Below are 56,391 nucleotides of genomic sequence, written 5' to 3'. Positions count from 1 at the left end.
GTGCGGAGGTGCGACATGGGGCCTCCCTCAGGACAGGCGGCCTATCCGCCATGTACATGAGGTGACAGTAGCCAGCACGCGTGGCCTGCGTATGGCCGACAGCCGAACCATGACTGACCGTCAGGCGAGGCCCCGGGCGCCTACGCCGGGTGGTCGACGGGTTCGGGGGCGAGTCCGTCGGCCACCAGGCCGGCGAGTACCGCCTGCCCCAGGGCGTGCACGGCCGACTGGGGGCGGACCATCACGGTGAACTCCTTGATCCGGCCAGTGTCGTCGAACTGGAGCATGTCGATGCCGTGGATCTGCTTGCCGTCCACGGTGGCCCGGAAGAGCAGGATCGCCGACGGAGCCTCGTCCCCGTCGGTGCTGGTCTCGGCCGTGCCCTCGAACCGGCCGACGTACCGGAGGTCCTCGAAGGTGCGCAGCAGGACCCCGAAGAGCCCCAGCACCATCGGCCTGCCCTCGAACGGGGTGAACTTCACCGGGCTGTAGAAGCGGATGTCCTCGGTGAACAGGCCCTCCAGCGCGGCGAGATCGCGCCGCTCCACCGCGGCGCGGAAGCGTTGGGCAGTCTCCATGGCCCCTCCTGGTACTCAAGGTTGTGACTGGTCACTTACTTGCTTGCCCGAGGATGCCACTGACGGGCGGGGACGCGTACCCCGGGGTGGCCCGGAGTTGCTGCGGGCGGGTGAAACCGGGCCGTGGCCGGGCCCGCTGCCGCGATCGGCCGGGGGTACCGAACTAGCGTGCGTGATCACGACCCGCGCCGGGTCGTCGGGGTTCGCCCGGGGAGACAGCGACGAGGTGGCGGCATGTGGGGTCGTGTGTGCCTGTCCGGTGCGGTGGCGCTGAGCGTCGCGCTCACCGTCACCCTGAGCGGGGCCTGGAGCAGCGCCGGACCGCGGGAGACCGCGCACCGCGCCGCCCTGAGCGCCGACGCGATCACCGCCGAGGACCCGACGGCGCTGGTCGACCCGATGGTCGGTACCGGCAACGGCGGCCGGTGGGTGGGGCAGGTCGACACCTTTCCCGGCGTGACCGCTCCGTTCGGCATGGTGCAGTGGAGCCCGGACACCGTCTCGCGCCCCGACGGCGGCGGTTACAACTACGCCGACTCGGCGCTCACCGGCTTCAGTCTCACCCATCTGTCGGGGCCGGGCTGCCCGATCGCCGGGGACTTCCCGTTCCTGCCGGTGGCCGGCACCGTCCCGGCCGTCCCCGAGCACGCCACCGCCTCGTTCGGACACGACACCGAGCTCGCCCGTCCCGGCTACTACGCGGTGACGGCCGGCCGGGTCCGCACCGAGCTCAGCGCCACCGCGCGCACCGGCGTGGCCCGGTTCAGCTACCCGCCGGGCGCCGCCGCGCAGCTGCTGATCAACGCGGCCGGCAGCGCGACCCGCAGCTCGGGGGCACGGCTGCGGATCTCCGGCGACCGCGAGGTCACCGGACAGGTGACCAGCGGTCACTTCTGCGGGGCGCCCAGCAGTTACACCGTCTACTTCGCCGCCCGCTTCGACCGGCCGCTGCGCGAGGCCCGTCTCTGGCCCGGCGCCCACGGCGCGACGCTGACCTTCGACACCCGCCACGACCCGTCGGTTCGGGTCCAGGTCGGCCTGTCCTATGTCAGCACCCAGGGGGCAGAGTCCAACCTGGCGGCAGAGGCCCACAGTTGGGACGTCGGACAGGTGGCGGCACAGGAACGGGCTGGCTGGCGGCGGCAGTTGAACGCGATCCAGGTGACCGGCGGCAGCCGGACCCAGCGCGCGACCTTCTACACCGCGCTCTACCACTCCCTGCTGCATCCCAGCGTCTTCAGCGACGCCGACGGCCGGTACCCGGGCTTCGACGGCCGGATCCACCGCACCGACCCCGCCCACCCGCAGTACGCCGACTTCTCCGGTTGGGACATCTACCGCTGCCAGATCCCGCTGCTGGCCACCATCGCCCCGGGCGCGGCCGACGACATGGCCACCTCGCTGCTCAACGACGCCGACCAGGGCGGCGGTTGGCTGCCCCGGTGGCCGGTGGCCAACGCGCACACCTCGGTGATGAACGGCGACCCCGCCGACGGCATCCTGGCCGGGATCTACGCCTTCGGCGACCACCGCTTCGACGCCCGGCGCGCGCTGCGGCTGATGGTCCACGGCGCCGAGGACACCCGAGGCCGTCCCGGCCAGGGCTTCTACGTCGAACGCCCGTGGGCCGGCGAGTACCTCGCCCGCGGCTACGTCCCCAACATCCACCAGGACTCCACCGCCCACGTCCGCAACGGAGCCTCCACCACGCTGGAGTACGCCGACGCCGACTACGCCGTCGCCGGCCTCGCCGACGCGCTCGGCGACACCGCCACCGCGCACCGCTTCCGGGCCCGCTCGCACAACTGGGCCCACCTCTTCGACCGTCGCACCGGCTGGATCCGCCCCCGCGACGGCCATGGCGCGTTCCCGGCCGGCCCGGCCGTGGACACCCACGACGGCCAGGACCAGGACGGCTTCCAGGAGGGCAACACCGCCCAGTACACCTGGATGGTCCCGCAGGACCTGCCCGCGCTGATCGACGCCGTCGGCGGCCGGGACGCCGCCAACGCCCGCCTGGACACGTACTTCACCCGTCTGAACGCCGGCAACGGCGAGCCCTACCACTGGCAGGGCAACGAGGTCGCCTTCGGCACCCCGTGGATCTACGACAGCACCGGGCGCCCGGCCCGCACCCAGGCCGTCGTCGGCGCGATCATGGACCAGCTCTACGGTCTGCGTCCCGGCGGCGAGCCCGGCAACGACGACCTCGGCGCAATGAGCTCCTGGTACGTCTGGGCCGCCCTCGGGCTGTACCCGCAGACCCCCGGCGCGCCCCGGCTGGTGCTGTCCACCCCGCTCTTCCCGCACGCCGTCGTGCACCGGCCGGGCCGCGCCGACCTCACCGTCAGCACCAGCGGTACCGGGGGCTACATCTCCGCCCTCACCCGCGACGGCCGGCCCAGCACCGCCACCTGGACCGCCGCCACGGCCGACCGCCTCGACCTCACCCTCACCGGCTCCCCCGACACCCCCTGGGGCACCGGCCCCGCCGACGCCCCGCCCGCACTGCCGTAGCCGACCGCCCGCCCGGACCGGCCGAGCCTGACCAGCTCTCAGGCCTCGCCAACCGGTTTCGTCGTGCCGCCCCGGTTCCGGCCGTCCGCAGTCGGCACCGGGGCGGGGCGGCGGCCGAACCAGGTGGCCACAGCGGCGGCGACCAGGTCCGCCGCCACGGTGAGCAGCCGGGAGACCAGCGCCACCGCCGTGGCCTCGCCGACGCCCAGCACCGGGGACAGCGCGGCCACCAGGATCACTTCACGCACGCCGGCCCCGGCCGGGGCGAGGATCACCAGGAAGCCGACGCTCCAGGCGAAGGCGAAACCGCCGAGGGACAGTGGCAGGGCGCGCGCCAGGGGCGCCCCGAGCCGCACGGTCAGCAGCCAGACATGCAGGCCGATGACCATCCAGGAGAGCAGGGCCCAGACTGCGGCCCGGGTGATGGCCCGCCCCGGGATCCGCTGCTCCAGCGCGGGCTGCCGGGCCAGTTTCAGCAACCGGTCGAGCAGCGGGTTGAGCAGGCGCGGGTGCAGGCACGCGAGTACCACCGGCACAGCCAGGAACGCCCAGCTGTAGCCGCCGGTCGTGCCGTCCGAGAAGAACGGCAGCGTGACCGCGGTGGTGAGCAGCGCGGCGAGCAGCGAGACCACCATGGTGAGCGCGGCGGCGGTGGCCGACCGCCGTCGGGGGACCTGGTGGGCCCGGCCCAGCTCCATCTGGGCCACCACCGACCACACCGAGCCGGGCAGGTACTTGCCCAACTGGCCGATGAAGAAGACCCGGGCGGCCGGCCGTAGCGGCAACGGCGAACCGAGAGCGGCCAGCAGCACCCGCCACACCTGCATCATGGCGAACCAGGCCACCAGAACGGTCAGCAGTGCCAGCCCGGAGGTGGCCCAGCCGATCCCGGCGAATCCGTTCCTGACCTGCGTCCACTGCTCGGCCACGGTGTAGCCGCAGAGCCCGAGCGCGGTCAGGACGAACCCGGCGCGGGCGAATCGGCCGCGCAGGACCGAGAGCAGCCGCCCGAGCGTCCCAGGCTTCCCCGGCATCGAGGGGGGCGGTTCGGATGGTGCGCCGACGGGGTCCGTTCCCGGGTCGGCCGCGGCGGTCCGCTCAGGCATGCGCTGAGCATATGCGGTGAATCCGAGCGAACAGCGCGCTCGTGTCCGGACTCTCAGCTCGCACCTCTACCGTGTCCTTCCATGCGGATTCTGATGTTCGGGACCTATGACACCTCGGCCCACCCCCGGGTGGGGATTCTGGCCGCCGGGCTGCGCGCGCACGGCTGGGAGGTGGAGGAGTGCAACGTGCCGCTGGGCCTGGACACGGCGGCCCGTGTCGCCATGCTGGCCCAGCCCTGGCGGGTGCCGCTGCTGGTGCTCCGCCTGGCGCGCTGCTGGTGGCAGCTGGCGAGGACGGCCCGTAGGCTGCCCCGGCCCGATGTCGTCGTCGTCGGCTACCTCGGCCACTTCGACGTCCGGCTCGCGCGGCTGCTGTTCCGTCGGACGCCGATCGTGCTCGATCATCTGATCGGGGCGAGCGACACCGCCCGGGACCGTCAACTGTCGGGACGCTTCCGCCAGGCCATGCTCAGGGCCATCGACTCGGGCGCGCTGCGCGCTGCCACCGTCATCGTCGTCGACACCGAGGAGCACCGCGACGTGCTGGCGCAACGTGACCGGGAGCGCGCAGTGGTGGTGCCCGTCGGTGCGCCGGACGCCTGGTTCGCGGCCGGCCCGGCGGAAACGGTGCCGTCGGCGGACGGCCCGGCAGTGGAGGACCCGCTGCGGGTCGTGTTCTTCGGCCTCTACACCCCGCTGCAGGGTACCCCGGTGATCGGTGCTGCTCTGGCGGCGCTGGCCGGCGCCCGGGTGGAGGTCACCATGATCGGCCAGGGGCAGGACGAAGCCGAGACCCGGCGCGTCGCCGCCGCCAATCCCGCTGTCCGCTGGATCGACTGGGTGCCCGGCACCGAACTCCCCGCGGTGGTCGCCGGCCATGACGTCTGCCTCGGGATCTTCGGTGCCGGGCCCAAGGCCCTGCGGGTGGTGCCCAACAAGGTGTTCCAGGGGGCGGCCGCGGGCTGCGCCGTGGTGACCTCCGACACGGCGCCGCAGCGCCGGGAGTTCGGCGACGCGGCGCTGCTGGTGCCGCCCGGCGACGCCGAGGCCCTCGCCAGGGCGCTGCTGCTGCTGGATCAGGACCGCTCCGAACTGTCCCGCTACAAGGACGCCGCCCGCCGTGCGGCACAGGACCGGTTCTCCCCCGCCCAGGTGGTCCGACCGCTGGTCGAGCACCTGGGCCGGTCGAGTATCCGGGCCGCGGAGGGGATCAGTCGTGACGGGACCTGACGATGAGGTCCGCCAGCAGGGCGAGAGAACCGATGATCAGTCCGGTGAGGACGATCAGCACGGTGTTGATCGCGAAACGGAGTGGGTGCTCCACCAGGTCGTAGACGGCCTTGGCCGTGCCGATGCCGATCAGCCAGAGGGCCGGCGGCATGAGCACCTTGAGCGGGTTGAAGTACATCACCATGCGAAGAACCTGGAGGATGTACCGGTATGCGTCCTTGACGAACTTGAACTTCGACTTACCGGCGCGCTTCGCATACGAGATCGGCATGTAGCTGATGTCGTGCTGATTCGACAGGAATGCCAGAGTAATCGTGGTGACACAGGAGAAACCAGGAGGAAGAAGGCGGAGGTACGGGAGTGCGACCTGCCGCCGCATCGCCCGCAGACCGGAATTGAGGTCCGGAATGCGCTCTCCGACCAGCTTCTCGGCGATCTTTCGAATCAGCCACTTCGCCGGGACCCGCAGGAGCTTGTGCGAACCCTCCTCGCTGGAGCGGGCGCCGACGACCTGGTCGATGCTGCGGTCCTCGTCGAGCTGGCGGACCAGCTCGGGGATCAGTTCGTTGGGATACGTCATGTCCGCGTCGGTCCAGACGACGATCTCGCCGGCCGCCATCTGGGAGCCGATGCGACGCACCGTCCCGGCGCCGCCGTTGCGGCGGAACGCGATGACCCGCAGGTGCGGAAATTCCAGCTCCGCGTCCTGGAGAACCTTGAGCGTGCCGTCGGTGGAGGCGTCGTCAAAGGCGAGCAGCTCGTAGCTGTAGCCGGACTCGTCCATCGCTCGTGTGATGCGCTGCAGTTCGAGGAGCAGGTGCGCCTCCTCGTTGAAACAGGGCAGCACGATCGAGACATGAGGCTCGCCGTCCGCCCGTGGGGCGGACGCCTCGGCCATGGGGCGAGTGGCTACGGGAAGTCCGGGGTCCGTGGAAATCACGCCTGCAGATTCCTCTCGAAGATCCCTCGGCGAAATAGACGCAGAGAGTGCGGTGACGCGCATGCTGCCATACCCCCGTCGCGGCGACATCACGTTAGCCTGCGACTTCATCTGCTGGCTATCTCCAGTTCTGCCTGTTTCCCCGCCTCCCAGGGAGTTCCCAGGTTCTTCCCAGGCGGGCGGCCCGGGCGACAAACCCCGATGCTCTTCAGCCGGTTCTCATTACCGGCCCTTATGCTCGCCCTTACCGCGAACCGACCTGCGGCCCGGCCCCTGCGGGGCCCCGAGCTCCCACGCTACGGACGACGATGACCTTCCGCCCCGAACCGCTCGCGACACCACAGCTGCCGGCGCATCGCTCGCTCACCGTGGTCGCCGTGCTGGGTGTGCTGCTCTTCGCCCTGTGGGGCATCGGTACGCCGCTGCTCGGCACCGGCAGCCTGACCGCCACCAACCAGCTGACCACGTCCAGCCCCTATCAGGAGACGGGCCTGAACACCGGCTCCACCAACTACCAGTTGGCGGACACGATCACCTCCGAACTCCCGGAGACGATCCTGTTCAGGCAGTCGCTGCTGGACGGTCACGGCACCGGCTGGGATCCCTACGGCGCGGGCGGCAGCGCGCTCGGCGCCGTGCCCAACAACGCGCTGTACTCACCGCTGACCGCCACCTACTACCTGCTGCCGACCTGGCTCGCCCCGGCCTACGAACGGCTGCTGGAGATCATCGTCTCGGCCGGCGCCTGCTACCTGTTCCTGCGCCGCCTCACACTCTCGCGGCCCTCCGCCGTCACCGGCGGCCTGGTCTTCGCGAGCAGCGCCTTCATGATCGTCTGGCTGGGCTTCCCGCAGACCAGGACCGCCGCGTTCATCCCGGCCCTCTTCTGGGCACTGGAGCGGTTCCTCCAGGAACGGCGGCTGCGCGACGCCGCGCTCATCTCCGTGCCGGTCGCCTGCATGCTGCTCGGCGGCTTCCCCTCCGTCACCGGATTCGCGCTGCTCACCGCGGGAGCGTACGTCGCGGTCAGGCTGCTCGCGGAACGCCCCCGGGAACTGCGCAGACTCCTGCTGAGCGGAGTGGGAGCGGCCGTCGGGGTCGGTGCGGGCTTCGCGCTGGCCATGTTCCAGCTCGTCGGCTTCCTTGACTTCTTCTCGACCTGGCTGGTCGAGGGCCGGGCTCAGGACTCCGGCTCGCACCTGGCCGCGACCGACCTGCTCACGAGCTTCTCCCCATGGCTGTTCGGCACCGTCAACACCCTGAAGCCACCCGCGTTCATCCTGCCGCCCAACCTCATCGAGGCGATGTCCTACCTCGGCGCCGGCGCCGTCGTCCTCGTCCTCGTCGCCGTCGCCCTGCCCCGGCGCGCACGGGCCGTGCTGCCGCGCGCCACCGGGATCTTCTTCGCGCTCGCCACCGGCGTCTGGCTCGAACTGATCTACCTGGGCGGCCCGCCGCTGGCACTGGCACAGAAACTGCCCGGGCTGAGCGCCCTGTTCGCACAGAACTACATCGGGCGGGGCCGCAGTGTCCTCGGCCTTCTGCTCGCGGTCCTCGCCGCCGTCGGATTCGACCTGCTGCTGCGCCGCCGCGCCGCACTCCCCGCGCTCTCGGGCCCGCACTGGTGGCGCCGGCTGCACCGAGCCCATGCCTGGCCGATCGCCCTGGGCGTGGCGATCCTGGTGGCCGGCGTACTCCTGCTGCTGCGGGCCGGCGACTACGTCCAGCAGGCCCAGGAGGCGGGGGCGGGCTCCAACTTCGTTCACCAACTGCTGGTCGGGGCAGCCCTGCTGGCCGCGGCCGGCTTCTGCGCGGCGGTTCTCCTGCTCCTCGCCGACCCGCGCGTCCTCGCCGCCAGGCCGCGCCCCCGCCGGGCACTGCGCCTCCTCGCGGCGGCCTGCCTCCCCGTGCTGATCGCCGTCCAGAGCGCGTCATTCGCTGCGGCCTACTGGCCGCACTCCAGCCGCACGCAGTTCTATCCCATGACCGAGACCCACACGTACCTCGCGGACAACCTGGGCGAGCAGCGCTACGCCTCCACCATGTCCGCCATGGTGTTCGGTACGAGCAGCGCCTACGACCTGCGGTCCGTCAACGGCCACGCCTTCATCAACAACCAGTTCGCGACGCTGATCCAGGCCATCCCCCAGAACCCGAACTACTTCGAGACCTACATCGACTTCCTGGACGAGAACGACAACGCCCAGGCGGAGAGCCCGATCCTGGACCTGCTCGGAACCAGGTACTTCGTCACCTCCCTCACCCAGCCGCCCCTCGGCAACCAGGTGGAGGCCCCCAGGGACGCCACCACGCAGACCATCCGGCCCGGCATCCCGGTCACGGTTCCGCTGCAGGGCTCCGGAAGCCTGCGCGGTATCGGCCTGACCCCGTCCGGCCACGTCGCCGCAGGCCTGACGGACCCGTCGAACAAGATCAGCTTCGTCGTCAAGGACGCCACGGGCGCAGTCGTGGCCCAGACCACGGAGTCCACCGCCACGCTCTGGAGCGGCCACCAGTTCCCGGTCCCCCTCGCCGCCGACGACCAGGCGCCCGGTACGAAGCTGACAACGACCATCACCCTCGACGCGACCGAGCCGCTGACCGTCGCCGCCGACCACGGCCAGGCCGCCCTGGACACCGTCACCGACGCCGACGACGGGCTGCGTCTCGCCCACGTCGGCACCTCCGCCATCTACCAGCGGCTCAACGCGCAACCCCGGATCCGCTGGGCCTCCACGTCCACGGTGGTCACCGACCAGACCGCGCGCGTCAACCTGCTCGCGAGCGGCAGCGTCACCTCGGACCAGGTCGTGCTCTCCGCCCCCGGCCCGGCCGCCTCCGGACGGCCGGGAACCGTCACCGTGGACGACGACGGAACCGACTCCGTCAGCACCACCGTCAACGCGCAGGGCGCCGGATACCTGGTCGTGGCCGACGCCGACCAGGCCGGCTGGGCGGCCAGCGTGGACGGGAAGCCGACCGCCCTGGTCGCCGCCGACCAGGGCCTGGTGGCAGTCGACGTACCGGCGGGCCACCACACCGTCAGCCTCCGGCTCGCCGTACCTCACGCCACGTCAGCCCTCGTGCTCAGCGCTTCCACGGCCGGGCTGATGCTGGTCGCCGTCGTCGGCGAGTTCTGCTGGCTCCGACGCCGCAGGGCCGGCACCGCCCCGCCCGGAGCCGGCACGGCGCAGGGACAGGGCCCGCCCACCGAGCGGGCGCAGGTCTCGCGCTGAGACCGGACCGGGACAGCCGGTGCCGACCCGGTCGGTCAGGACTGCTCCTGCTCGCGGGCGGCGATCACCCCGGCCAGAACCTCGGTGATGTCGGCCTCGGCTTTCGCCTTGTCGATGCCGAGGCCGGTCAGCACCCCCGTGCCGTCCTCGACCTCCAGCAGCGCGAGCAGGATGTGCTCGGTGCCGACGTAGTTGTGCCCCATCCGCAGGGCCTCCCGGAAGGTGAGCTCCAGCACCTTCTTCGCCCCCGCGTCGAAGGGAATGAGCGCGGGCAGCGTGTCGGCCGCCGGCGGAAGTACGGCGGTGACGGCCTCGCGGAGGGACTCCGGGGACACGCCCTGCGCGACGAGGGCCCGTGCCGCGATCGCCTCCGGTTCGGCCAGCAGGCCCAGCGCCAGGTGTTCGGGGCGGATCTCGTCGTTGGACGCCGCACGCGCCTCCTCCTGCGCGGCCACCACGACCTTCCTCGCCCGGGGCGTGAACCGGCCGAATCCCTGGCTGGGGTCGAGATCCGAGGCCTCACCGGGGTGCTTCGCGACGAAGCGCTTCTGGGCCGCCTGCCGGGTGACCCCCATGCTCCTGCCGATCTCCGTCCAGGAGGCTCCCGAGCGTCGGGCCTGGTCCACGAAGTGACCGATCAGATGATCGGCCACATCGCCCAGGTGATCTGCGGCGATGACCGCGTCGGACAACTGCTCAAGAGCGTCGGAGTGAACCTTCTTGATGGCCTCGATCAGATCGTCGAGCCGGACCGGATGCGTCGTGCTGGCTGAATTCTCCATGCGTCAACCATAGGTTGACACCCCTGCACTGTCAACCCGCCGTTGACAGTGCAGGGGTCCGAGCCCAGCGGCCCCGGGGCCGGGCCTAGAAGAAGTCGCCGTCGTCCGAGCCGAAGTCGTTCCCACGGTCGCCGAAGTCCCCGCGGTCGTCGAAGTCGCGGCGCTCCTCGTACTGCGGGCGGTCGTCGTCGCTCAGCATCTCGCCGATCAGCGCTCCGCCGACCAGCCCGGCGACACCGGCTCCGACCACGGCGGCCGTGCTGTGGCCGGGGCGGCCCTGCTGCGGGTATCCGGCCTGCGGGTAACCCTGCTGCGCATAGCCCTGCTGCGGGTAACCGGCCTGCGGGTAGCCCGCCTGGGGGGCGGCCTGCGGCATGTAGAACGGCGGCGGGGTGGTCTGGATCCGCTGGGCGCATCCCTGGCAGCTCTGCACCGGACGCGGCACGCCCCACTGCGGCTGCCACATCACGTTGACCGCGCCGTAACCGTGCGAGGGGTCGAAGAAGCAGGTCACTGAAATTACTCCCAAAACTGTACGGTCCCACTCGAACCAGCCCGTTGCTGTCCGCGCGGACATGCTCTCACCGGCAGAATGTCACCGGCAGAGGGGGATACGTCCTGGGGGCCGCACTTGGTTCCCCGCCGTCAGTCACCGCTCCCCGCACCCGCGTCGGGCACGGTCAGCGATCCGCACGCACACCCCAGCAGACCGTGGTGGCGGAGAGCAGGAAGGCGTCGGTACGCCGCAGGATGCCCTCCGGGCCGTCGGGATCGAGCAGCGCGTCGAGTGCCCTGACGTCCTCGGCGTCCAGGGACTCGCTCATCGACTCCCGCAGCCGGGTCAGATGGGCGCGCAGGAAGGCGCGGGCCGGTTCGTCCAGCGGTGCGGGCAGGTCGAGGAGTGAGGTGAAGCTGCCGACCCGGCTCAGCCCGGCGCGGCTGAGCATTCCTGGCCAGTCCTCGACCACGGCGGTACTGCCCGGCAGTTCGGCTCGCATGGTCGCGAACCAGTCCTCCTGGACCACGTCGAGCCGGGCCTGCAGGCCCGGCCTGCCGATGCCGATGTCGCGCGGGAGGAAGCGCGTCGGCAGGCCGCCCTCCGCCACGGCCAGCAACCCGCCGGGCCGCAGCGCACCGGCCAGCGCGTCCAACGCGCCCTGCTGGTCACCGAGGTGATGCACCGCCTTGCTGCTCCAGATCAGGTCCGCCGTACCGAGGCCGCCGTCCCCGCGCTCGTCTCCGCCGTGCAGGCCCTCGGGCAGTTCCGCGTGCCGGACCAGCACCCTGTCCCCGAGGCCGAGCCGCTCGGCGCGGACCAGGGCGCGGTCCAGCAGCCCGGGCGTGCCGTCCACGGCGACCACCTCGGCGTCCGCGAAGGCCTCGGCCAGGACGCAGGTCATCACCCCCGGGCCGCTGCCGATGTCGAGGATGCGCCGGACCTTCCGCCCGGGGCCGAGCAGCTCCGCCATGCGGGCCGCCGTCCGCCGGAGGACCGGGAGCTGCAGCTCGCCGTTCTGCTCCAGCTGGGCGGCCATGACCTCCCAGTCGATGTCAGTGGCGTGGTGCCCGTGGCCGTGCCCGTGGCCGTGGCCGGAACTGCTGTGTGTGCTCATGTCCTGGAGCGTGCACCCGGCGGGACGGTCCCGGCAACTCCTGTTGCCAATTCCGGGACCGTGGGGTGAAATGCCTGCATGGAGAACCCGGCGCCCTACCAGGCGGTCCTCGACGAGGTCGCCCCCAGGCTCAGACGGCTGCGCGCCAAGAGCGGCCTCACCCTGGCCGCGCTGTCCGAGGCGACGGGGATCTCGAAGAGCACGCTGTCCCGGCTGGAGTCCGGGCAGCGCCGCCCGAGCCTGGAACTGCTGCTGCCCCTCGCCGGCGCCTACCGCGTGCCGCTGGACGAACTGGTCGGCGCGCCCGAAGTCGGCGATCCGCGGGTGCGACTGACACCCCGTACCATGACCAGCGGCGGCACGTTCGTACCCCTGACCCGGAGCCCGGGCCCCCTCCAGGCATACAAGCTGATCATCCCTGACCGGGGTACCGAGCCGGATCTCCGTACCCATGAGGGCTACGAGTGGCTGTACGTGCTGGACGGCCGGCTGCGGCTGGTCCTGGCCGAGCACGATCTGGTCCTCGGCCCCGGCGAGGCCGCCGAGTTCGACACCCGGCTCCCGCACTGGTTCAGCAGCGCGGACGGGCGGCCCGTCGAGGTCCTCAGCCTCTTCGGCAGGCAGGGAGAGCGGATGCACGTCCGCGCCAGGCCCCACGCCTGACGGCATGCCGGCTCGTAGGCGTCCGGCGGGCCACGCCGCCTCAGCCGGTGGCGGGCGGCGCGGCCTGCTCTTGCGGATGTCGGGTTACGCGCATCGGGTTACGCGCATCGGGCTACGGGCGTCGGGTTACGACAGGCAGCCGACGTGTGCGAGGGCCTGCCGCAGCAGGACCCCCTGCCCGCCGGGCATCTCCTGCTGCACCAGGGAGGACAGGGCCTCCTGCGGGGTGAACCAGACCAGGTCGAGAGCGTCCTGGCGCGGCCGGCAGTCGCCGGTCACCGGCACCACGTAGGCGAGGGCGACCGCGTGCTGGCGCGGGTCGTGGAACGGGGTGACCCCCTGGGTCGGGAAGTACTCGGCGACGGTGAAGGGCTGCAGCGAGGCCGGGACCTGAGGCAGCGCCACCGGGCCGAGGTCGTTCTCCAGATGCCGCAGGAGCGCGTCACGGATCCGCTCGTGGTGCAGCACCCGCCCGGCGACGAGGGTACGGGTGACCGTACCGTCCGGCCCGATGCGGAGCAGGAGTCCGACGTGGGTGACCTCCCCGCTGCCGTCGACCCGCACGGGTACGGCTTCGACGTACAGAATCGGCATCCGTGCGCGCGTCAGCTCCAGCTCGTCGGAGGTGAGCCAGCCGGGCGTGGTCTCGGTCGTGTCAGACATTGGCTGATCGTACTTTCCCCGCGCCGCGATTCGCGCGCCACTCGGCCGGGTTCACGACACGTCCACCCTCACGACACGTCCGGCCTCATGGGACGGTAATGACGACCTTGCCCCGCAGGTGCTTGGTCGCGAAGTCGGAGACCGCTGTGACGCCGTCGGCGAGTCGGTAACTCGCTCCGATCTCGACCTGGAGCTCACCGGAGGCCGCGCGGTCGGCCAGGCTCTGCAGGTCGCCCGGTTCCGCGGTGAAGCTGCCGATGTAGACGCCCGAGACCCCGCGGCCCAGGTCGGCCGGCCCGAACAGCGGGGAGACCACCCGGCCTCCCGGACGAACGGCGCGGGCGCTGCCGGCGAGGGCGTCACCACGGTTGATCAGGTCGACCACCACGTCCACCCCGCCGGGCTGCAGCCGCAGCGTCTCCTCGACGACGTCGCCCGCCCGGTAGTCCACCGTCTCCGCCGCGCCCAGTCCCCTGACGTACGCGTCGTCCTCGGCCGGGGCGGTGGCGATCACGCGGGCGCCGAGCAGCTTCGCGAGCTGCACCGCGTACAGGCCGATGCCGCCGGTGGCACCGATGACCAGCACGTTCTCGCCCTGCGCGAGTCCGACCGTACGCAGCAGGCAGGTCGCGGTCATGCCGGACTCCGGGACGGCGGCCGCGGTCTCGGGGGCGAGGCCCTGGGGACGCCGGGCGAGGTGCGGCCCTACCGCCACCCGGGTGTACTCGGCCACCGAGCCGGCCGTCCCGACGAAGGCCACGACCCGGTCCCCCGGGGCGTAGTCGGTCACGCCCGCACCCACCTCGGTGACGGTTCCGGCCGCGTCCATTCCCACGGTCAGGGGGTACTCGACCGGGTAGACGTCCTTCATCGCGCCGGTCACCAGGCCCAGGTCCAGCGGGTTGAGCGCGGCCGCCTCCACCTGGATCAGCACCTCCCCCGGCCCCGGTTCGGGCTTCGGCGCGGTGGTGACGGCGAGCCCGTCGAGCGGGCCGTACTCGGCAGCGACGAGCGCCTTCATCTGCGACGGCTGGGACATCCGTGCACTCCTTACGGGAACGTGTGGTGCGAGATCCGGTACGACTCCCTTTCTACGGCCGGACGGCCGTCACCGCGCGGCAGGGCCCGGCGCGAACGGCACCGCGTGCACGGGGGTGCCACTGACAGAAGATGTCAGTGAAGGCCTCCTAACGTGCGGTCATGAGCTTCGCAGAGAAACGACTGAGCGTCCTGGACCCGATCCGGATCGGCGAGCGCTTCGTCAAGCGCTACCACGTCACACCGTTCCCCGGCCCGATCGAGGCGGAGATCGAGGAGGCCGCCCAGGCCTTCCTGCCCGGCCTGCTGCCGCAGGCCGACGGCACACCGCCCGCCTCCTTCGCCGTCCTCCACCGGGGAGGGGACGGCGCGGCGTACCTCAACGTCTACAGCTGGTACTGGGACAACGCGCTGTACTACGGCTGCGCGGCCGCCGCGCAGCCGGCCCTGGGCTGCCCGGACGACGATCCGACGCACTTCGTGAAGCTGGAGGCGCCGCTGGTCGGCTGCGTCTGGGAGCTGCCGCCGATCCTTCACGAACGCGACGCCTGGGTACGCCACATGCTCGTACCCGAGCGTCCGGACCTCGACGCCTACCTCGCCGACTCCCTCCCCGAGGGCACCACCGGCGACCGCCCGCAGACGATCACCGCCGGGTGAGACGGGGCCGGACGGGCCGCTGCGGCGGCAGGCGCGTTTGACGGTCTGCCTGCGGCGTTCGACGATCGTTGCAGGGCAGGACGCGAGTCCGCCCCGGTCCGGAGGAATGCGATGCGTGGGCAGGACGCCCACGCCGTGGTTCCGGGACGGAGGAGTTGTGCCATGCCACTGCCAGTGATCGTCGGAGCCGCGGACGCGCCGAGCGCCGTGGCCGCAGTCGACTGGGCCGCCGACGAGGCCGCGCTCAGGGGCACCCGCCTGCACCTGGTGCACGCCTGGCAGTGGGAGCCGGGCGAGACGCCCACGCCCACGACCGCCACGCCCACGACCGCGGCATCCACGCCCGTCGCGGCCGAGGTCGAGCAGGGCGGCGAGCGACTGCTGGACGAACTGGTCCGGCGGGCCCGGAGCAGGCAGGCCGAGCTGGAGATCAGCAGCGAGACGGCGGACAGCTCCGCCCGCGACGCGCTGAACGGCCTCAGCGGCCAGGCGCAGGTCCTGGTGGTCGGGGCGCGCGGCCGGGGAGGCTTTCCCGCCCTGCTGATCGGCTCGACCAGCCTGTACCTCGCGGCGCGGGCGGCCTGCCCGGTGGTGGTGGTCCCCGACGGCGGTGGTGAGCCGGTGGGCGGGGTGACGGTCGGGCTGCACGGCCAGGAGCCGAACGACGAGGTCCTCTCCTTCGCCTTCGAGACCTGCCTGCGGCGCAGGCTGCCGCTCCGGGCGGTGCACACCTGGAGCTACCCGCTGATCCGGCTCTCCGGGCGGCTGGCCCCGCCCGTCTACGAGCGCGGCCACGTCGAGGCGGAGCAGGCGCGGCTGGTCGCCGAGCTGCTGGCCGGGTGGCGGGAGAAGTACCCGCAGGTTCCGGTGGAGGAGGACATCGTCCGCGCCGGGCCCGCCAAGCACCTGGTGACGCTCTCCGAGCACCAGCAGCTCCTGGTGGTGGGACGCCACGGCACCCCGGAGGGCCCGGTGGGCCGGCTGGGCTCGGTCAGCCAGGCCGTGGTGCAGCATGCGCGGTGCCCCGTCGCGGTCATCCCGGTCGGCTGAAACACCGCCGGCCGGCGTCAGCTGTGCGGCAGGGACTCCTCCGCCGAGGAGTCCACGGTCCCGGCGCGCAGCAGTTGGTGGCCCAGGTCGACCAGCGCCCGGCCGGCCGCGAACTCGTCGCCGATCTCGGCGACGGGCCGGTCCGTCGGGCTGCGCTGCGCGGAGGCGCGGCTCTCCAGGGCGCGGTCCCCGGTGTCGAGGACGGCGTGCACGCTGGTCAGGTCGCCTTCCTCGAACAGGTCGAGCCGAAGGGTCCAGTGCTTGGTCCGGGTCTGCTCGGTGCCTGTGTCCGACGTCATGGCGAAGCACCTCCGTAGGAGTGGCGCGCGCGGGTTCTCCCCATCGTCGCACCGCACCGATGCCCCGGCCACGCCTGACCTACCCGGGGAGCTCCGTCCGCTCCCACCACTCGTAGACCGGCAACCTGCCCTGCGGGGTGTCCTGCTCCCGCGCCGTGGCCTTGAAGTGCTCGTACCCGTTGCGGAAGGGGACCTTGACCTCACCCCCTGGGGTGTCGACCGGCACCGTTCGCTCCGGCAGGTCGTCCGGCCCGCCCTCAAGGACCACTCTGTCTGTGCTGCTCATGCACAATTCGTCTCATATCTCCCGCCGCTCCGGCCCCCGACACGCCGACCCCAGCGGGGACGGGGTCGGCTCGGCCGGGACACGGATGTGCCGTCAGCGACGCGTCGCCGACGGCACATCCGGGCCTGCGGGGTCAGCCCGCCAGCGCCGGCGCCTGCGCCCGCTCCCCCGACGCCGCCTCCCCCGACGCCGGCTGCGCGGCCGGCTCGGCAGCCGCTTCCGGGGCGTGCGCACCGCGCTTGGGCAGCGCCGCCATCAGCACCACGACCACCGCCAGACCGCCGACCATCCAGAGCATCGCGTGGCCGAAGGCGTGGACCACGGTGCTGCCGGTGAAGGCCACCGACACCAGCGCCAGGCCGAAGGCGTTGCCCAGCTGGTTGGTCGTGTTGATCAGCCCGGACGCCGAACCCGCGTGCTCACGCGGCACCTCGGACAGCACCGCGTCGGTCAGCGGGGCGAAGATCAGGCCCATGCCCAGGCCCATCACCACCAGCGGCAGCGCCATCTGCCAGGAGTGGATGCCCTGGCCGTAGCGGGCCGACTCGGCGATGTAGAGCAGCGCGCCGGTCGCGGTGATCAGCGCCCCGCCCTGGAGCACCTTGCGGCCGAACCGGGGCACCAGCAGCTGCACGGACAGCCCGGCGGCGGCCGAGCAGGCGATGGTGAACGGCAGCCCGGTCAGGCCGGCGTGCAGCGGGCTCCAGCCGAGACCGATCTGCATGTAGAGGGTCCAGACCAGGAAGAAGATGCCGCAGGAGGCGCCGAAGAGCAGCTGGACGGCGATTCCGGCGGCGAAGCTCCTGGCCCGGAACAGGCTCAGCTCGACCAGCGGCGACCCGCCCCTTGCGCCCCGGCGCCGCTCGTAGCGGACGAACCCGCCCAGCACCGCCAGGCCGCCGGCCATCAGCAGGTAGCCCCACACCGGCCAGCCCAGCTCCCGGCCCTGGACCAGCGGGTACAGCACCATCAGCAGCCCGGCGGTGGCCAGCGCGACGCCGGCCAGGTCCAGCCGCAGCGCGTTCGGGGCCTTGGACTCGTCGATGAAGCGGCGGCCGAGCAGCAGGCCGGCGATCCCGGCGGGCAGGTTGATCAGGAAGATCGGCCGCCACTCCAGGCCGAAGAGGTTCCACTGCGTCAGCAGCGCCCCCAGCAGCGGCCCGGTGACCGCGGCCAGGCCGATGACCGCGCCGAACATCCCGAAGACCTTGCCGCGTTCCTCACCCGAGAAGGTCGCGTGGATGATCGACAGCACCTGGGGCACCATCATCGCGGCCGCGGCGCCCTGCAGCATCCGCGTCGCCACCAGCATCTCCGGGTTGACGGCCAGTCCGCAGAGCGCGGAGGCCAGAGTGAAGCCCGCCGTGCCGATCAGGAAGATGCGCTTGCGCCCGAAGATGTCGCCCAGCCGCCCGCCGGTGATCAGGCCCACCGCGAACGCCAGCGCATAGCCGGCGGTGATCCACTGGATGGCGTTGAAACCTGCTCCGGTATCCCGCTGGATGCTCGGGACGGCGATGTTGACGATCGTCGCGTCCACCAGGTCCATGAAACTGGCGGTCATCACCACCGCGAGCGCGATCCAGCGCCTGCGGTCGTCGGTGCTGCCTGCGGTTGCCGCGCTTGCGGCCGGGCTGCTGGCGACTGGGGTGCTCATCGGGACCCTCTCCCTGGTTCTCTCTCGCTGACAGCACCTACGCTAGGAGGGATATAGGACAGTTTCTGTCCTAGTGGCCGGGCAGTCTGGCACCCCACGCCAAGGACGGCGTGGACAAGCACGGCGTGGAATAGGACGGCGTGATGGACACCTCGGCACGACTGCTGAACCTGCTCTCCCTGCTGCAGACACCCCGTGAGTGGTCGGGCACGGAGCTGGCCGACCGGCTGGAGGTGAGCACCCGCACCGTGCGCCGGGACGTCGACCGGCTGCGCGAGCTCGGCTACCCGGTCGAGGCGACCATGGGCTCGGTCGGCGGCTACCGGCTGGTGGCCGGCAAGGCGCTGCCCCCGCTGCTGCTGGACGACGAGGAGGCGGTCGCCATCGCCGTCGGCCTGCGCGCGGCCGCGGGGAACGCGGTCGACGGCATCGAGGACGCGTCGCTGCGGGCGCTCACCAAACTGGAGCAGGTGCTCCCTTCGCGCCTGCGCTACCGGGTCGGCGCGCTGGGTTCGGCGGTGGTGACGCTGACCGGCGGGGGCCCGCGGGTCGACCCCACGGTGCTGACCGTCATCGCGGGCGCGATCGCCAACCACGAACGCGTGCGCTTCCGCTACCGGGCGGCCGACGGGGCGCAGTCGCAGCGACACGCGGAGCCGCAGCGGCTGGTGGCGGCGGGCCGGCGCTGGTACCTGGTCGCCTGGGACCTGGAACGCGACGACTGGCGCATGTTCCGGGTGGACCGCCTGACCGACCCGGCGCCGACCGGCGGGCGGGCCACCGCGCGGGAGCTTCCGGCAGCCGACGCCGCGGCGTTCGTCAGCGGGAAGCTGCGGGCGCTGCACGAGACCGTCCCGGCGGTGGTGACCGTGGACGCCGACGCGGAGGTGCTGCGGTCCCGGCTGGGCCAGGCCCCTGGCCAGGTGGAGGCCCTGCCCGACGGGCGCGCCCGGTGGCGGGTGGAGGGCGACCGGCTGGACTGGCTCGCGGTCCGGCTGCTGATGCTCGGCCTCCCCTTCACGGTCGAGGAGCCACCCGCCCTGATCGAGCGGCTCCGCGAACTCGCGCGCCGCGCGAACCAGGCGACCGGATAGCCCGCGCCACGCGGGTGGTGCTCCGTCGATAGGAACAAGGCTCCGTCGACCACGTCACACCACAGCGCCAATCCGACCCCCTACCCGGGTAGGGGGCGTCACAGCATCACGTGCTTGGGCTGGGTGTACTCCAGCAGACCGGACATCGACAGGTCGCTGCCGTAGCCGGAGTGGCCGGTGCCGCCGTGGGGCATCTCGGAGACGGTGGTGCCATGGGTGTTCACCCAGGCGATGCCGGTGCGCAGGGAGCGGGAGGCACGCATCGCACGGTCGTGGTCGCGGGTCCAGACGCTCGCCGCCAGGCCGAAGCGGACGCCGTTGGCCAGGCGCAGGGACTCCTCCTCGTCGGCGAAGGACTGGACGGTGACCACCGGGCCGAAGATCTCCTGCTGGACGATCTCGTCGTTCTGGCGGACCCCCGCCACCACCGTGGGCTGATGGAAGTAGCCGTCACGCTCCGGCACGGATCCTCCGGTGACGATGTCCGCGTGGTCCGGCAGCCGTGCCAGGATCCCGCGTACGGCGGCGAGTTGGCCGGCGCTGTTGAGCGGGCCGAAGTCGGCGCCCGGCTCCAGCGGCCCGCCGGTGGTCAGCCTGCCGACCTGGTCCGCGAATGCGGACAGAAAAGCGTCGTGCACGTTCCGGTGGACCAGCAGCCGGGTGGCCGCGGTGCAGTCCTGGCCGGCGTTGTAGAAGGCGACGGCCGCCAGGGCCTTCGCGGTGGCCTCCACGTCCACGTCGTCGTGGACCAGCACCGGTGCGTTGCCGCCGAGTTCGAGATGGACCCGCTTGAGGTCGGCCGCGCAGGCGGCGGCGATCTCGCGCCCGGCCCGGACGCTGCCGGTGACCGCGACCAGCCGCGGCACCGGGTGCGCCACCAGCGCCCGCCCCGTCTCGCGGTCGCCGCAGACCACGTTGAGCACGCCGGACGGCAGGTGCTCGGCGGCCAGCCGGGCCAGCAGCGCGGTGGAGGAAGGAGTGGTGTCGGCCGGCTTGAGCACCACCGTGTTCCCCGCCGCCAGCGCCGGGGCGAGCTTCCATACCGCCATCATCAGCGGGTAGTTCCACGGGGTGATCTGCGCGCACACCCCGACCGGCTCGCGGCGCAGCAGCGAGGTGCGGCCCTCGGTGTACTCGGCCGCCACGCTCCCGGGCATGGTGCGGGCCGCTCCGGCGAAGAACCGCAGGGTGTCGCAGACCGGGGGCAACTCGTCGGCCAGGAAGGCCGACTGCGGCTTGCCGGTGTCGGCGATCTCCGCCGCCGTCAGTTCCGCGGCGTGCTGCTCCACGGTGTCGGCCAGCCGCAGCAGGACCCGCTGGCGCTCGGCCGGGCTGGTTGCGGACCAGCGGGGAAGGGCGGCGTCGGCCGCGGCGCAGGCGGCGTGGACGTCGGCGGCGCCCGATCGTGGTGCGCTGCCACTGCGGCGGCCGGTGGCCGGGTCGGTCAGCGGCATCCGCTCACCGGACCGGGCCGGCTGGTCGACGCCGCCGATATGGTTGAGCACCAGTCGCCCTGACGGACTGTCATCCCGGTGGCCGGTCGGAGCGCCGGTCCGGGTGCGGGGGTCAGCCACGGCGCAGCGCCTCCCCGGCGGCGGCGCGACCGGTGCGGACGGCGCCCTCCATGTAGCCGGCCACCCACTGGTCCGAGCCGCAGACGTAGAACGGCGGCTCGTGGGTTCCGTGCAGCGGCCCGACGGCCAGCACATCGCCGGGGGCCCACTGGGTGACGTAGCCCTGCGTCCACCGGTCGGTGCCCCACAGCCGCAGGTAGGCGGCGTCGGGCCAGTGTGCCTCCAGGCCGAACATCGCGCCGATCTCGGCCAGCAGTTCACCCTGCCGCAGGTGCTCGGGTACGCCCATCAGCACGCCGTAGCGCTCGGGCGGCACCAGGGCGGACAGGACGTCCTGGCTCTGCGGCCAGGTGCTGCCGAGGACGCCCTCGCACTCGGATAGCCCGCTGAATCCGGTGTCCTGCCAGAAGGGCCGGTCGTAGCCGACGACGAACTTGGCGGCGAGGGCCTGCCGTTGGGCGTGCAGCGAGGCGAGCCGTTCGTCGGAGACGCCGCTCACGGCGACCCGCCGCAGCGGGCCCACCGGCAGGGCGCTGACCACGGCGTCCGCCGTCAGGGTCTCGCCGTTGCCGAGCCGGACCGCGCAGCCGCCCTCCCGTGCCGTCACGGACACGGAGGCGACCGGTGCGCCGAGCCTGACACGGGGGCCGAGTTCGGCCGCCATCCGCAGCGCGACCGTCGCCGAACCCTCGGCGACCCGCAGACCCTCCCAGTCCTGGTAGTCGTAGTGGCCCTCGCTGGGCACGGCGGCCTGCTTGCGCAGCGCGGACAGCAGCGAGGTGCGCTCGTTGGAACCGCCGGCGAGACCGAGCTGGCCGATCTCCCAGAGCCGGACCACGCCGGGGCCGGCCCCCTGCGCCCGCAGCCAGCCGCCGACCGAGAGCCGGTCCAGGGCGGATGCGTCGGGGTGGGACCAGGGGTCGTCCGGGTCGACGGTCTTGGCCAGGGTGACGAACTCGGCGGTGACCCGCTCGTGGCCGGCGCTGTCGCCGGGGCCGAACCAGTGCGGCGGGTCGCCGGCGGAGAGCCCTTCGGGGGTGGCCCGGGCGATGGCGCCGGGTTCGGCGACATAGCTGGCGGTCAGTGTGAGTCCGAGTTCGGCGACCAGGTCGAGGTAGGCGGTGTGGGCCCGGCCGACGACCTCGCCGCCGAGCTGCACCAGCCTGCCGTCGGGCAGTTGCTGCTGCTCGACCCGCCCGCCGACCCGGTCGCGCGCCTCCACGACCAGCACGTCGGCGCCGCCGGCGGCCAGGTCCCGCCCGGCGCTGAGGCCGGCCAGGCCCGCGCCGAGCACGATGACGTCATGGTTCATCCGGGGATCCTTCCTTGATTGTTTGCGCCGGGGGATCGCTCCGCCGGGGGCGCGGGGGCAGCGGCTACCGCTCGTCCGAACTGCCCCCGCGCCGCCGGCGGGGTCAGCCGAGGACGAGGCAGTGCTCGGTCTTCCAGCCGATCTCGACGGTCTCGCCGCCCTGCCAGCGGTCCTCCATCCGGGCCCGCGCGGTGTTCTGCTCCAGCGCGGCGACGGTGATGCCGGGCGCGAGTTCGACCAGGTAGGTGGTGGTCGGGCCGGAGTAGACGGTCTGCCGGATCACCCCGTTCACCACGGGCATACCGGGCTCGAAGTCGGAGAGCCAGATCTTCTCCGGACGGATGGACACGTTCACGGTGCCGCCCTCGCTGATGCCGGGCCGGGAACCCACCGGGAGCGCCGGCCCGCCCTCCAGCTGGACCGAGCCGTCCCGGTAGACGCCGGTGATCAGATTCGAGGTGCCCATGAACGAGGCGACGAACCGGCTCTCCGGGCGCTCGTAGACGTCCTCGGGGGTGCCGCACTGCTCGACCCGGCCGCCGTTCATCACCGCGACCCGGTCCGACATGGTCAGTGCCTCGTCCTGGTCGTGGGTGACGAAGACGAAGGTGATGCCGACCTCGCGCTGGATCTGCTTGAGCTCGACCTGCATCTGCCGGCGCAGTCTGAGGTCCAGGGCGGCGAGCGGCTCGTCCAGCAGCAGCACCGCCGGGCGGTTGACCAGGGCGCGGGCCAGCGCGACCCGCTGGCGCTGCCCGCCGGAGAGGGTGCGCGGCTTGCGGTGGCCCAGGTCGGAGAGCTGGACCAGGTCCAGCATGGCGCCGACCCGCTCGCGGATCTCCTGCTTGGCGGTGCCGCTGCGCCTGAGCCCGAAGGCGATGTTGTCGGCGACGCTGAGGTGGTCGAAGAGCGCGTAGCTCTGGAAGACCGTGTTGACGTTGCGCTTGTTCGGCGGGAGCGCGGTGACGTCCTCGCCGGAGAGCAGGATGCTGCCGGAGCTGGGGTCGGCGAAGCCGCCGATCATGCGCAGGCTGGTGGTCTTGCCGCAGCCGGAGGGGCCGAGCAGCGAGAAGAACTCGCCCGGTGCGATGTCCAGGGTGAGGTCGCGGACCGCGTACGAGCCGGCGAACTCCTTGCTGACCCGGTCCAGCCGGACCGCAGGGGTGGTGTCCATGGATGTCACTCCCCGGAGAGGATGTCGAGGCCGCCGCGGCGGCCGAAGAAGCGCGGGATGGCCAGGGCCAGGGCGATGAGCAGGATGGAGCCGAGCAGCATCAGCGAGCCGACGGCGTTGATGGTGGGTTCGACGCCGAAGCGGATGGCGGAGTAGATCCGCACCGCCAGCGGCTGCGGGTCGACGCCCGTGGTGAAGTAGGCCAGCACGAAGTCGTCGAAGACCAGGGCGAAGATCAGCACGGCGCTGGCCAGGATGGCCGGCAGCAGCGCGGGCAGGGTGACCAGCCGCAGCGACTGCCAGCGGGTGGCGCCCAGGTCCATCGCGGCCTCCTCCACCTCGGGATTGAGCGCGGCGACCCGGGAACGCAGGATCACGGTCACATAGGAGATCGAGAAGGTGATCTCGGCGATCATGACGGTTCCGGTGGACAGGGTGACGCCGAGCCCCTTGAAGAGCAGCAGCGAGGCCACTCCGGTGACGATCTCGGGGGTGATCAGCGGGACCATCATGATCAGGCCCGCGTAGCTGCCCAGCCTGCTGCGGGCCCGGACCAGGCCGAGGGCGAGGGCGACGCCGAGGACCACGGAGCCGGCCATGGCGACCAGCGACACCTGCAGGCTCATACCGAGCGAACTGAGCAGCACGTGGTCGTGGAAGAAGGCGGAGTACCAGCGCAGGCTGAAGCTCTTGAAGACGGTCAGCGACTTCTGCGAGTTGAAGGAGAACAGCACCACCATGCCGATCGGCAGGTAGAGCAGCACGAAGAACACGGCGGTGACGGCGATGGCGAACCAGGGCCTGCGCTCCGCGCCCCGGCGGCCACGGCGCGGTCTCGGCGGACGGCCGTTCATGGGGTGGCGGTTCATCCGGTTGCCTCCGCCTCGTCCTTGCGGGTGCGCCGCAGGTAGCCGAACATCCCGATCAGCAGCACCGCCATCAGCAGCATGGTGAGCGCGGAGCCGAGCGGCCAGTTCTGGCCCTCGAAGAACTTGTCCTGGATCAGGTTGCCGATCATGATCTGGTTGGGCCCTCCCATGAACTGGGCGCTGACGAAGTCGCCCATGGCGGGCAGGAAGACGAGGACCATTCCCGCCGCCGCGCCCTGCCGGGTGCTGGGGACGGTGACGGACAGGAAGGTCCGCAGCGGTCCGCCGTAGAGGTCGCGGCCGGCCTCGATCAGGGACACGTCCATGCGCTCCAGTGCCGCGTAGAGCGGGATGATCATGAAGACCACGAAGCCGTAGACCAGTCCGGCGATCACCCCGAAGCCGGTGTTGAGGATCTTCGTGTGACTGCCCGCCAGCCCGATCGAGCGCAGGAAGCCCAGCAGCGGACCGTTGTCGGACAGCACCACCGACCAGCCGTACATCCGCACCAGGTAGTTGGCGAAGAACGGCACCACGATCGCGGCGATCAGCGCGTTCTTCAGCCGCCCGGCGTGCAGGGCGATGGCGTAGGCGACCGGATAGGCGATCACCAGGCAGACCAGCGAGGTGATCAGCGCGTACTCCAGCGAGCGGAGCAGGACGGTGAGGTAGGCCGGGTCGGTCAACGCCGTCCAGTTGACCAGGGTGGCGCCGAAGCGGGGGTCGCCCAGCGCGTCCGTGGTGCCGAAGGAGAGCGCGGCGACCAGGAGCAGCGAGGCGATGAAGATGACCGACATCCACACGGTGCCGGGGAGGGCCAGCCAGGTCCAGATCCTGGCTCCGGCGGCGGACGGCCGGGGTGCGGACCCGGCCGCCGTCCCGGGCTTCGGCTCGGACCCGGACGTGGAGGCGGACGTGGACGCGGACATCGGCGTGGGTACGGGCGTGGGGTCGGTGCCGAGGTCCATGTCAGCCCGCCTTCACATCGGTCCACGCGGCGTCACGTGCCTGCGCGTCGGCGGTGGTGGCGGGATTGCGGAAGTACAGCCCGGGTTTCAGGTCACTGGGGCTGATGACGCACTGCGGCAGCTGGCCGACCAGCGCGGCGTACGCCGACTCGGTGCCGTGCACGGGCATGGGGTAGCCGATGTACTGCATGTTCTTGACGACGTTCGCGGGGCGCAGCATGTAGTCGATGAAGAGCATGGCCGTTCCCGGGTGCCTGGCGTTCGAGGGGATGGCGTAGCAGTCGGAGTTGATCGGCGATCCCTCCCTGGCCACCTCGAACCCGTAGACCGAGGCGTCCTTCGCCTGGTTCAGCACGCTGACCATGTCCCCGCTCCACGCCTGGGTGATGGTCGCGTTGCCGTTGAGCAGGTTGTTGTAGTCGTCGCTGGAGAAGCCGCGCAGATGCGGGCGCAGGTTCTTCAGCAGCGTGGTGATCCGGTCGAGGTCGGCCTTCTGGCTGGTGTTCAGGTCGATCCCCAGCTTGAGGGCGGCCATCCCGAGTGCCTCGTCCTCGTCGTCGAGCAGGAAGGCGGTGCCGCTCGCGCCCGGGTCCCACAGGTCCTGCCAGGAGCCGCTGAGGTTGCCGAGCCTGTCCTTGCGCCAGCCGATGCCGGTCTTGTACATGGTGAAGGGCACCGAGTGGGCGGACCTGGCGTCGTACCAGGGGTCCTCGAAGTAGCCGTAGCCGCTGAAGACCGCGTCGGCGTTGTGCAGTTTCGCGTGGTCGATGCGTCTGAGTCGTCCGGCCTGCGCCAGCCGCTGGGTGTACTTGGCGGAGGGGAATATCAGGTCGTAGCTGTTGCCCGCGTCGAGCTTGGCGACCATCCCCTCCATCGAGTCGAAGTTCGACTGGACCACCTTGACGCCGTACTCCTTCTGGAAGCCGGCGAAGACCGAGGGGTCGACGTAGTCGGCCCAGTTGAAGTAGACGAGGTCGCCGTCGACCTTGACGTCGATCGGGGGCTGGGTGTCGTCGGAGGCCGAGGTCTGCGCCTGCATGAAGCCGCAGCCGGTGAGGCCGAGACCGAGGGTGCCCACGGCGCCGGCGCGCAGCAGCGAACGGCGGGAGAGCGGCGGGCGAGGGGAGCGCGGGAGTGCCTGATAGGACATCGTTTGTCCTCTCCGAAGGGTGGGGGTGCGACCGACGGCGACGCGTCGAGAGTATGCGGAAGCGCATGTTCCACTCGCGCGAGGGCGTGGTCGGGCCAACGGGGTGGCGGGGCGTTGGACGGGTGGAGCGGGCAGGAGGCCGGCGAGCGGGGCGGCGCGGGCCTCAGTTCCTGCGTGTCCGGGCGGGCGGCTCCGCGGACGGGAACGGCGTGTGGACGCCGAGTTGGGGGGCGACCGCGGACCAGATCTGGTCGCGTGCGTCGGCCGGCGCCATGGCCGCGCTGCCCATCAGGATCCGGGTCCCGTAGCCGTCGGTCAGCGCGATCACCAGGTCGGCCAGCCGTCCGACGTCGCAGGGTCCGAACTCCTCGGCGGCCTGTCCGTCGCGGATCACGCCCGCGACCCACTCCCGCAGGTTGTCGTAGAGGTCCTGGGCGACCTTCAGCGAGTCCGCGTCGCGCACGGCGCGCAGGTGCAGCTCCTGCCAGAGCAGGAAGTCGCGGCGCAGTTCGGCGTCGATCGGCAGGCAGGCGTCGATGACGCGGGCCAGCCGCCAGCTGTGCGGGTGGTGCTCGGGCGGTTCGGCGGCGTAGCCGTCGGCCCCGGCGTGCTCGTAGGAGTAGGTCAGCGCTTCGAGGAACAGCCGTTCGCGGTTCTCGAAGTGGTAGTGCAGCAGCGCCGTGGAGACGCCCGCACGCTCGGCGACCATCCGCATCCGGACCTTCTCGAAGCCGGTCTCGGCGATGGTCTCGCAGGCCGCGACCAGGATGGCCCGGCGGGTCTGCTCGGCGCGCTCCTCGGCGGTCATCGGCCGGCCCCCGCCAGGGACGCCCGGATGCGATCGGCGAACCAGCCCACCGCGCTCTCGCGGCGGGACAGCGGCCCGGGTGCGAAACCGGGGGTGGACAGACCCTGCTGCACCCTGGTGACCAGCTCCGCGTCCTCGTGGTTGGTGATCCAGCCGATGTGGATGTTCAGCCGCCGCGCCAGGCGGGTGCGCATGCCGACACCGTGCTTGGTGTAGTAGCCGCCGGGGATCGCCACGCGATCCTGGGCAGTGGGCAGAGCGGTCCAGGCGAGCACGTGGTCAGGATAGAAGTCGATCAGGGTGTTCGGATAGATCACCGCGTAACGCCACACCCGCCGGTCGGCCTGCGTCAGCCCCGGCATCGGGGCGGCCAGCCGCTGGTAGAGCCGCTCGACGAAGTTCGAGGAGGGCTTGTCGCGGATCGGCACCTGGAACAGGGCGTAGGACTCGCGCAGCTCGCTGGCGACGTAGTTCTGGTAGTCGAACAGCCGCATCAGCCCGGGGTGGGCCACCGGGACGTGGTAGCCCTCCAGGTAGTTGTCGACGACGACCTTCCAGTTGGCCCGCTGCACCTCGGCGCCGGCCAGGTCGTGGATCCGGTACCTGCCGACCGGGATCAGATCCGGGCCCGTGTAGCGGCCGACCGCCTCGGCCAGGCCGGCGCACTGCTCCGCCAGCGGCACCGCGTCACGGTCCAGGTTGACGAAGACGAAGCCGAGGAAGGACTCGACCCGGACCGGGTAGAGGCCCAGGCTGGGCTTGTCCAGGCACGGGATCTGCCGGGCCTCGGGGGCGCCGACCAGCGTGCCGTCGAGCTTGTAGGTCCAGCCGTGATAAGGACAGCGGATCGCCTTGCCGGAGGGCTCGGGGGCGGAGACGAGCCGGGTGCCGCGGTGGCGGCAGACGTTGAGGTGGGCGGCGAGGCCACCGTCCTCGGTGCGGACCACCAGCGCCTCGCGGCCGGCCACCGTGGCGGCCAGGCGGGCGCCGGGGCCGGGCAGGTCCGACTCGTGGCAGACCAGCTGCCAGGAACGGGCGAAGACGTGCTCGGTCTCCGCCTCGGCGACCAGCGGATCGGTGTAGTAGTGCGCCGCGAGAGCCGCGGCGGGGGCCGGGTCCGAGCCGGGGGCGGCACCGGGGGCGGCGGTCGGGACGGCCGACTCGGCCGTCGCTGAAGGGAGTTCGGACTGCATCGGGCACTCCTGCAGGTCGCGCGGGGCCACGGGTGGGGCGGCGGTCCGGATCGGCGGGGAGACCCGTCGTCCACGGCCGCCGAAGGGCCGCGCTGACTGTTTGTTCAGCCAGGTTGGGACCAGAGAGCAACCATGTCAAGGCTTGCTGACTGACTAATTGATTAGTTACGGTGATGGGCACAGCCACCGCCATCGCCGGGTGCCGCTGCCGGGTATGTCCGGCCGCCCCACCGGCCGCAGCGTGACCCCCTCCCCGGTCCTGCCCCGGCAACCGGTTCCCCCGAGGCCGTCATCAGTCGCCGCGTCGGCGTCCCGCTCCACCTGGTGCTCCACCGTGTGCCCCACCCCCATCCCACCCCCACTCCTGCGGAGGCCGGCATGTACGGCTATCGGAAGCTGGTCTGGCTCGGGCTGACCCCTGAACCCGAACGCGAGCTGCCGCACGCCGTCGCGGCACTGCGGACCCAGGCGACCGGCTCACCCGCGGTGACCGGCCCACCCCCGGCGACTGCTGCCGCCGAGAGCCGCCGCGTCCAACGCCTGATCCTGCACGGCAGCCAGCGCGGCTGGCTGCGCTATCTGGCCGAGGTCACCGCGCTGGTCGCGGACGTGGCAGCGGGCACCGCACCCGGCGACCCGCGCACCGCGGTGCTCGCCGGCGAGGTGGTGCTCAGCCACCACCACATGCTGATCGGCCTGCCCGGACCGGGTTACGACCGGGCCGCAGCCGACCGGACCACGCTCACCGCAGCCCTCCGGACCCTGCACGAACGACTCCGGACGGACTCGGACACCCACCCGCAGCCGATCCGACCACGAGGTGACCGATGACCACGATCCGCACCCCGACCGGGGACCCGTCCCCGGTACTGGGCCCGAACCCGCAGACCGTCGAGTCCCTGGACGGGTACCTGGCCGCCGGCGGCTACCGGCCCTGCCCCGACACCGGTGCCCTGCTGGACCGCGTGGCCGCCGCCGACCTGCGCGGACGCGGCGGAGCCGGCTTTCCCGCCGCGACCAAACTGCGCTCGGTCCGCGACCGCGGCGGAACGCCGGTGGTGGTGGCCAACGGCGAGGAGGGCGAACCGGGATCGGCCAAGGACCGCTGGCTGATGCGCGCCCGCCCGCACCTGGTCCTGGACGGGCTGGCCCTGGCCGCCGCGATCACCGGCGCGGACCGGGGATACGTGTACCTGTCCGACGCCGTCGCCGCCGAGCGGATCCGGCAGGCGCTGGCCGAGCGCGATCCCGGACTGCCCGTCAGCGTGCTGCGCACCGAGCACGCCTATGTGGCGGGCGAGGAGACCGCCGTGGTCCGCCGCATCGACGGCGGTCCCGCGCTCCCCACCGCCAAACCGCCCCGCCCGTTCGAGCGCGGTGTCGGCGGCGCGCCCACCCTGGTGGCCAACGTCGAGACGCTGGCCCGGCTGGCACTGCTGTCCCGGTACCGGGACGGGGCCGCGACCACCGCGCTGGTCACCCTCTCCGGCGGCCCGCGCCATCCGCTGCTGACCGAGGTCCGCTACGGCACCCCGCTGCGCACCCTGGCCGAACTGCACGGCGTCCCGCAGCCCCGCGCCGTGCTGATGGGCGGCCTGTTCGGCGGACTGCTCGACCCCGATCGGCTGGAACTCCGGCTGGACCAGGCCGAGTTGGCCTCAGCCGGCAGCGGGCTCGGCTGCGGCGCGATCCGCTTCCTGGACGCGGACGAGTGCCCCGTCGCGATCACCGCCGATGCGCTGGAGCTGCTGGCCGCGGAGAGCAGCCGCCAGTGCGGCGTCTGCGTCTCCGGGACCCGGGCCATGGCCGAGACGCTGTCCGCCCTGGCCACCGGCGTCTGCGGCACCGAGGGCACCGCGAACCTGGCCCGCTGGTCCCGGGGGCTGCCCGGACGCGGCGCCTGCGGCCTGCTCGACGCCGCGGCACGACTGGCCGGCTCCCTGCTCGCCCACTTCCCCGAACTCGTCGCGGCCCATCTCCGACGCCCCTGCCCCACCTGCGCGGCGACCCCGCCCGACAGCGGCCGACGCCTCCACGTCCCCGCCCCCGACATCGCCCCAGGGGCGCAGCGGCTGACCGCGATCGACCGACCACACACCACCCCAGGGGCGCGAGGAACCGCGCGAGCAACCCTCTCGCCGACGTCCGGTTGACCGCTCACCCCGGACACCCACCCACCCGACAGACCAGATTCGCCGCCGAAACGCGAGGCCGCACCATGAAACTCCTGCTGGATTCCACCCTCTGCCAGGGCTACGGGCTGTGCCAGGAGCACGCACCGGCGCTGGTCGACCTGGACGAATGGGGCTACGCCCAGATCCTGGCCGCACAGCCGGCCGCCGACCAGGAGCCGGCCGCCCGCGCGGCCGTCGAGGCCTGCCCCAACCGCGCGCTGCGACTGGAGCGCTGACGATGCGACGAGACCTGACCGCGCTGTTCGACCCGACCTCGGTCGCCGTCCTCGGCGCCAGCGACGACCCGGCCAAGTACGGCCACGCGGTGGCCTCCCAGGCGCTGCGCGCCCCCGGGCGCCGACCGGTGCACCTGGTCAACCGGCGCGGCGGCACCGTCCTCGGCCGCACCGCCGCCACCAGCCTGACCGGAATCGGCGAACCGGTCGACCTGGTCGTCATCTCCGTCCCCCAGTCGGGCTTCGAGGATTCCGTCGAGGAGGCCCTCAGCTGCGGCGCCCGGGCGATCGTCGGCATCACCGCCGGCTTCGCCGAGACCGGCGCGCAGGGCCTGGCCCGGCAGCGGGCCATCGCCGAGCGGGTCCGCGCGGCCGGCGCGGTACTGGTCGGCCCCAACTGCCTGGGCATCACCGACAACACCACCGAGCTGTATCTGGCCTCCGACAGCTTCACCCCCGGCGCGGTCGCCCTGCTGAGCCAGAGCGGCAACCTCGCACTGGAGCTGCAGCTCCGGATGGGCCCCTACGGCCTGGGCTTCTCCCGCTTCGTCTCGCTGGGCAACCAGGCCGACGTCACCCTGGTCGACCTGGTCGCCGACTGCGCCCGGCACGAGCCGACCCGCGCCATCGCCGTCTACGCCGAGGACTTCGGCGACGGGCGGTCCTTCGCCGAGGCCGCCGCCCAGGCCGCCGCCGAGGCGGGCAAGCCGGTGGTGCTGCTCACCGCCGGCCGGGGCAGTGCCTCGGCGCGCAGTGCCAAGTCCCACACCGGCGCGCTCACCACCTCCGGCGACGTGGTCGCCGCCGCCTGCCGCGACGCCGGGATCCATCTGGTGCACACGCCACGCGAGATGGCCGCCGTGCTGGCCGCCCTGAACGCGGACCGCCGCGCACCGGGCCGGCGCGTCGCGGTCTTCACCGACGGCGGGGGCCACGGCTCCATAGCCGCCGACGCCGTCGAGGCCGCCGGGCTGGAGGTACCCGAGCTGGGCACCGGTTCCCAGCAGCAGCTGGCGGGCGTGCTCTGGGAGCAGTCCGCCGTCGGCAACCCGGTCGACCTGGCCGGGATGGGCGAGCAGGACCCGATGTCCTACGCCCACAGCGTCCGGGCCCTGATCCGGGCCGACGAGGTGGACGCGGTCCTGATGACCGGCTACTTCGGCGGCTACGCGGCCGCCGAGGGCGGACTCGGCGGGGCCGACGGCACCCTGGGCGCCGCCGAACTGGAGGCGGCCCACGCGATCGCGGCGGACCTGACCCGCAGCGGCAAGCCGCTGGTGGTGCAGTCGATGTACCCGCGCTCCCGCAGCTGCCAGGTACTGGCCCGGGCCGGCGTGCCGGTCTACGAGGCGGTCGAGGACGCGGCCCGGGCCCTGGCCGCTCTCGCCGCCGGCCCGGCCGCCGAAGGCTCCGGGATCACCGGTCTCCCGCCGGCCGCCGACCCCCTCCGTGCCGCCGACTACCACGGCACCCGGCGCCTGCTGGAAGCCGCCGGTGTCGCTTTCCCGCCCGCGCGCGAGGTCTGCTCGGAGCAGGAACTGCGGGCCGCCGCCGGTGAGTTCGCGGGCCCCTATGTCCTCAAGGCGCTGCATGTGCTGCACAAGTCCGACGCCGGCGGCGTCGCCCTGCAACTGGCCGACCAGGACGCGCTGGTCGACGCCTACCGCACCATGCACGCCGCGCTGGGCGCGCCGTCCTACTCGGTCGAGGCCATGGCCGACCTCTCCGGCGGCATCGAGCTGATCGTCGGAGTCAACCGCGACCCGCGGTTCGGCCCGATCGCCATGGTCGGGCTCGGCGGGGTGCTCACCGAGGCGCTGGGCGATGTCGCCTTCGCCCTCGCCCCGGTCACCGCGCAGCGCGCCGAGCAACTGTTGCGCGGCCTGCGCAGCGCGGCGCTGCTGGACGGGGTGCGCGGGCGGCCGGCCGTCGACGTGGCCGCCGCGGCGACGGCCGTCGAGCGGATCACCGCTGTCGCCGCCGCCCACCCGGAGATCGCCGAACTGGAGGTCAACCCGCTGCTGGTCAGCCCGTCCGGTGCCCTCGCCCTCGACTCCCGGGCCGTACTCGGCTGAGCCCTTCACGGCGAGCCCCACCCCATCCCCGCGCTCCAACTCCCGTACCCCCACCCTTCGGAGAGCAGCCATGGACTTCCGCTACACCCCCGAGCAGGCCGACCTGAAGCGGCGCGCCGCCGCGTACTCGCAGCTGCTGATGCGCTACGAGGACCAGTCCGAGCAGGCCGGCGGCCCGCTCCCGGCCGACACCGTCAAGGAGTTGACCCGGGCCGCGATCGACGCCGGCGTCTACGCCATCAACATGCCGAAGGACCTGGGCGGCGCCGGGCTCTCGCTGCTGGACCAGGTGATCGTCGAGGAGGAGTTCGGCAAGGTCACCAACTGCCTGTGGGACATCCCCTGGCGGCCCGCCAACGTGCTGATCCACGGCACCCCGGAGCAGCGGGAGAAGTACCTGCTGCCGATCATCCGGGCGGAGAAGTTCGACGCCTTCGCGGTCACCGAGCCGGGCGCCGGTTCCGACCCGTCCTCGGGCACCACCACCGCCACCAGGGTCTCCGGCGGCTGGCTGATCAACGGCGAGAAGTGGTTCGTGACCTGCGGCGACATCGCCGACTTCCTGCTGGTCCAGGCCGACGCCGGTCCGGAGCGGGCCGCCACGCTGTTCTTCGTCGACAAGCAGGCGGCCGGGGTGGCCATGACCCGGGTGCCGCACTTCATGCACAGCGCCGTGAACGGGCACCCGGAGTTCACCTTCACCGACGTCTTCGTCCCGGACGCGGACGTGCTCGGCGGCGTCGGCAACGGCTACGAGCTGACCAAGGAGTGGTTCACCGACGAGCGACTGATGATCGCCGCGCGGACCGTCGGCGCGGCCGAGCGGGCCCTGGAACTGGCCCGCGACTGGGCCGTGCAGCGCGAGCAGTTCGGCGCCCCGATCGCCTCCTTCCAGCTGATCCAGGGGATGCTCGCCGACAGCGCCGCCGAGATCGCGGTCCACCGCGCCTACACCCACCAGGTCGCCTGGGAGGCGGACCGGCCGGAGACCGACCGCAAGACCCTGCACGCCAAGGCGTCCACCGCCAAGCTCGCCGCCAGCGAGGCGGCGGGCCGGGTGATCGACCGCTGCGTGCAGATCTTCGGCGGACGCGGCTACGACCGCTCCTACCCCGTCGAGCGCCTCTACCGCGAAATCCGGGTCGACCGGATCTGGGAGGGCACCTCCGAGATCCAGCGCCTGATCATCGCCAACGAGCTGATCAAGCGCGGCACCCGGGCGCTGCAGCTGCCCACCCACTGACTCCTCTCCGCCACCCCACCACACCCGAGAACAGGGACCGACATGGACTTCCGGCTCACCCCCCACCAGGTCGAACTCAAGACCACCGCCCGCGCTCTGACTGAGATCGTGATGCAGTACGAGCAGGAGTGCGAGGAGAACAACGGGCTGCCGCCGCAGGCGCACGACGCCGTCCGCGCGGCGGTGCTCGACTCCGGGCTGCAGGCCGTCAACATGCCCGCCGAGTGGGGCGGTGCCGGGCTCACCATCTTCGAGCAGGCCGTCGTCCAGGAGGAGCTGGGCCGGCTCACCGGCGCGCTGTGGGACATGGTCTGGCGGCCCGCCAACGCGCTGCGCTTCTGCACCCCGGAGCAGCGCGAGCGCTTCCTGGTGCCGGTCATCAAGGGCGAGCGGCGCGACTGCTACGCCGTCACCGAGCGCGGCGCCGGCTCCGACCCGCAGAACCTGGCCACCACCGCCACCCGCACCGACGGCGGCTGGCTGATCAACGGCGAGAAGTGGTTCGTCACCGTCGGGGACCACGCCGACTTCGTCATCCTGCTGGCCGCCGCGGGCGAGGAGAAGGCCCCCACGCTGTTCCTGGTCGACAAGGACACCCCGGGGATCACCATGACCCGGGTGCCGCGCTTCATGCACACCTTCGTCTACGAGCACCCGGAGTTCACCTTCACCGACGTCCTGGTGCCCGAGGACGCCGTGCTCGGCGGGGTCGGCAACGGCTATGACATCACCCGGTCCTGGTTCACCGAGGAGCGGCTGATGATCGCCGCGCGGACCATCGGCGCGGCGGAGCGGGCCCTGGAACTGGCCCGCGACTGGGCCGTGCAGCGCGAGCAGTTCGGCGCCCTGATCGCCTCCTTCCAGCTGATCCAGGGGATGCTCGCCGACAGCGCCGCGGACATCGCCGTGCACCGCGCCTACACCCACCAGGTCGCCTGGGAGGCGAGCCAACCCGACGCGGACCGCAAGACCCTGCACGCCAAGGCAGCGATCGCCAAGCTCTCCGCGAGCGAGGCGTCCGGCCGGGTGATCGACCGCTGCGTGCAGATCTTCGGCGGACGCGGCTACGACCGCTCCTACCCCGTCGAGCGCCTCTACCGCGAGCTGCGGGTGGACCGGATCTGGGAGGGCACCTCCGAGATCCAGCGCCTGATCATCGCCAACGAGCTGATCAAGCGCGGCACCGGCGTCCTGCAACTGCCCTCCGCCGACTGACCGTACGTCAGCCGGGCGTGCCGTCGCGCGCCGGCGGCACACCCGGCGGGCAGCAGTCCCCCGGCAGCACTGAAAGCCGCAGCACTGAAAGCCGCAGCACTGAAACCCGCGGTACCGAAACCCGCAGTTACCGAACGGAAGGGTCGCCGTATGGCGGACATAGCACGCGTTGGTGTCGTTGGCTGCGGTCTGATGGGCTCCGGCATCGCCGAGGTCTGCGCCCGCGCGGGGCTGGACGTGGTGGTCGCGGAGGCGAACCCCGGCGCCGTCAAGGCCGGCACCGCCAGGATCGTCGCCTCGCTGGAACGCGCGGTAGCCCGGGGCAAGCTGTCGCCCGAGGAGCGGGCTGCCGCGCTGGACCACCTCACCGTCACCGACCGGCTGGAACGGCTGGCCGACCGCGACCTGGTGGTCGAGGCGGTGGCCGAGAACGAGGCCGCCAAGGTCGAGGTCTTCACCCGGCTGGACGGCATCGTGCGCCGGGCGGACGCGATCCTCGCCACCAACACCTCCTCGATCCCGGTGATCCGGCTGGCCAGAGCCACCTCGCGGCCGGAACAGGTGGTGGGCCTGCACTTCTTCAACCCGGTCCCGGTGCTCCCGCTGATCGAGCTGGTGCCCTCGCTGCTGACCGGCGCCGGCACGCTGGAGCGCGCTGCGGCCTTCGCCACCGGCCCGCTGGGCAAGGAGGTGATCCGCGCCCAGGACCAGGCCGGCTTCGTGGTCAACGCCCTGCTCGTGCCCTACCTCCTGAGCGCGGTACGGATGGTGGAGTCGGGCCTGGCCTCCGCCGAGGACGTCGACCGCGGCATGGTCCTGGGCTGCGCGCACCCGCTGGGCCCGCTCGCCCTGGCCGACCTGATCGGCCTGGACACCACGGTCGCCATCGCCGAGTCGCTGTACCACGAGTACAAGGAGCCGCTGTACTTCCCGCCCCCGCTGCTGGCCCGGATGGTCGACGCGGGCCTGCTGGGCCGCAAGTCCGGCCGCGGCTTCCACCGCTACCCGTGACCCGCCCGCGGTCGCCACCACTCGCCTGAGGGATCCCCGGTCAGATCAGGTCCAGGCGGGCGGCCTGGACGCCTGCCTGGAAGCGGGTGCGGGCGCCGAAGGAGTCCATGAACTCGCGGACCAGCCGCTGCACGGTGCGGGTGGAGACGCCCAGTTGGCGGGCGATGCTGTCGTCGGTGAGGCCCGCGGCGAGCAGCGTCAGCAGCTCGCGCCGCCGCCCCTCCGCCTCCGATTCCTCCGACGTTCCGGTGCGCGGGATCCGCATCGCCTGGGACCAGGACAGCGCGAAGAGGCCTGACAGAGCGTCAAGAAGGGAGCAGGGGCGGACCACCAGGGCACTGTGCAGCGCCGATCCGGTGCTGACCGGCAGGAGGGCCCAGCGCTCGTCGACCAGGGCGAGCTTGAAGGGAAGCCGGGGCAGCATCCGGGAGTGCTCGCCGACACTCATGTACCGGTGGATGTCGGCGAGCCGCTCGGGATTGCGGACGACCTGGCTCTCGTAGATGACCTGGACCACGACGCCCTTGCGGATCAGCGTGCTCTCGTACTGCGGGTCGGCGGCCAGGACATGGGGCGACTTGTCCAGGATCTGGATCTGGGAGTGCGCGCTGTCCTGCAGGGTGCGCCAGCAGCCGGCGATGGCCTCGCGGCCGCTGACGACCTCGATGAGTTCGTCCGAGCCCGGGGCCTGCCGGCTCCGGCGGTAGCTGCGCATCAGCTCGTCCACCCGGCCGCGCAGTTTCATCAGCTCGGCCTCGCGTCTGCGCATCAGTGCTTCGAGGGCGATGTCCGGTGCGGTCGCGCGCCAGCCGGCCGGGTGCGTGCCATCCCGCTCCACCAGGCCGTATGCGGTCAGGGACTCGGTGTGGTAACCGAGTTGATGCTGCGTCATATCGAGACGGCGGGCCAGTTCCGGCGCGGCGAGGCCAGGCTCGGCGAGCAGCCGCAGATACACGGCCTCCTCGGCACGGGAGAGGCCCAGGCAGTCGAGCAGCGCCGTGGCGCCGTCGCCGCGGGTTTCGCGCATCGACCGGCCTTTCCCGCGTCGGTCGCCCCGGGGAGAGGCGGCGGTACACATGCATGGCATGTTCCCGCCATGTCGGGTTCTGGAATCGTCCCACGTCTACCAGCCGGGCCGCAACAACCCTGAGTGTGAGCTGTGTGACCGGAGTGGGATCCCCCAACCCCACTGCGCCAAACCCCCCACACCCCCATGGAGTTCAGCCATGCCCGCAGCCACGTCACGTACTGCCGCGGCGCTTGTCGCCGCAGCCGGCGCCGCCGCCCTGGCCCTCGCGACGCCGGCCACCGCCGCGCCCGCCGCCACCGCCCCGCAGGCCTCGTCACCGCAGGCCTCGTCACATGCCTCGTCCGCCTTCGGCCCCGCCCCGGTCCAGCGACGCGGGGCGCACCACCCGCACACCCGCTTCGACGGCGGCAGCGTCTGGGGCGGTTACGTGGCCCAGGGCAGCGGCTTCCAGAACATCTCCGGTTCCTGGACCATGCCGCAGGTCCAGTGCAACACCGCCAACGACCTGTTCGCACCCTGGGTCGGCATAGACGGCTACGGCTCACAGACGGTGGAGCAGACCGGGGTACAGGTCGACTGCTCCAGCGGTTCACCCGTCCTGTCGGGGTGGTACGAGATGTACCCGGCGCCGCCGCAGTACTTCAACGACCCGGTGTCGACCGGCGACTCCTTCACCGGCGCCGTCAGCACCGACGGTTCGGGGAACTACACGCTCACGCTCACCGACAACACGCAGGGCTGGACGGAGAGCACGCAGCAGCAGCTCGACGGTCAGAACGTCAGCGCCGAGGCGGTCATCGAGTCGCCCACGCAGAGCTACCCCTCCTTCGGCCGGCTCGACTTCTCCAACGTCACGGTCAACGGCCAGGCCTTCGACGCGTTCGGGCCGCAGGCGATCGACAGCGGCCAGTACACCGAGACCGCCCTCAGCAACGGTTCGTTCTCCATCGTTCCGGCAGGCGGCGGCTTCGCGAGGACGAACCACACCACGGCCGACAGGCCCGCGTCGATCCGCTACTGACACAGCGGCTTCCGTCCGTCTCGATCCCCACACCGAGAGAAATGCGAGTGTCGTGAACCTCTCCCCCCACCGCAAGTCCCCCCACCGCAAGAGCACCGGCCGCCTCTGCGCGACGCTGTTCACCGCCGGCGCGGTCGCGCTGCTCCCGGCGACGCAGCTGGTCGCCGCCCCCACCGCCTCCGCCCAGGCGCCCAGGTCCGCCGCCGCCCGCCCCACGGGCGGGGCCGTCCACTACGTGCGCAGCCACGGCCACCTGGTCCGGGTGGTCACCCACGGCAGGTTCGGCGTCTACCCGGCCGGCGGCACCCACGCCGGGTCGGCCGTCCCCGCCGCCGCTTCCGCCGCCTCCGCCGCGTCCGGAGGCCTCCAGTACGGCGGCGGGGTGGTGCAGCACAGTCCCCAGGTCTACCTGGTCTACTGGGGTTCGCAGTGGGACAGCGACCCCAACGCGGTCCAGCCGTACATGACGAACCTGTTCAACGGCGTCGGCACCGCCTCGGACACCTGGTCCAGCACCACCACCCAGTACCCGGACGGCAACGGAGCCGGCCCGGTGTTCAACGGCCCCGTCCTCGCCGGGAGCTGGGTCGACGACAGCGCACCCGCGCCGGCCGCGTCGCAGCAGTCCGACATCGCGGCCGAAGCCGACGCGGCCGCCGCGCACTTCGGGGTGGCCGGCAACCCGGACGCGCAGATCGTGGTGATGAGCCCGCAGGGCACCTCCCCCGACGGCTGGCCGTCCTCCGGCTTCTGCGCCTACCACGACTACACCGGCAGCGTCTCCTACACGAACATGCCCTACCAGCTCGACGCGCCCAGCGGCAGCCGCTGCCCCAACGCGGCGCTGGGCGGCGCACTCGACGCCTTCAGCATCGTCGAGGGCCACGAGTTCGCCGAGTCGGTGACCGACCCGCAGCCGTCCAGCGGCTGGGTCGACGCCAACGGCGAGGAGATCGGCGACCTCTGCGAGAGCAACTTCCAGCCGGTGGCCCTCTCCACCGGCACCTTCGTCATGCAACCGCTCTGGAGCAACAACGACGGCGGCTGCGTGATCACCCCCGGCTCGGGCAACTGAGCCGCACCCCCAGGGCCGTTGCCCCACCGCTCGGCTACCCGAGCGGTGGGGCAACGGCCTGAGCCCGTCCGGTCAGACCGGGAGGACCGGGCCGGGAGCGAGGTCGAGGGACGCGGTCGACGAGGCGGCGATCCGGGTCGCGTTGGAGCCGACGAACTGGCCGATCCAGCTCTTGGGCATGGCGGCGCCGTGGTTGTGCACCAGGTTGCCGGAGTACTGGCCGCCGCCGTGGGCGGCGAACTCGGCGGCCGTGAAGCCGTCGAACTGGGCGAAGCAGGTCACGCCGGTGGCCCCGTTGAGGTCGAGGGCGTTGCCGGTCATCACGGCCGCCGGGTCCCGTCCGAAGGTGGCGAGGGCGGATCCGAAGTAGACGGCGGTGGCGTTGCCCAGTGCCCGGAAGTAGTTGCCGATCACCTGGAGGCCGTGGCCGTGGCAGGCGATCGGGACCTCCGCGCAGAGGTCGAAGTAGCATCCCTCGATCCGCAGCGTCCACGGGTTGCCGGCCAGGCCGTAGTTGACGTGGCTGGAGCCCTCGGCCGAGGAGAAGTGGCACTCCATGATGCCCCAGCCGCCCGCGCCCGCCAGGGTGGGACCGAGCTGGACGCCGTGGCTGTGGCCGTTGACCTGGCAACCGATGATCCGGCCGTCGGTGCTGCCGCCCCCGGGGTAGGCGGTCGACAGGCCGTCGGCCACGACGAAGCTGCCCGCACCGTAGGAGCAGCAGAACAGCACCCGGCCGTTGACCGAGAAAACGTTGGCGGTGCCGGAGGAGAGGAAGCGCACGAATCCGCCGGTGCCCAGCCCACCGGTCGGATAGCCCTTGAAGCCCGGTGCGCCGCAGAAGACGTCGCGGCAGTTCTGGAAGGTGACGTCGGAGGTGTCGACGACACTGGCGCCCCAGAGCGCCGGGGCGGCGGTTCCGGTGGGTGTCGTGCCCAGGAAACCGAGGCCGTCGACGGTCAGACCGTGCGGATTGGCGTCGACCACCGCGCCGTTGCCGCTCGAACCGACCGTCAGGAGTGTGGTGGTGGCGGCGCTGAACGGTGCGAGGACCGACCCGGTCAGGGTCGCCGCCGCCGGTCCGTTGGCGTCGTACAGGTCGGACCACCCCTGCAGTCGGCCGATGCCGCCCGGAACGGTCACTCCTGACGTCCGGTAGCAGCCGCCGGGCGCGGGCGGGAAGGTGACGACGGCGCCCTTGACCGTTGCCGCGGCGTTGAGGGCGTTCTGGATCGCCGTGGTGTCGTCGGTCCTCCCGTCGCCGACCGCACCGTACGCCGTCACGTCGAACATCGTCTGGGCCCGCTGGGTGGCCGCGGACGCGGGAGTCGCGGTGGCCGACGCCGCGACCAGGCCGACCCCACCGCTCAGAGCGGCGAGGCGCAGCGCGTCACGGCGCCCGACCGTGCGATTGCTGTCCATGGTGGTTCCCTTTCTTCACAGGGATGGCAGGGGTGGAGCGAACAGGAGTCAGGTCACCGGCCGCCGAGCCTGCTGACGGCGGCGAGGGCGACCCTCGGAAACGGTCCGGTGCAGCTGGGACAGGCCGGGGAGGCGGCCGGGTCGTTCAGCCAGTAGCCGTCCACGTCCGCCTGGACCGCACGCGCGGACCGGTCGATGACGGCCGCGGTGACGGGGGTTCCCGACGGGTTGGTGCTGATCCCGGCGAGGACGACGACGCCGGGATGGGCGCGGCGTGCCTGGGCGGCGGCCGCGGAGACGAAGGAGGCGAACAGGGTGGGGTTGTCCTCTGCGCCCTGGGCCTGGAGGTCCAGCACGTCGGCAGAGGACGCGATGTCCCCGGCCAGGCCCAGGCTCAGATAGGTGTCGAAGGCGCCGGTGGTGGCGTCGGGTCTGAGCTGCTTCACCAGGTCGGTGGCGGGTGCCGCGATGAAGAGCAGATGGTGCTGGTGGACGAGTTGGGCGGCCAGCTGGTCGTAGTGGGCCGGGTCGGCCTGCTCGGCCGCCGGGGTCAGCGACCAGTGCTCGTTGTCGTAGAGGACGGCGCGGATGCGCGGGTCCAGCGTGTGGCGGGCGAAGGCGGACTGGAGCGCGGTCCAACTGCTGAAGCTGGCGGTGGGGGTGCTGCTCCAGCCGTGCGGAACCGCCCAGTCGCCGGCGCCGGTCAGCACGTAGGCGTGGGGGGTGTCGAAGTTCCTGGCGGTGGTCCAGCCCGCGGTGTCCGCCGCCAGCAGCCGGGTCAGGGTGGCGCCGCTGACGATCCAGGACCGCCCGTCGGACGCCCCGGTGGCCGGGCCGCCGGACGCCGGCGCCGACGAGCCGGAGCGCAGGGCGGACGGTGCGGCGGTCGGGGTCGCCCCGCTCCCGGGTCCCCCGCAGCCCGCCAGGGCGGCGAGGACCGCCAGGACGCAGACGGCCAGCACGGCCGCCGTCGCCGTGACGCGTCGCCGGTGCTGTGGTCGCAGGTGCTGTGCTCGCCGTTGCTGCGGTCGCAGGTGCTGCATCGGAGCTCCTCTCCTCGTTCTCACTCGGGCTCCCGGCGTCAGGACCCCGGCGCGGGGTCGGGTTGCTGACGCCGGGTCGGGAGCAGGGAGCGCAGCGCCGCCGGCATCCGTACCGGCCGGGTGCCGCAGGCCAGGGTCGACTCCAGCTGGAAGAAGCGCTTGAGGAGCGAGAACGGCAGCCACAGCGGGATCCACGCCAGCAGGTGCGCCCGCCGGTAGAAGAGGATGACGAAGATCCTGGGGATGATCGCCGGCAGCTGCGCCAGCGCGAAGACCACGGCGAAGCGGGCGACGTTGTGCTGCGGCTGCGGCTGCAGCGTCCCGTAGAGGATCGCCAGGATCATCACGAAGAAGTGGATCGGGGAGGTCAGCCGGGTCCCCGCGCTCCTGGGCAGCTCGAACCAGAACCGGGGGCCCGGGGCGCCCTGGCCGAAGGGCGTGAACCGGGAGAAGTTCATCATGCCGCCGAGTCCCCAGCGGAAGCGCTGGACCCGCAGCTGGCCGACCCGGGGCGGCACGTCCTCGTAGGAGACCGCGCGCGGATCCATCACCACCCGCCAGCCCAGCCGGCCGAACGCACAGGTGAACTCGGCGTCCTCGCCGAACATGCCGTGGATGAAGCCGCCGAAGTCGACCGCCACCTGGCGGCGGAAGGCGCAGAAGGTGCCCGGGATGCAGGGCACGGCGTCGACGGTGGTGAGCGTGGCCAGGCAGAAGCCGTAGGTGAACAGCTGCTCCATGGCACGCATCCGGTCGATCCAGGTGCCGTACGGCTCCTTGGGCAGCGTCAGTACGCCGACCGTGCCCACGCGCGGGTCGGCGAGGAAGTGCGGGATCGAGTGGGCGAAGGCGTTGGGATCCAGCGCGCAGTCGGCGTCGACGCGGTAGACGTAGTCGGCGGTGCAGCGCGCCAGCGCCAGGTTCAGCGCCTTCGCCTTGCCCGCGTGCGGGCCCTGGATCACCTCGCCGGTCGCGTACCGGTAGCCGGCGACGACCGCCTCGGCCAGCGCGCGGGTGTCGTCGGTGGAGCCGTCGTCGCACATGACGACGTGCACCGGCCCCCCGTACGCGCCCGCCGCCCGGTCGATGGACCGCAGCAGCCGCTCGATCCCGGCCGCCTCGTTGTACGCCGGGATGATGACGTCCAGTGCGGGGCGCTGCGGTCCCGGGCGCGGCTTGCGCCCGCCCGCCACGCGCACCAGCGCGAGCAGGGTGAAGGTCACGTCGGTGACCCCGGAGCGCAGGCCGGCCAGGATGAGGAAGGCCGCGAGCGGATGGCTGCCGACACGCTGGATCAGCAGCACCGCGAGGGTCGTGACGATGCTGAGGCTGCCGACCAGGCAGAGCGAGAGGACCAGGTTGTCCTGCCAGTCGCCACGCCGCAGCCGGGGCAGCGGTGTCGGGGCGGGCAGCCGGTAGGTGGTGAAGGTGAGGCGGTAGATCAGCAGATAGCCGAAGGTGGACTGGAGCAGCAGGGCGATCAGCGGGGCAGGGCCGAGCGGCAGGCCGGTGGCGGCGCCCAGGATCGCGGTGAAGCAGTCGGCGAGCACGGACAGGGCGATGAACAGCGGCGCGTGGGCCAGGATCATCAGCCGCCGTCCGAACGTCGCCGGCAGCACCACGGCGATCGTCACCAGGTAGCCGACCACCGCCGCCGGTATCAGCGGCGGCAGACTGCGCGCGTACATCGTGGTCAGGTGGGTGTCGCTGTTGGCCGCGGAGAGGGTGTCGGCGACCAGGGAGTTGTAGGCCTGGGCGAGCTGAGGGTGCCTCAGCGCGACGATCAGCGTGCTGACGGCCGCTCCGACCAGGAGGAAGCTCAGTGCGCGCGGTATCGACGGGCGGCGGATCGGCGGCAGTTGCACGATCCGGCCGGCGCCGCGGTCCGAGTCGTCGAAGCGCCGGGACAGCGGCCAGCGCACCAGCAGGAGCAGCAGGGCCAGGTCGACGGCGAGGAGGGCGATGGTGCCGGGATGGAACATCGGTGGGCCCCGCTCCTCAGGTGTCCGGGCCGGACAGGCCCCGGGATCGCAGCACCCTGCGTTCGAGCGGGGCGAAGACCAGCAGATTGACCATGACGCCCACGCACAGGATCAGGATGATCGCGCAGAAGGCGAGTCCCATGTCGCCCGCGTCCTGGGCCTGTTTGAGCAGGCGTCCCAGGCCGTGGCCGAGGGCCGGGGAGACCGCGATGATCTCGGCGGCCATCAGCGAGCGCCAGGCGAAGGCCCAGCCCTGCTTGAGTCCGCCGACGTAGCCGGCCAGCGCCGCGGGCAGCAGCACGTGCCGCACCGAGGCCAGCCTGCGGGCGCCCAGGTTGCGGCCGACCAGCAGGAACAGCGGCGGTACCTGGTCGAGCCCGGAGACCAGGCCGAGGGCGATCGAGGGCACGGCACCCAGCAGCACCACGCAGTAGAGGGCGGCCGGGGTCACTCCGAAGAACATGATGGCGGGCGGGACCCAGGCGACCGAGGGCAGATTCTGCAGTCCGGCCAGGACCGGGCCGACCGCGACGCGCAACGGCCGGAGCCGGCCGACCAGCAGCCCCAGCGGGGTGCCGATCAGCACCGACGCGACGAAGCCGAGCAGCCCGTGCAGGACGCTCTGGCCGACGCTGGGCCAGACCTCCCCCTGCCGCAGCGCACCGAGCATGCTCTGCCAGACCTCGGCCGGTCCGGGGAGCACCCAGTCGGGTTCCCAGCGCGCCAGGACGACGGCCTCCCACAGCACCAGCACCAGTGCCACCGCGAGGAGCGGGGGCAGCACCGAGCGGCGCAGCCGGACCAGGGCTCCGACCGGCCTGCGGGCGGGGGCGTCCAGGGCGTCGAGTCCGGCCTCGACCAGGTCGCTGTCAGCGGCGGGCATGGCGGCTGATCTCCTCACGCAGGTGCTCGGTGATCTCCACGGCCAACTCGGCCACCGCGGCGTCCTCGATCCGGCGCGGCTGCGGGATCTCCACCGTCCACTCCGCCGCGATCCGGCCGGGCCGGGAGGAGAGCAGGACGACGTGGCGGCCCAGGCGTACCGCCTCGCGGACGTTGTGGGTGACGAAGACCACGGCGCAGCCGGTCTCCTGCCACAGCCTGATCAGCTCGTCGTGCAGCACGTCCCTGGTGATCGCGTCCAGGGCGGCGAACGGCTCGTCCATCAGCAGCACCTTGCTCTCCTGGGCCAGCGCCCGGGCCAGCGCCACCCGTTGCCGCATCCCTCCGGAGAGCTGGTGCACCGGTCGGTCGCGGGCCCCGTCCAGCCGTACCAGGGCCAGCAGCCGTTCGGCCCGCTCGCGGCGTTCGGCCCGGCGCACCCCGCGCAGCCGCAGCGCCAGTTCGACGTTGCGGCCGGCGGTGAGCCAGGGGAACAGGGCGGCGTCCTGGAACATCAGCGCGGCATGGCCGCCGGCCACGTCGACCCGGCCGGAGCTGGGCCGGTCCAGTCCGGCGATCAGGCTGAGCAGTGTCGACTTGCCGCAGCCGGAGGCTCCGATGACGCAGGTGAAGCCGCCCGGTGGGACGGCCAGGTCGATGTCCTCCAGGACCGGCGGACCACCGGTTCCGGCTCTGGCGTAGCTCTTGGTGACACCACGGAGGTGCACGGCCGGATCGGGCGCCGTCCCCGCCGCGGGTACGGGCGGTGCAGTGCTCGATGCGATGCTCATGGCCTGGTCCTTTCCGGCGTGCGAGTGCTCGCGCGGGTCCGTCGTCGGGAGGGTGCTGGGCAGGGGTTCACATGGCAGGGGTTCACCGGGCAGGGATTCATCAGGCGGGGGTTCACCGGGCGATGGCGGGGCGGCCGCGTGCGGCCAGGGCCTGGTCGAGCGGGGCCAGGTCGTAGATTCCGTCGACGGGGGTGTCCGGCAGCAGGCCGACGGCGACGGCATGTTGCAGGATCGTCGGCAGGGAGCCGGTGACGGGGTCGTCGGTGAGCGTCAGCTCGCTCCAGGCGCGGGTGGCCTCGGCGGGGAGCAGCGCCGTGCCGGTCAGCGAGCGCAGTGCGGACTCGGCGGCCTGCCGCGCCGCGGCCGGGTCGGCCGCGATCCAGGCCTCGGTGTCGAGCTGCGCGTTGATCAGGGCCCGTACCGTGCCCGGATGTGCGGTGAGATAGGAGGTGGCCACCACCAGGTCGGTGCTGGCGAACCGGCCGCCCGGCCACAGCGACCGCTCGTCCACCAGCACGTGTCCGCCGCCCTCGACGACCAGGCGCGAGGCCCACGGTTCGGGCACCCAGGCGCCGTCGATGCGCCCGGCGCGGAACTGCTCCAGCGTGGTGGCGTTGCTCTGTGGGACGACGGCGACGTCACCGCCGCCGCTCGGGTCGGTGCTGAATCCCTGCTGCTTGAGCCAGTAGCGCAGGGCCACGTCCTGGGTGTTGCCCAGCTGCGGGGTCGCCAGGGCTCGGCCGCGCAGCTGACCCGGCGTCACGATGCCGGGCCGCACCACCAGTTCGGCGCCGCCGATGGTGGCTCCGGCCACCACCCGCAGGGCCTCGCCGTGGCTGTGCACATAGGCGTTGAGGGCGGAGGACGGGCCCACGTAGGCGGCGTCGAGGTGGCCGCCGAGCAGGGCGGTCATCTCGTCCGGGCCCGCCGCGAAGACCTGCGGCTCCAGCCGGGTGGAGCCGAGGTCGCGGGCGTAGCGGCCCTGGCCGACGCCGATCAGGGCGGTGGCGTGGGTGATGTCGGCGAAGTAACCGAGCCGCAGTTCCGCCGCCGGCCCGGGGGCGGCGGCGACGCCGACCGCGCAGCCGGTCACCGCGCCGAGCAGCGCCAGTATCATGATCATGACAACACAGGAGCGATGACTGGACTCAGTCCGCATGATCGGCGACTCCCCCGTCGAGAGTGCCGACCATCCCGGCGGTGAGGGTTGCTCCGTCGGCCTCGTCCACCAGCAGGAACGAACCGGTACCCCGGTTGAACCGGTAGTCGTCGACGGCCAGCGGCGCCGCGGTGCGCAGCGTGAGCTGGCCGATCTCGTTGGCCGACAGGCTCGGCGGCGAGGGGTCCGCGGCGAGCGACTGCAGGTCCAGCCGCGCGTCCAGGGAGTGGACGATCGCCCGGACGCTGCTGGTCCCCTGGCGCAGCAGGACCCTGTCTCCCGCCCGCAGCGGCCGGTCGGCCAGGTGGCAGACGGTGGCGGTCAGCTCCCGGGTGACCCTGGGCGGCGAGGCCGACGGGGCGACCACGTCCCCGCGCGAGACGTCCAGGTCGTCCGCCAGGCGCAGGGTGACCGACTGCGGCGCGAACGCGAGGTCCACGTCCCGCTCGCCGAGCCGGTCGATGGCGGCGATGGAGGAGTGCTGTCCGGACGGCAGCACCACGACCCGGTCGCCGCGGCGCAGCACGCCCGAGGCCAGCCGGCCGGCGTAGCCGCGGTAGTCGCGGAACCCGCCGGAGGCCTGCGCCCGCAGCACGTACTGGACCGGGAACCGGGCCGCGAACCCGAACGGCTCCTCGTCGGCGTCGACGACCTCCAGGTGTTCGAGCAGGGTCGGGCCGCAGTACCAGTCCATCGACGCGGACGGGTCGACCACGTTGTCGCCGTGCAGGGCGCTGATCGGAATGGAGACGGCCCCGGGCACGCCCAGCCGCGCCGCGTAGGCGGTGCACTCGTCGGCGATGGCCGCGAAGACCGACTCGTCGTGGCCGACCAGGTCCATCTTGTTGACGGCCACGACCATGTGCGGCACCCGCAGCAGCGCGGCGACCGCGATATGGCGGCGGGTCTGCTCGGTGACCCCGTTGCGGGCGTCGACCAGCACCACCGCGAGGTCCGCGGTGGAGGCGCCGGTGACCATGTTGCGGGTGTACTGCACGTGGCCGGGGGTGTCGGCGAGGATGAACCGCCGCCGGGCGGTGGCGAAGTAGCGGTACGCCACGTCGATGGTGATGCCCTGCTCTCGCTCGGCGCGCAGGCCGTCGGTGAGCAGCGCCAGGTCCGCGGCTGGCAGTCCGCGTTCGCGCGAGACCCGTTCCACGGCCGCGAGCTGGTCGGCCAGCACCGCCTGGCAGTCGTGCAGCAACCGCCCGACCAGGGTCGACTTCCCGTCGTCCACCGACCCGGCGGTGGCCAGCCGCAGCAGCGAGGCCTCGGCGCCCGGCGCGGCGGCCGGGGATATTCGATGATGGATCGTCATGTCAGAAGTACCCCTCGCGTTTGCGGTCCTCCATCGCGGCCTCGGACAACTGGTCGTCCGCCCGGGTGGCGCCGCGCTCGGTCAGCGTGGAGGCGGCGATCTCGGTGATCACCTCGTCGACGGTCGCGGCGTGCGAGTCGACGGCTCCGGTGCAGGACATGTCGCCGACGGTGCGGTAGCGGACCTGGCGCCGTTCCAGGGACTCACCGTCGGCGGGTCCGCCCCAGTCGCCCGCGGCCAGCCACATCCCGTCGCGATGGAAGACCTCACGCCGGTGGGTGAAGTAGATCTCCGGCAGGTCGATGCGCTCGCGGGCGATGTACTCCCAGACGTCCAGCTCGGTCCAGTTGGACAGCGGGAAGACCCGGACGTGCTCGCCACCGCGCCGGCGCCCGTTGTAGAGCGACCACAGTTCCGGCCGCTGGCGGCGCGGATCCCAGGCGCCGAACTCGTCGCGCAGCGAGAACACCCGCTCCTTCGCGCGTGCCTTCTCCTCGTCCCGGCGACCGCCGCCGAACAGCGCGCCGAGCCGGCCGCGGGCGATCGCGTCCAGCAGCGGCACGGTCTGCAGCGTGTTGCGGCTCCCGTCCGGCCGCTCGCGCAGCCTCCCGTCGTCGATGAAGTCCTGGACCCGGGCGACCGTCAGCCGCAGCCCGTGCCGGGCCACCACCCGGTCCCGGTACGCGATGACCTCCGGGAAGTTGTGCCCGGTGTCGACGTGCAGCAGCCCGAACGGCAGCGGCACCGGCCAGAAGGCCTTGAGCGCCAGATGCAGCATCACGATCGAGTCCTTGCCGCCGGAGAACAGCAGCGCCGAGCGTTCGAACTGCGCCGCGCTCTCGCGGAAGACGTGCACCGACTCGGACTCCAGCACGTTCAGATGGGAGAGCCGCCGGGGGCCCGCCGTACTCTCGGTCAGCAGGGTGACCTGCTGTTCCTCGCTCATGAGTGCAGCCCGCACTCGGTCTTGGGCCGACCGGCCCAGCGGCCGGACCGGAGGTCCTGACCGGGCAGCGGACGCCGGGTACAGGGCTCGCAGCCGACCGAGGTGTAGCCGTCCAGCAGCAGCGGGTTGACCAGGACGCCGTGCTCGGCCACGTAGGCGTCGACGTCGTCCTGGCTCCAGGCCGCCAGCGGGGAGATCTTCACCTTGCCGCGGCGTGCGTCGTAGTCGACCACCCGGACGGACGCCCGGCTCGGTGACTCCTCGCGCCGCATACCGGTGATCCAGGCGGTGTAGGGGTGCAGCCCCCGCTCCAGCGGTTCGACCTTGCGCAGCGCGCAGCAGCGGTCCGGGTCGCGGTCGTGCAGTCGCGGACCCCACTCGGCGTCCTGCTCGGCAACGGTCCGACGGGGGGTCAGTGAGATCAGACTGATCCGGTACGCCTGGGCCACGGCGTCGCGGGTGCCTCTGGTCTCGGCGAAGTGGTAGCCGGTGTCCAGGAAGAGCACGTCGATCCCCGGCGCGACCTGCTGCGCCAGGTGGACCAGGTGGGTGTCCGCCATCGAGGAGGCCACCACCAGTCCGCGACCGAAGGTGCGGTGCGCCCAGGACACGATCTCCGCGGGGTCTGCCTTGGCCAGACGGGCGTCTGCCTCGTCGGCGAGCACACGGAGATCGGCGCCGGAAGTCACCTGGAGGTAGGTATCCGATTCATCGTCAGAACGGGCTCTCTTTATCATAGGAGCCCTCCTTTCCCTGCCCGAAGTGATAGCACAGGGCGCGCCGTTCAAACACATTCGACATCGGGCCCTTACCAAACGTTAACATTTGTTCCTGACGAATCAGGGGACTCCCGGAATCATCCCTTATTCACCCGGAACTCCGGCCGGCGGGCCGACCGGTATACGCGATCATGGATTCCCGGCCGGCGGCGCGCAGCGATTGATCATTCCAGCGGCGACGCCAGGGGCGCCGAGGTTACCGCCGAGTTACCCCTGACACCTCTGACCAGTGGTGACAGGGCTGCGCTGCCTGTATAGACCACTATCGAAACAAGGCCGCTTCCTCCACTTGCTTGGCATGCGCTGGACATGGCCCAGATCTTGTGTCACAGTCGCCAATGTGCCGGTGGCCCCGAAAAGGGCTCACCGGTCCTTGCCCGCATTCAGCAGGGCCATGGCGAGTATCGCGGACTTCCGACCGCACTTTCCTGCGCAGCCGCCGCGTCGCATCGACCCCGCAGCAATTCTGCACCGATCCCTGTTTGCATTCCGCATACGGATCGCTCCTACCCGGAGGTGGGTTTCCATGCATGTCCTCGTTCTCGGCGGCGACGGATTCTGCGGCTGGCCGACCGCGCTTTATCTGTCCGATCGCGGGCACGACGTGACGATCGTCGACAACCTCAGCCGTCGCGCGATCGACATCGAGCTGGAGGTCGAGTCGCTCACCCCGATCCGGCCCATCGGCGAGCGGCTGCGGGTCTGGCACGAGGTCTCCGGACGGGAGATCGGCCTGGTCCGGCTCGACCTGGCCACCGAGTACGACCGGCTGGTCGCCCTGCTCTCGGCGCTGCGCCCGGACGCCGTCGTGCACTTCGCCGAGCAGCGTGCGGCGCCCTACTCGATGCGCTCCACCCAGTCCAAGCGCTACACGATCGACAACAATGTGCGGACCACCCACAACCTGCTGTCCGCGCTGGTGGCCACCGGTACCGATGCGGCGCTGGTGCATCTGGGCACCATGGGCGTCTACGGCTACGGCTGGTCCGGTTCGGCTCCCATCCCGGAGGGCTATCTGACCGTCAAAGTGCCCACCCCGGACGGGGACCTGGAGCGCGAGATCCTGCATCCGGCCAACCCCGGCTCGGTCTACCACCTGACCAAGACGCTCGACCAGCTGATGTTCTCCTTCTACGCGGCCAACGACCAGGTACGGATCACCGATCTGCACCAGGGCATCGTGTGGGGCACGCAGACCGCCCAGACGGTCCGCGACGAACGCCTGATCAACCGGTTCGACTACGACGGCGACTACGGCACCGTGCTCAACCGCTTCCTGATGCAGGCCGCCATCGGTCATCCGCTGACCGTGCACGGCACCGGCGGCCAGACCCGGGCGTTCATCCACATCCGCGACACCGTCCGATGTATCGAGATCGCGCTGGCCAACCCCCCGGCCGCCGGCGACCGTCCCATGGTCTTCAACCAGGTGACGGAGAGCCACCGCGTTCGCGACCTGGCCAAACTGGTCAGCAGCCTGACCGGGGTACGGGTGGCGAACCTGCCCAACCCGCGCCGCGAGGCCGTGGAGAACGACCTGGTCGTCCGCAACGACCGCTTCCTGGCGCTCGGGCTGGAGCCGACCACCCTGTCCGAGGGACTGCTCGACGAGTGCACCGGCATCGCCGGGCGCTATCGGTCCCGGGTCGACCTCAGCAAGATCATCGCCAGGTCGGTGTGGCGGTCCGGGATGGAGATCGCCGACGACCTGCTGACCGAACTGCCCACGCCGCCCGCTCTGCAACCGCAGGCCGCACCCGGACCGCACGAGCGCTGACGCTCCGCCGGCTCCGCCCCCCGACTGCCCGTCGGTCGACCAACCCTCCATCGACCGACGGGCAACCAACCGGCACGGCCCACGCCGGCCGTCACCAACCCACGCCGACCACAGACCACCGAGGAAGGACACAGAGATGGCCAAGCCGTCGGGCCCCGCGCGCGGCATGAACGCCGCGCTCGCCAGCGGCGAGGCGGGGGTCGGAGAGATCAGGCCGGTACGGTCCCGCCTCGGCGCCCTGCATCTCGTAGTGGCACTGGTCGTGGCCGGCGGCGGCGTCGGCGCCGGCCTGGTCACGTACCACACCATCGCCGCCCGGCCGCTGACACTCAGCGGCCAGGTCACCCCCGTCCACACCTACTACCTCGACTTCCCCAACACCGGAACCGTGCAGACGCTCACGGTGCAGCCCGGCGACCACGTGAAAGCGGGCCAGGTGCTGGCCACCCAGGTGAGCAGCGTCGAGGCGGCGAACCTCGCCGCCGCCAAGGCCGCCGTCAGCGCCGACACGGCCCTGGTCGCGGAGGACCGCAACCCGCAGACCACCGCCGTGCAGCAGAGCGCGAACCAGCTGGACGTGGCCCGGGCGCAGGCCGCGATGAACAGCGCACAGGGCGCGCTGACGGTGGCTCAGAACAGCGCGCAGAACGCGATCAGCGCGCAGACCACGGTCATCACCTCCGACCAGACGACCCTGAGCAACGACACCGCGCGCTACGCGCAGTACTGCTCCGCTCCGACGGCCGGGACGACCCCGGGCGCCACACCCCCGCCGTCGCCCTCCACGACCGCGTCGCCCCGCACCACGCCGACCCCCTCGCCGACCCCGACCGCCCAGGTGGAGTACTGCCAGAGCCTGCAGTCCCAGGTCGACAAGGACTCCGCGGCTCTCGCCCAGGCCAAGGCCAACCTGAGCACCATCCAGTCCTCGAACCAGGCACAGCAGCAGCAGGACGAGGGCGGACTGACCCAGACCCAGTCGGTCCTCCAGGCGGCCCAGGCGAGGGTCGCCGCCCAGGGCACCGCGCTCACCCCGGCCGCCATCGCCCTGGCTCAGTCGCAACTCGCCTCGGCCCAGGCCCAGCTGGCCACGGCTGACCTGGCGTTCCGTCAGACCTCGATCCTCGCACCGGCGGACGGGACCGTGGCCGACACCGCGGGTGCGGTGGGCGACATCGTCGGCCCCCAGGGCGTGCACGCCTATTCGGGCCCGGCGGCACAGTCGGGCACCCTGGTGAACCAGCAGCCCGGCATCCAGCTCTTCGTCCCCAGCGCCGCCCCCGGGAGCGCCGCCACCCAGGAACCCGCGTACTCCGCGTTGATCACGGTCTACTCGGGGGCGCTCCGGGTCACCGCGCAACTGCCGGAGTCCGAGATGTCGAGCGCTCACAAGGGCCAGGCCGTCCAGCTCGCCTTCTCGGCGGTGAGCCGAACCGTCCCCGGACGGATCAGCCAGATCCTGCTGGACCCGGCCCGGGTGCCCGGCGGGACCTACTACGACGTCACGATCAGCATGGACACCCGCCAGCCCGACATCCTGGCCGGCATGTCGGCCGACGTGACCCTGCCCTGATCCACGGTCACCGCAGCGGAGACACCAGCGCGTTCCTCCTGGCCGGGCCGGCCCGGGCCTACGCCGACCGGGCGACCTGTCGGCGCGCGTCCGCGCCGCGCGACCGCGTCGGCGTGAGGATCACTGGCAGCCAGGCCCGCCGTCCCCTCCTCCCGGCGGGCTGCCGGGAGGCAGCCGTGCGCATCCTGCTCGTCGCCAGCGCGTTCAACAGCCTGACCCAGCGGGTCCTCGTCGAACTGCGCGGCCGCGGCCACCAGGTGGAATTCCAGCTGGCGCCCGACGAGGACGCGGTGCGGCAAGGGGTGCGCCGGCACACCCCGGAGCTGGTCCTGGCGCCGATGCTGAAGAGCGCGATCCCCGCGGACGTGTGGTCCGCGTACCGTTGCCTGATCGTCCACCCCGGGCCGGTCGGCGACCGCGGCCCCTCCTCGCTGGACTGGGCGCTGCACGAGGGCGCGACCCAGTGGGGTGTGACCGTGCTGCAGGCCAACGCGGTGATGGACGGCGGGGATGTCTGGGCGAGCGTGGCCTGCCCGGTGCCGGAGGCGATCGCCAAGAGCGACCTCTACCGGGGCGAGGTCTCCGACGCCGCGGTGCAGGCGGTACTGCTCGCCGTCGACCGCGTCTCCTCCGGCGCCCACCTGCCGCGACCCCAAACGCGGCCGTCGGACGCCGCGCACACCCGCCCGTACTTCGACCAGAGCCTGCGCCGCGTCGACTGGCAGGCGGACCCGACGGCGAGGGTGCTGCGGGCACTGCGGGCGGCCGACTCGCAGCCCGGCGTCCTGGACGAACTGTGCGGCGCCGAGTGGTTCCTGCACGGCGGTCACCCCGAGCCGCACCTGCGCGGCCGCCCCGGCGAACTGCTGGCCACCCGGGCCGGCGCCGTCTGCCGCGCCACCACCGACGGCGCGGTGTGGATCCCCGAACTGCGGGCCCGCAGGCGCCCCGGCGGCTCACCCGGCATCAAACTCCCGGCCACGTCGGCGCTCGGCGCGCTGCTGCCGCAACTGCCCGAGCTGCCCGCCCCACCGGAGGACGCCGGCAGCTGGACGGACATCCGCTACCGGGAGCACGGACCGGTCGGCTTCCTGCACTTCGCCTTCCCCGGCGGGGCGATGAGCACCGACCACTGCCGGCGCCTGCTGGCCGCCTACCGCCGCGCCTGCGACCGCCCCACCTCGGTGCTGGTCCTCGGCGGCGGCCGGGACTTCTTCTCCAACGGCATCCACCTCAACGTCATCGAGGCCGCCGCCGACCCGGCCGCCGAGTCCTGGGCCAACATCCAGGCGATGGACGATCTGGTCGAGGCGGTCCTGACCACCACCGACCGGCTCACCGTCGCGGCCCTCGGCGGCAACGCCGCCGCCGGCGGCGTCATGCTGGCGCTGGCCGCCGACGAGGTGTGGTGCAGGGCGGGCGGCGTCCTCAACCCGCACTACCGGCTGATGGGGCTGTACGGCTCGGAGTACTGGACCTACACCCTCCCCCGCCGGGTGGGCGCGGGTGCCGCCCGGCGGCTCACCGAGCAGGCGCTGCCGCTGAGCGTGACGGCCGCGCACGATCTGGGGCTGCTGGACCGGGTCGTCGAGTGCGGGCCGGCGCGGTTCCCGGCGGGCGTCCGAACGCTGGCCGCGCAACTCGCCGCGCTCCCGGCCCTGCAGGAGCGGATCGCACGGAAGAAGTCGCAAATGGAGAGCGACCAGTCGGTCAAACCGCTCTCCGCGTACCGGGCGGAGGAACTCGCCCGCATGCACGACATCTTCTTCGACCCCCAGGCCCCGTACCACGCCCTGCGCCGGGCCTTCGTCCGCAAGGAGCGGACCGCCGGACCGGCCGCGTAGTGCGCGCACCCGCAGCCGATTGACTACCCACCGTGTTCGAAGCGTTCGAGCCAGCCAACCATTGACACGGTAAGGGGACTTAATCAATCATCATGACCGAGCCAAGCACGTGGCACTGACGAGCGAAATCAGCTGCCAGTACGTCTGGTTGTTCGACCTGCATCGGTGAGCGCGCGGGTCGGCCGGCCAAGGAAAGTGGGCACGCTTCGTGAGAACCAGAGGGCGGGGGCGGCAACGGCCGTCGGCCCATGGGGTGTTCGCGCACAGGGCTGGACGCCCGGTGAACGCCTGACCGAGACACCACCGGGGAGCACCTCCGCGCGTCCGCGCCCGCTCCCCGCCTCCTTCCCACTCGCGGCCGTCGGACGAACGACGGCGCCGAACCGTGATCGCGCGTTCTCACACAACCCCCTCCGGGGAAAGGGCTGGCCTTGTCGGCGACGCACATCTCCCACGACGGCATCAACGCCACGGACCACCACACGTTCCCCGAGCCGCATCCGCTGTCGTCGGCGCAGCAGCGGCTCTGGGTCGTGTCCCAGATGAAGGGCGCCGGCGAGGCGTACAACGAGGCCATGGCTTTCAGCCTGCGCGGGCCGCTGGACCGTGCGCTGCTGGCCCGCGCCTTCGACGCGCTGGTCGCCCGGCACGAGGCGCTGCGCACCCGAATAGTTCCGGTGGGCGGGGAGGTGCGGCAGCTGATCGATCCGCCGGACACCGGTTTCGCCCTGGTGGTCGACGATCTGACCGGGCTTCACGACGCCGAGGAGCGGCTCGCCGCCCTGCAGCACGACGAGTGCACCGTCGCGTTCGACCTCAGCCGCGGCCCGTTGGCCCGGGCACGCCTGGTCGTGCTGGACGCCGAGCGCCACACGCTGCTTCTCACGGTCCATCACATCGTCATCGACGGCTGGTCCAGGACGGTGATGCTGCGCGAGCTCAGCGTCCTGTACGCGGCGTTCCGGCGCGGCGACGATGCCGAGTTGCCCGCGCTGACCTCGCAGTACTCCGACCATGCCGACCGGCAGCGGGAGTGGCTGACCGGAGCCGAGGCCGCTGCGCAGGGCGCCTACTGGACCGAGCAGTTGACCGGCGCACCACCCTTGCTGGAACTGCCGACCGACCGGCCCCGCCCGGCCGAGCAGGACTACCGGGGCGGCCGGATCCCCCTCGAACTGGACCCGGAGCTGACCGCCGCGCTCCGGGCCGTGGCCCGCTCGCACGGCGTCACCCTGTTCTCCACCATCCTGACCGGCTGGTCGGTGCTGCTCTCGCGGCTCAGCGGCCAGACCGACCTGGTCCTCGGCGCTCCCACCGCGAACCGCGGCCGCGGCG

50 protein-coding genes (2 of these 50 only partly in view) are annotated in these 56,391 nt (G+C 72.1%); 20 read left to right on the top strand and 30 right to left on the bottom strand.

The annotated features are described in order from the left end of the window. On the bottom strand, window positions 1-17 hold the 5' end (the start) of the coding sequence (locus ABH925_RS02000) for a phosphatidylinositol-specific phospholipase C domain-containing protein (protein WP_370144863.1). It extends 1,042 nt beyond the left edge of the window; 17 of the gene's 1,059 nt are visible here — the first part of the coding sequence; its start codon is at window positions 15-17; its stop codon lies beyond the left edge, outside the window. A 123-nt stretch (window positions 18-140) separates the two neighbouring features. Further along, window positions 141-578 (bottom strand): nuclear transport factor 2 family protein, encoded by a 438-nt coding sequence (locus tag ABH925_RS01995; protein WP_370144862.1) that lies wholly within the window; start codon window positions 576-578, stop codon window positions 141-143. 234 nt (window positions 579-812) lie between these two features. Here ABH925_RS01995 and ABH925_RS01990 point away from each other — a divergent pair, with 234 nt between their 5' ends. Further along, the gene (locus tag ABH925_RS01990; protein ID WP_370144861.1) at window positions 813-3,095 is read left to right on the top strand and encodes a GH92 family glycosyl hydrolase; all 2,283 of its coding nucleotides are present in this window, start codon (window positions 813-815) and stop codon (window positions 3,093-3,095) included. Between the two features lie 38 nt (window positions 3,096-3,133). Here ABH925_RS01990 and ABH925_RS01985 read toward each other — a convergent pair whose 3' ends face one another. Continuing rightward, window positions 3,134-4,201 carry a YbhN family protein gene (locus ABH925_RS01985; RefSeq protein ID WP_370144860.1) on the bottom strand — a complete coding sequence of 356 codons (1,068 nt, stop codon included), beginning with the start codon at window positions 4,199-4,201 and terminating at the stop codon, window positions 3,134-3,136. Window positions 4,202-4,282: 81 nt separating this feature from the next. Here ABH925_RS01985 and ABH925_RS01980 point away from each other — a divergent pair, with 81 nt between their 5' ends. Then, window positions 4,283-5,431: a glycosyltransferase gene (locus ABH925_RS01980; RefSeq protein WP_370144859.1), complete on the top strand. Its 1,149-nt coding sequence runs from the start codon at window positions 4,283-4,285 to the stop codon at window positions 5,429-5,431. Here ABH925_RS01980 and ABH925_RS01975 read toward each other — a convergent pair. Continuing rightward, window positions 5,412-6,329: a glycosyltransferase family 2 protein gene (locus tag ABH925_RS01975; protein ID WP_370144858.1), complete on the bottom strand. Its 918-nt coding sequence runs from the start codon at window positions 6,327-6,329 to the stop codon at window positions 5,412-5,414. The genes ABH925_RS01980 and ABH925_RS01975 overlap by 20 nt on opposite strands. Window positions 6,330-6,679: 350 nt before the next feature. On the opposite strand from ABH925_RS01975, the gene ABH925_RS01970 reads away from it, so the two are divergent. Continuing rightward, entirely contained in the window at window positions 6,680-9,607 is a 2,928-nt protein-coding gene (locus ABH925_RS01970) for a YfhO family protein (protein ID WP_370144857.1), read from the top strand. Window positions 9,608-9,642: 35 nt separating this feature from the next. On the opposite strand, the gene ABH925_RS01965 is transcribed toward ABH925_RS01970, so the two are convergent. The 3 genes from ABH925_RS01965 to ABH925_RS01955 all read right to left on the bottom strand — a co-directional run bounded on the left by ABH925_RS01965 (window position 9,643) and on the right by ABH925_RS01955 (window position 12,002). Further along, complete coding sequence (locus ABH925_RS01965; protein ID WP_370144856.1) at window positions 9,643-10,389, bottom strand: Clp protease N-terminal domain-containing protein; 747 nt, start codon at window positions 10,387-10,389, stop codon at window positions 9,643-9,645. An 85-nt stretch (window positions 10,390-10,474) separates the two neighbouring features. Continuing rightward, on the bottom strand, window positions 10,475-10,903 hold the full coding sequence (locus ABH925_RS01960; protein WP_370144854.1) for a hypothetical protein: 429 nt from the start codon (window positions 10,901-10,903) through the stop codon (window positions 10,475-10,477). 166 nt (window positions 10,904-11,069) lie between these two features. After that, entirely contained in the window at window positions 11,070-12,002 is a 933-nt protein-coding gene (locus ABH925_RS01955) for a trans-aconitate 2-methyltransferase (protein WP_370144852.1), read from the bottom strand. Window positions 12,003-12,080: 78 nt separating this feature from the next. Between ABH925_RS01955 and ABH925_RS01950 the strand changes: the two genes are divergently transcribed. After that, the gene (locus tag ABH925_RS01950; RefSeq protein ID WP_370144851.1) at window positions 12,081-12,665 is read left to right on the top strand and encodes a helix-turn-helix domain-containing protein; all 585 of its coding nucleotides are present in this window, start codon (window positions 12,081-12,083) and stop codon (window positions 12,663-12,665) included. A gap of 126 nt (window positions 12,666-12,791) precedes the next feature. Here the strand turns inward: ABH925_RS01950 and ABH925_RS01945 are convergent, their stop codons facing one another. Both ABH925_RS01945 and ABH925_RS01940 read right to left on the bottom strand, forming a co-directional pair. After that, window positions 12,792-13,328, bottom strand: coding sequence for an NUDIX hydrolase family protein (locus tag ABH925_RS01945; RefSeq protein ID WP_370144850.1), 537 nt, complete (start codon window positions 13,326-13,328; stop codon window positions 12,792-12,794). Window positions 13,329-13,413: 85 nt separating this feature from the next. Next, complete coding sequence (locus ABH925_RS01940) at window positions 13,414-14,367, bottom strand: NADP-dependent oxidoreductase (RefSeq protein ID WP_370144849.1); 954 nt, start codon at window positions 14,365-14,367, stop codon at window positions 13,414-13,416. A 161-nt stretch (window positions 14,368-14,528) separates the two neighbouring features. On the opposite strand from ABH925_RS01940, the gene ABH925_RS01935 reads away from it, so the two are divergent. Next, window positions 14,529-15,026, top strand: coding sequence for a hypothetical protein (locus ABH925_RS01935; RefSeq protein ID WP_370144848.1), 498 nt, complete (start codon window positions 14,529-14,531; stop codon window positions 15,024-15,026). Between the two features lie 162 nt (window positions 15,027-15,188). After that, the gene (locus tag ABH925_RS01930) at window positions 15,189-16,076 is read left to right on the top strand and encodes a universal stress protein (RefSeq protein WP_370144847.1); all 888 of its coding nucleotides are present in this window, start codon (window positions 15,189-15,191) and stop codon (window positions 16,074-16,076) included. A 17-nt stretch (window positions 16,077-16,093) separates the two neighbouring features. Here ABH925_RS01930 and ABH925_RS01925 read toward each other — a convergent pair whose 3' ends face one another. From ABH925_RS01925 to ABH925_RS01915, 3 genes are all read right to left on the bottom strand, one after another. Next, entirely contained in the window at window positions 16,094-16,375 is a 282-nt protein-coding gene (locus ABH925_RS01925) for a dsRBD fold-containing protein (protein WP_370144846.1), read from the bottom strand. 79 nt (window positions 16,376-16,454) lie between these two features. After that, complete coding sequence (locus ABH925_RS01920) at window positions 16,455-16,661, bottom strand: DUF5988 family protein (RefSeq protein WP_370144845.1); 207 nt, start codon at window positions 16,659-16,661, stop codon at window positions 16,455-16,457. 133 nt (window positions 16,662-16,794) lie between these two features. Beyond that, a complete protein-coding gene (locus ABH925_RS01915; protein ID WP_370144844.1) occupies window positions 16,795-18,318 on the bottom strand; it encodes an MFS transporter in 1,524 nt (507 codons plus the stop codon). A gap of 140 nt (window positions 18,319-18,458) precedes the next feature. Between ABH925_RS01915 and ABH925_RS01910 the strand changes: the two genes are divergently transcribed. Further along, entirely contained in the window at window positions 18,459-19,412 is a 954-nt protein-coding gene (locus tag ABH925_RS01910; RefSeq protein WP_370144843.1) for a helix-turn-helix transcriptional regulator, read from the top strand. 98 nt (window positions 19,413-19,510) lie between these two features. Here ABH925_RS01910 and ABH925_RS01905 read toward each other — a convergent pair whose 3' ends face one another. The 8 genes from ABH925_RS01905 to ABH925_RS01870 all read right to left on the bottom strand — a co-directional run bounded on the left by ABH925_RS01905 (window position 19,511) and on the right by ABH925_RS01870 (window position 28,460). Further along, on the bottom strand, window positions 19,511-20,866 hold the full coding sequence (locus tag ABH925_RS01905) for an aminobutyraldehyde dehydrogenase (RefSeq protein ID WP_370144939.1): 1,356 nt from the start codon (window positions 20,864-20,866) through the stop codon (window positions 19,511-19,513). Window positions 20,867-20,978: 112 nt separating this feature from the next. Beyond that, entirely contained in the window at window positions 20,979-22,298 is a 1,320-nt protein-coding gene (locus tag ABH925_RS01900) for a flavin monoamine oxidase family protein (protein WP_370144842.1), read from the bottom strand. A gap of 103 nt (window positions 22,299-22,401) precedes the next feature. After that, on the bottom strand, window positions 22,402-23,472 hold the full coding sequence (locus tag ABH925_RS01895) for an ABC transporter ATP-binding protein (RefSeq protein WP_370144841.1): 1,071 nt from the start codon (window positions 23,470-23,472) through the stop codon (window positions 22,402-22,404). Between the two features lie 5 nt (window positions 23,473-23,477). Continuing rightward, window positions 23,478-24,341 carry an ABC transporter permease gene (locus ABH925_RS01890; protein ID WP_370144840.1) on the bottom strand — a complete coding sequence of 288 codons (864 nt, stop codon included), beginning with the start codon at window positions 24,339-24,341 and terminating at the stop codon, window positions 23,478-23,480. After that, window positions 24,338-25,309 (bottom strand): ABC transporter permease, encoded by a 972-nt coding sequence (locus ABH925_RS01885; RefSeq protein WP_370144839.1) that lies wholly within the window; start codon window positions 25,307-25,309, stop codon window positions 24,338-24,340. The genes ABH925_RS01890 and ABH925_RS01885 overlap by 4 nt, the downstream gene beginning before the upstream one ends. A 1-nt stretch (window position 25,310) precedes the next feature. Next, window positions 25,311-26,459 carry a spermidine/putrescine ABC transporter substrate-binding protein gene (locus tag ABH925_RS01880; protein ID WP_370144838.1) on the bottom strand — a complete coding sequence of 383 codons (1,149 nt, stop codon included), beginning with the start codon at window positions 26,457-26,459 and terminating at the stop codon, window positions 25,311-25,313. 163 nt (window positions 26,460-26,622) lie between these two features. After that, entirely contained in the window at window positions 26,623-27,267 is a 645-nt protein-coding gene (locus tag ABH925_RS01875) for a TetR/AcrR family transcriptional regulator (RefSeq protein WP_370144837.1), read from the bottom strand. Then, window positions 27,264-28,460, bottom strand: a complete 1,197-nt coding sequence (locus ABH925_RS01870) for an aromatic ring-hydroxylating dioxygenase subunit alpha (RefSeq protein WP_370144836.1) — start codon at window positions 28,458-28,460, stop codon at window positions 27,264-27,266. Before ABH925_RS01870 ends, ABH925_RS01875 begins: the two co-directional genes overlap by 4 nt. A gap of 378 nt (window positions 28,461-28,838) precedes the next feature. On the opposite strand from ABH925_RS01870, the gene ABH925_RS01865 reads away from it, so the two are divergent. From ABH925_RS01865 to ABH925_RS01835, 7 genes are all read left to right on the top strand, one after another. Then, window positions 28,839-29,291, top strand: a complete 453-nt coding sequence (locus ABH925_RS01865; protein WP_370144835.1) for a hypothetical protein — start codon at window positions 28,839-28,841, stop codon at window positions 29,289-29,291. Further along, window positions 29,288-30,613 carry an NADH-ubiquinone oxidoreductase-F iron-sulfur binding region domain-containing protein gene (locus ABH925_RS01860; protein WP_370144834.1) on the top strand — a complete coding sequence of 442 codons (1,326 nt, stop codon included), beginning with the start codon at window positions 29,288-29,290 and terminating at the stop codon, window positions 30,611-30,613. The genes ABH925_RS01865 and ABH925_RS01860 overlap by 4 nt, the downstream gene beginning before the upstream one ends. Before the next feature lie 65 nt (window positions 30,614-30,678). Next, on the top strand, window positions 30,679-30,870 hold the full coding sequence (locus tag ABH925_RS01855; RefSeq protein WP_370144833.1) for a ferredoxin: 192 nt from the start codon (window positions 30,679-30,681) through the stop codon (window positions 30,868-30,870). 2 nt (window positions 30,871-30,872) lie between these two features. Next, window positions 30,873-32,945: an acetate--CoA ligase family protein gene (locus tag ABH925_RS01850; protein WP_370144832.1), complete on the top strand. Its 2,073-nt coding sequence runs from the start codon at window positions 30,873-30,875 to the stop codon at window positions 32,943-32,945. 70 nt (window positions 32,946-33,015) lie between these two features. Continuing rightward, a complete protein-coding gene (locus ABH925_RS01845; protein WP_370144831.1) occupies window positions 33,016-34,188 on the top strand; it encodes an acyl-CoA dehydrogenase family protein in 1,173 nt (390 codons plus the stop codon). A gap of 42 nt (window positions 34,189-34,230) precedes the next feature. Next, on the top strand, window positions 34,231-35,403 hold the full coding sequence (locus ABH925_RS01840; RefSeq protein ID WP_370144830.1) for an acyl-CoA dehydrogenase family protein: 1,173 nt from the start codon (window positions 34,231-34,233) through the stop codon (window positions 35,401-35,403). A gap of 150 nt (window positions 35,404-35,553) precedes the next feature. Continuing rightward, complete coding sequence (locus ABH925_RS01835; RefSeq protein ID WP_370144829.1) at window positions 35,554-36,414, top strand: 3-hydroxybutyryl-CoA dehydrogenase; 861 nt, start codon at window positions 35,554-35,556, stop codon at window positions 36,412-36,414. A 40-nt stretch (window positions 36,415-36,454) separates the two neighbouring features. Here ABH925_RS01835 and ABH925_RS01830 read toward each other — a convergent pair whose 3' ends face one another. Further along, window positions 36,455-37,441, bottom strand: coding sequence for a helix-turn-helix domain-containing protein (locus tag ABH925_RS01830; protein ID WP_370144828.1), 987 nt, complete (start codon window positions 37,439-37,441; stop codon window positions 36,455-36,457). 199 nt (window positions 37,442-37,640) lie between these two features. On the opposite strand from ABH925_RS01830, the gene ABH925_RS01825 reads away from it, so the two are divergent. Both ABH925_RS01825 and ABH925_RS01820 read left to right on the top strand, forming a co-directional pair. Further along, window positions 37,641-38,465 (top strand): G1 family glutamic endopeptidase, encoded by an 825-nt coding sequence (locus ABH925_RS01825; protein ID WP_370144827.1) that lies wholly within the window; start codon window positions 37,641-37,643, stop codon window positions 38,463-38,465. A gap of 52 nt (window positions 38,466-38,517) precedes the next feature. Continuing rightward, entirely contained in the window at window positions 38,518-39,540 is a 1,023-nt protein-coding gene (locus ABH925_RS01820; RefSeq protein WP_370144826.1) for a hypothetical protein, read from the top strand. Window positions 39,541-39,612: 72 nt separating this feature from the next. Here the strand turns inward: ABH925_RS01820 and ABH925_RS01815 are convergent, their stop codons facing one another. The 9 genes from ABH925_RS01815 to ABH925_RS01775 all read right to left on the bottom strand — a co-directional run bounded on the left by ABH925_RS01815 (window position 39,613) and on the right by ABH925_RS01775 (window position 49,820). Further along, window positions 39,613-40,962, bottom strand: coding sequence for a glycosyl hydrolase family 28-related protein (locus ABH925_RS01815; RefSeq protein ID WP_370144825.1), 1,350 nt, complete (start codon window positions 40,960-40,962; stop codon window positions 39,613-39,615). A gap of 53 nt (window positions 40,963-41,015) precedes the next feature. Next, on the bottom strand, window positions 41,016-42,005 hold the full coding sequence (locus ABH925_RS01810; RefSeq protein WP_370144824.1) for a hypothetical protein: 990 nt from the start codon (window positions 42,003-42,005) through the stop codon (window positions 41,016-41,018). A gap of 38 nt (window positions 42,006-42,043) precedes the next feature. Continuing rightward, the gene (locus ABH925_RS01805) at window positions 42,044-43,987 is read right to left on the bottom strand and encodes a glycosyltransferase family 2 protein (protein WP_370144823.1); all 1,944 of its coding nucleotides are present in this window, start codon (window positions 43,985-43,987) and stop codon (window positions 42,044-42,046) included. Between the two features lie 16 nt (window positions 43,988-44,003). Continuing rightward, the gene (locus ABH925_RS01800) at window positions 44,004-44,870 is read right to left on the bottom strand and encodes an ABC transporter permease (protein WP_370144822.1); all 867 of its coding nucleotides are present in this window, start codon (window positions 44,868-44,870) and stop codon (window positions 44,004-44,006) included. Beyond that, window positions 44,857-45,660, bottom strand: a complete 804-nt coding sequence (locus ABH925_RS01795) for an ABC transporter ATP-binding protein (RefSeq protein WP_370144821.1) — start codon at window positions 45,658-45,660, stop codon at window positions 44,857-44,859. The genes ABH925_RS01800 and ABH925_RS01795 overlap by 14 nt, the downstream gene beginning before the upstream one ends. A gap of 112 nt (window positions 45,661-45,772) precedes the next feature. Beyond that, window positions 45,773-46,783: an ABC transporter substrate-binding protein gene (locus ABH925_RS01790; protein ID WP_370144820.1), complete on the bottom strand. Its 1,011-nt coding sequence runs from the start codon at window positions 46,781-46,783 to the stop codon at window positions 45,773-45,775. Window positions 46,784-46,808: 25 nt separating this feature from the next. Then, window positions 46,809-48,137, bottom strand: a complete 1,329-nt coding sequence (locus tag ABH925_RS01785; protein WP_370144819.1) for a sulfate adenylyltransferase subunit 1 — start codon at window positions 48,135-48,137, stop codon at window positions 46,809-46,811. A gap of 1 nt (window position 48,138) precedes the next feature. Next, the gene (cysD, locus tag ABH925_RS01780) at window positions 48,139-49,083 is read right to left on the bottom strand and encodes a sulfate adenylyltransferase subunit CysD (RefSeq protein WP_370144817.1); all 945 of its coding nucleotides are present in this window, start codon (window positions 49,081-49,083) and stop codon (window positions 48,139-48,141) included. Further along, the gene (locus ABH925_RS01775; protein WP_370144816.1) at window positions 49,080-49,820 is read right to left on the bottom strand and encodes a phosphoadenylyl-sulfate reductase; all 741 of its coding nucleotides are present in this window, start codon (window positions 49,818-49,820) and stop codon (window positions 49,080-49,082) included. Before ABH925_RS01775 ends, cysD begins: the two co-directional genes overlap by 4 nt. A 568-nt stretch (window positions 49,821-50,388) precedes the next feature. Here ABH925_RS01775 and ABH925_RS01770 point away from each other — a divergent pair. The 4 genes from ABH925_RS01770 to ABH925_RS01755 form a co-directional block, all read left to right on the top strand. Then, window positions 50,389-51,639, top strand: coding sequence for an NAD-dependent epimerase/dehydratase family protein (locus ABH925_RS01770; protein ID WP_370144815.1), 1,251 nt, complete (start codon window positions 50,389-50,391; stop codon window positions 51,637-51,639). A gap of 136 nt (window positions 51,640-51,775) precedes the next feature. Continuing rightward, window positions 51,776-53,212 carry an HlyD family efflux transporter periplasmic adaptor subunit gene (locus tag ABH925_RS01765; protein ID WP_370144813.1) on the top strand — a complete coding sequence of 479 codons (1,437 nt, stop codon included), beginning with the start codon at window positions 51,776-51,778 and terminating at the stop codon, window positions 53,210-53,212. Window positions 53,213-53,388: 176 nt separating this feature from the next. Beyond that, a complete protein-coding gene (locus ABH925_RS01760; RefSeq protein ID WP_370144812.1) occupies window positions 53,389-55,056 on the top strand; it encodes a hydrogenase maturation protein in 1,668 nt (555 codons plus the stop codon). A 503-nt stretch (window positions 55,057-55,559) separates the two neighbouring features. After that, window positions 55,560-56,391, top strand: the start of a protein-coding gene (locus ABH925_RS01755; protein ID WP_370144938.1) for an amino acid adenylation domain-containing protein. Its footprint extends 3,125 nt past the window's final position; the window shows 832 of its 3,957 coding nt (coding positions 1-832); its start codon is at window positions 55,560-55,562; the stop codon falls past the right edge of the window.

Source organism: Streptacidiphilus sp. EB129 (assembly GCF_041262645.1).
Classification (GTDB): Bacteria; Actinomycetota; Actinomycetes; order Streptomycetales; family Streptomycetaceae; genus Streptacidiphilus.
Note: the sequence above shows the minus strand (reverse complement) of the source record. Positions and strands in the feature narration are given on the sequence as shown.

Coding starts and splice junctions, on each gene's coding strand:
- ABH925_RS01995 (WP_370144862.1), bottom strand. CDS start 578: ATGGAGACTGCCCAACGCTTCCGCGCCGCGGTGGAGCGGCGCGATCTC.
- ABH925_RS01990 (WP_370144861.1), top strand. CDS start 813: ATGTGGGGTCGTGTGTGCCTGTCCGGTGCGGTGGCGCTGAGCGTCGCG.
- ABH925_RS01985 (WP_370144860.1), bottom strand. CDS start 4,201: ATGCCTGAGCGGACCGCCGCGGCCGACCCGGGAACGGACCCCGTCGGC.
- ABH925_RS01980 (WP_370144859.1), top strand. CDS start 4,283: ATGCGGATTCTGATGTTCGGGACCTATGACACCTCGGCCCACCCCCGG.
- ABH925_RS01975 (WP_370144858.1), bottom strand. CDS start 6,329: ATGGCCGAGGCGTCCGCCCCACGGGCGGACGGCGAGCCTCATGTCTCG.
- ABH925_RS01970 (WP_370144857.1), top strand. CDS start 6,680: ATGACCTTCCGCCCCGAACCGCTCGCGACACCACAGCTGCCGGCGCAT.
- ABH925_RS01965 (WP_370144856.1), bottom strand. CDS start 10,389: ATGGAGAATTCAGCCAGCACGACGCATCCGGTCCGGCTCGACGATCTG.
- ABH925_RS01955 (WP_370144852.1), bottom strand. CDS start 12,002: ATGAGCACACACAGCAGTTCCGGCCACGGCCACGGGCACGGCCACGGG.
- ABH925_RS01950 (WP_370144851.1), top strand. CDS start 12,081: ATGGAGAACCCGGCGCCCTACCAGGCGGTCCTCGACGAGGTCGCCCCC.
- ABH925_RS01945 (WP_370144850.1), bottom strand. CDS start 13,328: ATGTCTGACACGACCGAGACCACGCCCGGCTGGCTCACCTCCGACGAG.
- ABH925_RS01940 (WP_370144849.1), bottom strand. CDS start 14,367: ATGTCCCAGCCGTCGCAGATGAAGGCGCTCGTCGCTGCCGAGTACGGC.
- ABH925_RS01935 (WP_370144848.1), top strand. CDS start 14,529: ATGAGCTTCGCAGAGAAACGACTGAGCGTCCTGGACCCGATCCGGATC.
- ABH925_RS01930 (WP_370144847.1), top strand. CDS start 15,189: ATGCCACTGCCAGTGATCGTCGGAGCCGCGGACGCGCCGAGCGCCGTG.
- ABH925_RS01925 (WP_370144846.1), bottom strand. CDS start 16,375: ATGACGTCGGACACAGGCACCGAGCAGACCCGGACCAAGCACTGGACC.
- ABH925_RS01920 (WP_370144845.1), bottom strand. CDS start 16,661: ATGAGCAGCACAGACAGAGTGGTCCTTGAGGGCGGGCCGGACGACCTG.
- ABH925_RS01915 (WP_370144844.1), bottom strand. CDS start 18,318: ATGAGCACCCCAGTCGCCAGCAGCCCGGCCGCAAGCGCGGCAACCGCA.
- ABH925_RS01905 (WP_370144939.1), bottom strand. CDS start 20,866: ATGCCGCTGACCGACCCGGCCACCGGCCGCCGCAGTGGCAGCGCACCA.
- ABH925_RS01900 (WP_370144842.1), bottom strand. CDS start 22,298: ATGAACCATGACGTCATCGTGCTCGGCGCGGGCCTGGCCGGCCTCAGC.
- ABH925_RS01895 (WP_370144841.1), bottom strand. CDS start 23,472: ATGGACACCACCCCTGCGGTCCGGCTGGACCGGGTCAGCAAGGAGTTC.
- ABH925_RS01890 (WP_370144840.1), bottom strand. CDS start 24,341: ATGAACCGCCACCCCATGAACGGCCGTCCGCCGAGACCGCGCCGTGGC.
- ABH925_RS01885 (WP_370144839.1), bottom strand. CDS start 25,309: ATGGACCTCGGCACCGACCCCACGCCCGTACCCACGCCGATGTCCGCG.
- ABH925_RS01880 (WP_370144838.1), bottom strand. CDS start 26,459: ATGTCCTATCAGGCACTCCCGCGCTCCCCTCGCCCGCCGCTCTCCCGC.
- ABH925_RS01875 (WP_370144837.1), bottom strand. CDS start 27,267: ATGACCGCCGAGGAGCGCGCCGAGCAGACCCGCCGGGCCATCCTGGTC.
- ABH925_RS01870 (WP_370144836.1), bottom strand. CDS start 28,460: ATGCAGTCCGAACTCCCTTCAGCGACGGCCGAGTCGGCCGTCCCGACC.
- ABH925_RS01865 (WP_370144835.1), top strand. CDS start 28,839: ATGTACGGCTATCGGAAGCTGGTCTGGCTCGGGCTGACCCCTGAACCC.
- ABH925_RS01860 (WP_370144834.1), top strand. CDS start 29,288: ATGACCACGATCCGCACCCCGACCGGGGACCCGTCCCCGGTACTGGGC.
- ABH925_RS01855 (WP_370144833.1), top strand. CDS start 30,679: ATGAAACTCCTGCTGGATTCCACCCTCTGCCAGGGCTACGGGCTGTGC.
- ABH925_RS01850 (WP_370144832.1), top strand. CDS start 30,873: ATGCGACGAGACCTGACCGCGCTGTTCGACCCGACCTCGGTCGCCGTC.
- ABH925_RS01845 (WP_370144831.1), top strand. CDS start 33,016: ATGGACTTCCGCTACACCCCCGAGCAGGCCGACCTGAAGCGGCGCGCC.
- ABH925_RS01840 (WP_370144830.1), top strand. CDS start 34,231: ATGGACTTCCGGCTCACCCCCCACCAGGTCGAACTCAAGACCACCGCC.
- ABH925_RS01835 (WP_370144829.1), top strand. CDS start 35,554: ATGGCGGACATAGCACGCGTTGGTGTCGTTGGCTGCGGTCTGATGGGC.
- ABH925_RS01830 (WP_370144828.1), bottom strand. CDS start 37,441: ATGCGCGAAACCCGCGGCGACGGCGCCACGGCGCTGCTCGACTGCCTG.
- ABH925_RS01825 (WP_370144827.1), top strand. CDS start 37,641: ATGCCCGCAGCCACGTCACGTACTGCCGCGGCGCTTGTCGCCGCAGCC.
- ABH925_RS01815 (WP_370144825.1), bottom strand. CDS start 40,962: ATGGACAGCAATCGCACGGTCGGGCGCCGTGACGCGCTGCGCCTCGCC.
- ABH925_RS01810 (WP_370144824.1), bottom strand. CDS start 42,005: ATGCAGCACCTGCGACCGCAGCAACGGCGAGCACAGCACCTGCGACCA.
- ABH925_RS01805 (WP_370144823.1), bottom strand. CDS start 43,987: ATGTTCCATCCCGGCACCATCGCCCTCCTCGCCGTCGACCTGGCCCTG.
- ABH925_RS01800 (WP_370144822.1), bottom strand. CDS start 44,870: ATGCCCGCCGCTGACAGCGACCTGGTCGAGGCCGGACTCGACGCCCTG.
- ABH925_RS01795 (WP_370144821.1), bottom strand. CDS start 45,660: ATGAGCATCGCATCGAGCACTGCACCGCCCGTACCCGCGGCGGGGACG.
- ABH925_RS01790 (WP_370144820.1), bottom strand. CDS start 46,783: ATGATCATGATACTGGCGCTGCTCGGCGCGGTGACCGGCTGCGCGGTC.
- ABH925_RS01785 (WP_370144819.1), bottom strand. CDS start 48,137: ATGACGATCCATCATCGAATATCCCCGGCCGCCGCGCCGGGCGCCGAG.
- cysD (WP_370144817.1), bottom strand. CDS start 49,083: ATGAGCGAGGAACAGCAGGTCACCCTGCTGACCGAGAGTACGGCGGGC.
- ABH925_RS01775 (WP_370144816.1), bottom strand. CDS start 49,820: ATGATAAAGAGAGCCCGTTCTGACGATGAATCGGATACCTACCTCCAG.
- ABH925_RS01770 (WP_370144815.1), top strand. CDS start 50,389: ATGCATGTCCTCGTTCTCGGCGGCGACGGATTCTGCGGCTGGCCGACC.
- ABH925_RS01765 (WP_370144813.1), top strand. CDS start 51,776: ATGGCCAAGCCGTCGGGCCCCGCGCGCGGCATGAACGCCGCGCTCGCC.